This is a genomic window from Albidovulum sp., assembly GCF_008933605.1.
Taxonomy (GTDB): domain Bacteria; phylum Pseudomonadota; class Alphaproteobacteria; order Rhodobacterales; family Rhodobacteraceae; genus Albidovulum.
This window is the reverse complement of sequence record NZ_WBUS01000010.1, coordinates 1-48143: the sequence shown is the minus strand read 5'-3', so window position 1 is coordinate 48143 and position 48143 is coordinate 1. Positions and strand designations below refer to the sequence as shown.

General features: G+C 64.7%; 48 protein-coding genes, 1 tRNA gene and 1 other RNA gene. 16 read left to right on the top strand and 34 right to left on the bottom strand.

Annotated elements, in window-relative coordinates; translation table 11 throughout:
- Positions 1 to 68: 68 nt before the first annotated feature.
- Positions 69 to 941: an alpha/beta hydrolase family protein gene (locus tag F9K34_RS02855; protein ID WP_291335188.1), complete on the bottom strand. Its 873-nt coding sequence runs from the start codon at positions 939 to 941 to the stop codon at positions 69 to 71.
- 199 nt (positions 942 to 1140) lie between these two features.
- On the opposite strand from F9K34_RS02855, the gene ffs reads away from it, so the two are divergent.
- Together ffs and rsgA are read left to right on the top strand one after the other, a co-directional pair.
- Positions 1141 to 1239: signal recognition particle sRNA small type (gene ffs / locus F9K34_RS02850), an RNA gene on the top strand.
- 153 nt (positions 1240 to 1392) lie between these two features.
- Positions 1393 to 2427 carry a ribosome small subunit-dependent GTPase A gene (gene rsgA, locus F9K34_RS02845; RefSeq protein ID WP_291335187.1) on the top strand — a complete coding sequence of 345 codons (1035 nt, stop codon included), beginning with the start codon at positions 1393 to 1395 and terminating at the stop codon, positions 2425 to 2427.
- A gap of 162 nt (positions 2428 to 2589) precedes the next feature.
- Here rsgA and F9K34_RS02840 read toward each other — a convergent pair whose 3' ends face one another.
- The gene (locus tag F9K34_RS02840; RefSeq protein ID WP_291335186.1) at positions 2590 to 3825 is read right to left on the bottom strand and encodes a urate hydroxylase PuuD; all 1236 of its coding nucleotides are present in this window, start codon (positions 3823 to 3825) and stop codon (positions 2590 to 2592) included.
- Between the two features lie 99 nt (positions 3826 to 3924).
- Here F9K34_RS02840 and F9K34_RS02835 point away from each other — a divergent pair, with 99 nt between their 5' ends.
- Positions 3925 to 4845, top strand: coding sequence for a LysR family transcriptional regulator (locus F9K34_RS02835; protein WP_291335185.1), 921 nt, complete (start codon positions 3925 to 3927; stop codon positions 4843 to 4845).
- Between the two features lie 5 nt (positions 4846 to 4850).
- Here F9K34_RS02835 and uraH read toward each other — a convergent pair whose 3' ends face one another.
- Positions 4851 to 5204 carry a hydroxyisourate hydrolase gene (gene uraH, locus F9K34_RS02830; protein WP_291335184.1) on the bottom strand — a complete coding sequence of 118 codons (354 nt, stop codon included), beginning with the start codon at positions 5202 to 5204 and terminating at the stop codon, positions 4851 to 4853.
- A gap of 148 nt (positions 5205 to 5352) precedes the next feature.
- On the opposite strand from uraH, the gene puuE reads away from it, so the two are divergent.
- From puuE to F9K34_RS02815, 3 genes are all read left to right on the top strand, one after another.
- A complete protein-coding gene (gene puuE, locus F9K34_RS02825; protein WP_291335189.1) occupies positions 5353 to 6765 on the top strand; it encodes an allantoinase PuuE in 1413 nt (470 codons plus the stop codon).
- Positions 6762 to 7247: an ureidoglycolate lyase gene (locus F9K34_RS02820; protein ID WP_291335182.1), complete on the top strand. Its 486-nt coding sequence runs from the start codon at positions 6762 to 6764 to the stop codon at positions 7245 to 7247. The genes puuE and F9K34_RS02820 overlap by 4 nt, the downstream gene beginning before the upstream one ends.
- Positions 7248 to 7338: 91 nt before the next feature.
- The gene (locus F9K34_RS02815) at positions 7339 to 8637 is read left to right on the top strand and encodes a nucleobase:cation symporter-2 family protein (RefSeq protein ID WP_291335180.1); all 1299 of its coding nucleotides are present in this window, start codon (positions 7339 to 7341) and stop codon (positions 8635 to 8637) included.
- Between the two features lie 440 nt (positions 8638 to 9077).
- Here F9K34_RS02815 and bhcD read toward each other — a convergent pair whose 3' ends face one another.
- The 4 genes from bhcD to bhcA form a co-directional block, all read right to left on the bottom strand.
- A complete protein-coding gene (gene bhcD / locus F9K34_RS02810) occupies positions 9078 to 10043 on the bottom strand; it encodes an iminosuccinate reductase BhcD (RefSeq protein ID WP_291335179.1) in 966 nt (321 codons plus the stop codon).
- A gap of 104 nt (positions 10044 to 10147) precedes the next feature.
- Positions 10148 to 11311: a 3-hydroxy-D-aspartate aldolase BhcC gene (gene bhcC, locus F9K34_RS02805; RefSeq protein WP_291335177.1), complete on the bottom strand. Its 1164-nt coding sequence runs from the start codon at positions 11309 to 11311 to the stop codon at positions 10148 to 10150.
- A gap of 3 nt (positions 11312 to 11314) precedes the next feature.
- The gene (bhcB, locus tag F9K34_RS02800; protein ID WP_291335175.1) at positions 11315 to 12271 is read right to left on the bottom strand and encodes a beta-hydroxyaspartate dehydratase BhcB; all 957 of its coding nucleotides are present in this window, start codon (positions 12269 to 12271) and stop codon (positions 11315 to 11317) included.
- Between the two features lie 12 nt (positions 12272 to 12283).
- Complete coding sequence (gene bhcA, locus F9K34_RS02795) at positions 12284 to 13462, bottom strand: L-aspartate--glyoxylate aminotransferase BhcA (RefSeq protein ID WP_291335173.1); 1179 nt, start codon at positions 13460 to 13462, stop codon at positions 12284 to 12286.
- A 168-nt stretch (positions 13463 to 13630) separates the two neighbouring features.
- On the opposite strand from bhcA, the gene bhcR reads away from it, so the two are divergent.
- The gene (bhcR, locus tag F9K34_RS02790) at positions 13631 to 14479 is read left to right on the top strand and encodes an HTH-type transcriptional regulator BhcR (protein ID WP_291335172.1); all 849 of its coding nucleotides are present in this window, start codon (positions 13631 to 13633) and stop codon (positions 14477 to 14479) included.
- Here bhcR and F9K34_RS02785 read toward each other — a convergent pair.
- Positions 14460 to 15329, bottom strand: a complete 870-nt coding sequence (locus F9K34_RS02785) for a bifunctional allantoicase/(S)-ureidoglycine aminohydrolase (protein WP_291335170.1) — start codon at positions 15327 to 15329, stop codon at positions 14460 to 14462. The genes bhcR and F9K34_RS02785 overlap by 20 nt on opposite strands.
- 193 nt (positions 15330 to 15522) lie before the next feature.
- Here F9K34_RS02785 and F9K34_RS02780 point away from each other — a divergent pair, with 193 nt between their 5' ends.
- Positions 15523 to 15750: a hypothetical protein gene (locus F9K34_RS02780; RefSeq protein WP_291335168.1), complete on the top strand. Its 228-nt coding sequence runs from the start codon at positions 15523 to 15525 to the stop codon at positions 15748 to 15750.
- 9 nt (positions 15751 to 15759) lie between these two features.
- Here the strand turns inward: F9K34_RS02780 and F9K34_RS02775 are convergent, their stop codons facing one another.
- The 8 genes from F9K34_RS02775 to dapF all read right to left on the bottom strand — a co-directional run bounded on the left by F9K34_RS02775 (position 15760) and on the right by dapF (position 24919).
- Complete coding sequence (locus F9K34_RS02775; RefSeq protein ID WP_291335166.1) at positions 15760 to 16395, bottom strand: ATP-binding cassette domain-containing protein; 636 nt, start codon at positions 16393 to 16395, stop codon at positions 15760 to 15762.
- The gene (locus F9K34_RS02770) at positions 16392 to 18101 is read right to left on the bottom strand and encodes an ABC transporter permease (RefSeq protein WP_291335164.1); all 1710 of its coding nucleotides are present in this window, start codon (positions 18099 to 18101) and stop codon (positions 16392 to 16394) included. The genes F9K34_RS02775 and F9K34_RS02770 overlap by 4 nt, the downstream gene beginning before the upstream one ends.
- On the bottom strand, positions 18098 to 19291 hold the full coding sequence (locus F9K34_RS02765; protein ID WP_291335163.1) for an ABC transporter substrate-binding protein: 1194 nt from the start codon (positions 19289 to 19291) through the stop codon (positions 18098 to 18100). Before F9K34_RS02765 ends, F9K34_RS02770 begins: the two co-directional genes overlap by 4 nt.
- Positions 19292 to 19302: 11 nt before the next feature.
- Positions 19303 to 19914, bottom strand: a complete 612-nt coding sequence (locus F9K34_RS02760; RefSeq protein ID WP_291335162.1) for a CDP-alcohol phosphatidyltransferase family protein — start codon at positions 19912 to 19914, stop codon at positions 19303 to 19305.
- Between the two features lie 4 nt (positions 19915 to 19918).
- Positions 19919 to 22069 (bottom strand): FAD-dependent oxidoreductase, encoded by a 2151-nt coding sequence (locus tag F9K34_RS02755; RefSeq protein WP_291335161.1) that lies wholly within the window; start codon positions 22067 to 22069, stop codon positions 19919 to 19921.
- A gap of 263 nt (positions 22070 to 22332) precedes the next feature.
- Positions 22333 to 22740: a c-type cytochrome gene (locus F9K34_RS02750; protein ID WP_291335160.1), complete on the bottom strand. Its 408-nt coding sequence runs from the start codon at positions 22738 to 22740 to the stop codon at positions 22333 to 22335.
- A gap of 89 nt (positions 22741 to 22829) precedes the next feature.
- Positions 22830 to 24083 (bottom strand): tRNA (N(6)-L-threonylcarbamoyladenosine(37)-C(2))-methylthiotransferase MtaB, encoded by a 1254-nt coding sequence (mtaB, locus tag F9K34_RS02745; RefSeq protein ID WP_291335159.1) that lies wholly within the window; start codon positions 24081 to 24083, stop codon positions 22830 to 22832.
- Complete coding sequence (dapF, locus tag F9K34_RS02740) at positions 24080 to 24919, bottom strand: diaminopimelate epimerase (protein ID WP_436405703.1); 840 nt, start codon at positions 24917 to 24919, stop codon at positions 24080 to 24082. Before dapF ends, mtaB begins: the two co-directional genes overlap by 4 nt.
- A 97-nt stretch (positions 24920 to 25016) precedes the next feature.
- Between dapF and F9K34_RS02735 the strand changes: the two genes are divergently transcribed.
- From F9K34_RS02735 to F9K34_RS02710, 6 genes are all read left to right on the top strand, one after another.
- Positions 25017 to 25092: transfer RNA gene (locus tag F9K34_RS02735), tRNA-Lys, on the top strand.
- A gap of 185 nt (positions 25093 to 25277) precedes the next feature.
- The gene (locus F9K34_RS02730) at positions 25278 to 25754 is read left to right on the top strand and encodes a hypothetical protein (RefSeq protein WP_291335157.1); all 477 of its coding nucleotides are present in this window, start codon (positions 25278 to 25280) and stop codon (positions 25752 to 25754) included.
- Complete coding sequence (locus F9K34_RS02725; protein WP_291335155.1) at positions 25747 to 26049, top strand: hypothetical protein; 303 nt, start codon at positions 25747 to 25749, stop codon at positions 26047 to 26049. The genes F9K34_RS02730 and F9K34_RS02725 overlap by 8 nt, the downstream gene beginning before the upstream one ends.
- On the top strand, positions 26030 to 26461 hold the full coding sequence (locus F9K34_RS02720; RefSeq protein ID WP_291335153.1) for a hypothetical protein: 432 nt from the start codon (positions 26030 to 26032) through the stop codon (positions 26459 to 26461). Before F9K34_RS02725 ends, F9K34_RS02720 begins: the two co-directional genes overlap by 20 nt.
- Positions 26462 to 26745: 284 nt before the next feature.
- Positions 26746 to 27015: a hypothetical protein gene (locus tag F9K34_RS02715; protein WP_291335152.1), complete on the top strand. Its 270-nt coding sequence runs from the start codon at positions 26746 to 26748 to the stop codon at positions 27013 to 27015.
- A 27-nt stretch (positions 27016 to 27042) separates the two neighbouring features.
- The gene (locus tag F9K34_RS02710; RefSeq protein WP_291335150.1) at positions 27043 to 29601 is read left to right on the top strand and encodes a hypothetical protein; all 2559 of its coding nucleotides are present in this window, start codon (positions 27043 to 27045) and stop codon (positions 29599 to 29601) included.
- On the opposite strand, the gene F9K34_RS02705 is transcribed toward F9K34_RS02710, so the two are convergent.
- The 13 genes from F9K34_RS02705 to F9K34_RS02645 all read right to left on the bottom strand — a co-directional run bounded on the left by F9K34_RS02705 (position 29598) and on the right by F9K34_RS02645 (position 40642).
- Entirely contained in the window at positions 29598 to 30815 is a 1218-nt protein-coding gene (locus F9K34_RS02705) for a DNA methyltransferase (protein WP_291335148.1), read from the bottom strand. The genes F9K34_RS02710 and F9K34_RS02705 overlap by 4 nt on opposite strands.
- 197 nt (positions 30816 to 31012) lie before the next feature.
- Positions 31013 to 31759 (bottom strand): hypothetical protein, encoded by a 747-nt coding sequence (locus F9K34_RS02700; protein ID WP_291335146.1) that lies wholly within the window; start codon positions 31757 to 31759, stop codon positions 31013 to 31015.
- Positions 31759 to 32550: a terminase large subunit domain-containing protein gene (locus F9K34_RS02695; RefSeq protein WP_291335145.1), complete on the bottom strand. Its 792-nt coding sequence runs from the start codon at positions 32548 to 32550 to the stop codon at positions 31759 to 31761. The genes F9K34_RS02700 and F9K34_RS02695 overlap by 1 nt, the downstream gene beginning before the upstream one ends.
- On the bottom strand, positions 32550 to 32792 hold the full coding sequence (locus tag F9K34_RS02690; protein ID WP_291335143.1) for a hypothetical protein: 243 nt from the start codon (positions 32790 to 32792) through the stop codon (positions 32550 to 32552). Before F9K34_RS02690 ends, F9K34_RS02695 begins: the two co-directional genes overlap by 1 nt.
- Positions 32789 to 33373 carry a hypothetical protein gene (locus F9K34_RS02685; protein ID WP_291335141.1) on the bottom strand — a complete coding sequence of 195 codons (585 nt, stop codon included), beginning with the start codon at positions 33371 to 33373 and terminating at the stop codon, positions 32789 to 32791. The genes F9K34_RS02690 and F9K34_RS02685 overlap by 4 nt, the downstream gene beginning before the upstream one ends.
- Complete coding sequence (locus tag F9K34_RS02680; protein ID WP_291335139.1) at positions 33357 to 33968, bottom strand: hypothetical protein; 612 nt, start codon at positions 33966 to 33968, stop codon at positions 33357 to 33359. The genes F9K34_RS02685 and F9K34_RS02680 overlap by 17 nt, the downstream gene beginning before the upstream one ends.
- Positions 33969 to 34074: 106 nt before the next feature.
- Entirely contained in the window at positions 34075 to 34614 is a 540-nt protein-coding gene (locus F9K34_RS02675) for a hypothetical protein (protein ID WP_291335137.1), read from the bottom strand.
- The gene (locus F9K34_RS02670; protein ID WP_291335135.1) at positions 34608 to 34817 is read right to left on the bottom strand and encodes a hypothetical protein; all 210 of its coding nucleotides are present in this window, start codon (positions 34815 to 34817) and stop codon (positions 34608 to 34610) included. Before F9K34_RS02670 ends, F9K34_RS02675 begins: the two co-directional genes overlap by 7 nt.
- 2 nt (positions 34818 to 34819) lie before the next feature.
- Positions 34820 to 35092, bottom strand: a complete 273-nt coding sequence (locus F9K34_RS02665; RefSeq protein WP_291335133.1) for a hypothetical protein — start codon at positions 35090 to 35092, stop codon at positions 34820 to 34822.
- 1066 nt (positions 35093 to 36158) lie between these two features.
- Positions 36159 to 37577, bottom strand: a complete 1419-nt coding sequence (locus tag F9K34_RS02660; protein ID WP_291335131.1) for a hypothetical protein — start codon at positions 37575 to 37577, stop codon at positions 36159 to 36161.
- Positions 37577 to 37819 (bottom strand): helix-turn-helix transcriptional regulator, encoded by a 243-nt coding sequence (locus F9K34_RS02655; RefSeq protein ID WP_291335129.1) that lies wholly within the window; start codon positions 37817 to 37819, stop codon positions 37577 to 37579. Before F9K34_RS02655 ends, F9K34_RS02660 begins: the two co-directional genes overlap by 1 nt.
- Before the next feature lie 84 nt (positions 37820 to 37903).
- Positions 37904 to 39223 (bottom strand): tyrosine-type recombinase/integrase, encoded by a 1320-nt coding sequence (locus tag F9K34_RS02650; RefSeq protein ID WP_291335127.1) that lies wholly within the window; start codon positions 39221 to 39223, stop codon positions 37904 to 37906.
- Between the two features lie 162 nt (positions 39224 to 39385).
- Entirely contained in the window at positions 39386 to 40642 is a 1257-nt protein-coding gene (locus F9K34_RS02645) for an aminotransferase class V-fold PLP-dependent enzyme (protein ID WP_291335126.1), read from the bottom strand.
- 146 nt (positions 40643 to 40788) lie between these two features.
- Here F9K34_RS02645 and F9K34_RS02640 point away from each other — a divergent pair, with 146 nt between their 5' ends.
- On the top strand, positions 40789 to 42216 hold the full coding sequence (locus tag F9K34_RS02640) for an amidase (RefSeq protein ID WP_291335124.1): 1428 nt from the start codon (positions 40789 to 40791) through the stop codon (positions 42214 to 42216).
- Between the two features lie 4 nt (positions 42217 to 42220).
- On the opposite strand, the gene F9K34_RS02635 is transcribed toward F9K34_RS02640, so the two are convergent.
- From F9K34_RS02635 to cobU, 5 genes are all read right to left on the bottom strand, one after another.
- The gene (locus tag F9K34_RS02635) at positions 42221 to 43615 is read right to left on the bottom strand and encodes a glutamine synthetase family protein (RefSeq protein WP_291335122.1); all 1395 of its coding nucleotides are present in this window, start codon (positions 43613 to 43615) and stop codon (positions 42221 to 42223) included.
- A gap of 8 nt (positions 43616 to 43623) precedes the next feature.
- Positions 43624 to 44997, bottom strand: coding sequence for an aspartate aminotransferase family protein (locus tag F9K34_RS02630; RefSeq protein WP_291335120.1), 1374 nt, complete (start codon positions 44995 to 44997; stop codon positions 43624 to 43626).
- Positions 44998 to 45104: 107 nt separating this feature from the next.
- A complete protein-coding gene (gene cobS / locus F9K34_RS02625) occupies positions 45105 to 45854 on the bottom strand; it encodes an adenosylcobinamide-GDP ribazoletransferase (RefSeq protein WP_291335118.1) in 750 nt (249 codons plus the stop codon).
- Entirely contained in the window at positions 45851 to 46870 is a 1020-nt protein-coding gene (cobT, locus tag F9K34_RS02620; RefSeq protein ID WP_291335116.1) for a nicotinate-nucleotide--dimethylbenzimidazole phosphoribosyltransferase, read from the bottom strand. The genes cobS and cobT overlap by 4 nt, the downstream gene beginning before the upstream one ends.
- A gap of 1 nt (position 46871) precedes the next feature.
- On the bottom strand, positions 46872 to 47378 hold the full coding sequence (gene cobU / locus F9K34_RS02615) for a bifunctional adenosylcobinamide kinase/adenosylcobinamide-phosphate guanylyltransferase (protein ID WP_291335114.1): 507 nt from the start codon (positions 47376 to 47378) through the stop codon (positions 46872 to 46874).
- Between the two features lie 52 nt (positions 47379 to 47430).
- Here cobU and F9K34_RS02610 point away from each other — a divergent pair, with 52 nt between their 5' ends.
- Positions 47431 to 48006: a histidine phosphatase family protein gene (locus F9K34_RS02610; protein ID WP_291335112.1), complete on the top strand. Its 576-nt coding sequence runs from the start codon at positions 47431 to 47433 to the stop codon at positions 48004 to 48006.
- Positions 48007 to 48143: the final 137 nt, after the last annotated feature.

Genomic DNA, 48143 nt, shown 5'->3' with positions numbered 1-48143 from the left:
CCAAGCGCCAGTTCCGCGATCGCGAATTCGGTCGTCATGCCTACCCTCCTGCCGGGTCCTGTCCGCCGTCACGCGACCACAAGCGGCCAGAGCTTCGCATTGGCGCGGTGAAAGATCCCCATGTGCCCGATCCTTTGCACCCCGTGCTCCTCCGGGCGCAAGACGAGTTGGCGCTTCACGGCCTCGGGGAAGTGGCGCATCAGCCGCCAGACGGCAGCCGGCGGCACCACCGGATCGTCGGCCATGGCGACGAACTTCATCGGCGCGGTGAAGGCCCGCCAGTCCGGCACCGGCAGCCGCCCGCCGGCATCGTTGAGGTGGTAACCGCGCGTCAGGCACCAGCGCCGCCACTGCCAGTAGACGCCCGCCGGCAGGTCGGCGCCAAAGCCGGAAAGCCGCCCCGGCAGAAAGCCGAGCGCCCGCGTCATTACCGGACCGTGCCCCTGCCAGAAGAAACGCGCGACGGCCTGATAGGGCCAGGGGTGATCGGAGACATGGACGGTGCCCGACCCGATCAGGATGGCGCGCGCCACGCGCTCGAACCCGGACTGGAAGGGCAGCATCGCGCCGCCGATGGAATGGCCGACGATCCAGACGGGCAGGCCCGGGAACGTCGCCTCGACGAACGCGCGCGCCGCCATCTGGTCCGCGACGCCCCAGTCGGTCATCGTCGCATCCGATCGGCGCGGGCGCCCGGTAGCCGACGCGCCGAAGTCGCGGTAATCGTAGGTCAGGCAGGCGATGCCGCGTTCCTCCGCAAGCCATCGGGCGAAGTCGGTGTAATAGCCCTGAGCCACGCCGACTGCGCCGTTCAAGACGACGGCGGCGACCGGATTGTCGGCAGGGTGGAGATGCCCGGCAAGTCGGCGATGTTCCGACCGGATCGCCACATCGCGGGGAAGGGAGGACGGGCCACTGAAGCCCCTGGGGTGAATCGTCATGTCCTATGCCTCGGATGAAATTGGGCCGCGTATGAAAAACGGATCGCGCGCCGACGGTGCGGCGGCGCAAACCGGTGCCGCTCATAACACGATTTGACCGGGCGGTCGAGAATGCAACGGCGCTCTTGGCGGAGTCGCTCCGAAGAGCCCGCGCCGCTCCGGTCTTGCGCGGCCCCTGCGGCGGGACTATATCCGACGACGAGAGGTTGGCGCGGGCGAGCGCCTCGCCAACCCGGTCAGGTCCGGAAGGAAGCAGCCGTAACGAGCCCCGCTTGGGTCGTTGTCCAACCTCTCACCTCGCATCCCGGCGAAGGAGTCGAACATGGCAGAGCTTGCTTTCCTCCGGGCCGGGGCTCGCTGAGACCTCAGACCTGTCCCGCCCATCCCGACATCACCCGCCCGCGGCCCGTGCCGCCGGGCAACGGTATCGGCTTTCCCCGAGGACAGATCCTTGACCCCCAATCCCACGCTTGCCAGCCTCGGCTGGTCTTCCGACTTCCTGCGCCAGCTTGGCCCAGATGAGCTGGAAACCCTCACTCCCGCCCGCGTCACCGGCGTCCACCGCGCCCTGCTCGCCGTCCTGACGTGCGACGGGGCAGCGGAGCTGCGCCTGCCGCCCGAACTTTCGGCCGGCGATGTCGCCGTCGGCGACTGGGTACTCGCCGACCCCGACACGGGCCGGGTGGCGCGGCTTCTCGACCGCCGCTCGCGCATCTTCCGGCGCGCGGCCGGAGAGGACGCGCGCGAACAACTCATCGTGGCGAACGTGGACACCGTCTTCCTCACCACGTCCTGCACCGAGGAGTTCAACGAGGCGCGCCTCGAACGCTACCTCGCGCTCGCCCACGCGGGCGGGGTGCCGCCGGTCTTCGTCCTGACCAAGGCCGACCGCAGCGACGAGCCCGACGCCTACCTTGCGCGCCTGCATGCGATCGGCCCGAAGGTTCCCGCCGTGTCGCTGAACGCGAAGGCGCCGGGGGCTGCGGCGGCACTGATGCCCTGGTGCGGCCCCGGGCGCACTGTCGCCTTCCTCGGCATGTCCGGCGTCGGCAAGTCGACGCTCGCCTCCGCGCTCACCGGGCTTGACCTCGAGACGTCCGAGGTGCGCGAGGACGACATGCGGGGCCGCCACACCACCACCGCGCGCGAGATGCATGCGATCCCGGGCGGTGGCTGGCTGATCGACACGCCGGGAATGCGGGAGCTGCGCCTGACCGACATGGCGGACGGGATCGACGAGGCCTTTGCCGAGATCACCGCCCTCGCCGCCGAATGCCGCTTCCGCGACTGCTCGCACGGGCCGGAACCCGGCTGCGCCGTGCAGGCGGCGGTCGCGGCCGGCGAAGTGGACGCCGCCCGGGTGGACCGCTGGAAGAAGCTCCGTGCCGAGGACGCTGGCCACAGCGCGCAGGCGCTCGACCGCCGGCGCCGGGGCAAGGCGCTGGCGAAGCGGGTGAAGGAGGCGAAGAAGGCGAAGGGGCGCTGAGGGGGACGACCCCGCAGCGCCGGCATGCGGCAATGACGCCTTCGCGAAACCGACGGATGGGTCGAGGCGCGGCCCCTGAGTGTTGCCGGAAAGCCTTGCAGGGACTGCGCGATCACCCCGAGCCCCATGCGCAGGTCGTTCACGCTGAGATCGGCAGGCAGGCTATTCGATGCCACGCACTTCGCGGACCCATGCGACGATCAGTTCTCGCGAGTCCTGTTCCATCTGGATCGCGTTGGGTGGTGGCATGGCGTGGCTCAATCCCGCCTGGAGGTAGATGTCGCTCGCGTGGCGGGCGACATCACCCGGCGTCTCGAGGTAGACACCCTTCGGAGCCCAGAGGATGTTGGTCCAGGACGGCTCGCGCGCGTGGCACATCGAGCAGTTCCCGACCACCACGTTGTAGGCCTCTTCAAAGCCGGCGGCAGAGGCATATCGTTGCTCGTGGGCCGTAAGGTCGCGCGCCTCGGCCTCTTCGAACGTCTCGCCGGTCCTGACCGTCGACAGCCAGGCGATAAGGATCATCAGGATGACCGTCACGGCCCAGGTCCAGTGCGGGCCCTTGCCGGTCTTGTGCATGGTGTTGAAGTAGTGGCGGATCGTGACCCCTGTCAGGAACACCAGGCACGCGATGACCCAGTTGTACTCGGTGCCAAAGGCCAACGGGTAGTGGTTCGAAAGCATGAGGAAGACGACGGGCAGGGTAAGGTAATTGTTATGCGTCGAACGGAGCTTGGCGATCTTGCCATACTTCGCATCCGGCGTGCGCCCGGCTTTCAGGTCGGCCACGACGATCCGCTGGTTCGGCATGATCTGGAAAAACACGTTCCCGGTCATGATGGAGGCCGTGAAGGCGCCAAGGTGCAGCAGGGCCGCGCGGCCGGTGAATATCTGGTTGTATCCCCAGGCCATCGCGACAAGGATCGCGAACAGGATCAGCATCAACGCGGTGGGGCTTTCCCCCAGCTTCGACTTGCAGAGCTGGTCGTAGGCCAGCCATCCGATCGTCAGCGAACCGCCAGAGATCAGGATGCCTTGCCACAGCGTCAGTTCGGCCTTCGTCGGATCCAGCAGGAAGAGCTCGCCGCCAACCCAGTAGACGATCATGAGCAATGCTGCCCCTGAAAGCCAGGTCGAATAGCTTTGCCACTTGTGCCATGTCAGATGCTCGGGCATCTGCGCGGGCGCGACGAGATACTTCACCGTGTGATAGAAGCCCCCGCCATGCACTTCCCATTCCTCGCCATAGGCGCCAGCGGGAAGACTCGCATTCGGCTTGAGCATCAGGTCGAGCGCGATGAAGTAGAAGGACGCCCCGATCCAGGCCATCGCCGTGATGACGTGCAGCCAGCGAACGGAAAATCCGATCCAGTCCCAGATTACTGCCAGGTCGTACATGGCTCCCTCCCAAGGCCAACTGTCGCGGACAGCCTAGTCGCAGCGCGATTGTTCTGGTATTGATGCTATAAGCCAAGCAGCATCAAAAAATGCAGAATAATGTCATACCTTGAGAATGTTCGCACGTTTGTCCGGGTCTATGAACTGGGAAGCATGTCGGCCGCGGGGCGGGACCTGCGCATCTCGCCTGCCGTCACGTCGTCAAGGATTTCCCAACTGGAAGAGCACCTTGGCATCCGCCTGTTTCAGCGCACGACCCGCAGCCTGGCACCGACCGAGCAGGGCAAGGCCTTCTACCGCGGGTCGATCGACATCCTCGAGGCGGTCGACAACGCAGAAGCGCAAGTGGCGAACATCACCGTCAACCTGCGCGGTTCTATCTTTGTCGCAGCCCCTCTAGGCGTAGGGCGGCGCCTCATCGCGCCGCGCGTGCCGTTGTTTCTGAGCGATTATCCCGAGGTCAACGTCCGGCTTCGCCTGACCGACCGCAAGGTCGACCTGACCGCCGAGGGTCTGGACCTGGCCTTCTTCCTCGGGCAGCCCGAGGACAGCAACCTCAAGATCCGGAAGATAGCCGACGTGAGCAGGGTGCTTTGTGCATCGCCGGACTACGTGAAGCGCCGTGGCATGCCACGAAACGGGGACGAGATCCTGTCGCAGGACCACGAGTGTCTCAACCTCCGTTACCCCGGGGCGACGGAGTTCCGGTGGTTGTTGACGACACCTTCCGGGCCGAAGAGGTTCCGGATATCCGGTCACTACGAGTGCGATGACGGCGACGTCCTCACCGACTGGGCCCTGTCGGGCGCAGGCGTGGCGATGAAGCCTGTCTTCGAGATCGCCGAACATCTCAAGTCCGGTGCCTTGGTGCCCGTGGCCGCAGAGACGCCGCCCGAACCCATCCAGATGGCGTGCCTCTTCGCCCATCGGCGGGGTCAGGATCCGAAGGTGCGCCTCTTCATGGAGTTCATGGTCGAGAAGATCGCCGAGGCCATCAAGCGCACGCACCTGGTGCGGTGAGACCTTCAGCTGCCCCGATATGTCGAATAGCCGAAGGGGGAAAGCAGAAGCGGCACATGATAGTGCGACTGGGAGGACATCCCGAACCGCAGCGGGATCACGTTCAGAAAACGGGGTTCTTCAGGTGTGACACCTTGTGCGTCCAGATAGGCGCCGGCGTGAAACAGCAGTTCGTATTCGCCCGTCCGGAACTCGTCAGCAGGCAGGATCCTGTCGTCGGTGCGCCCGTCATCGTTCGTGAAGAGTGTCCTGAGCAGGTACCGTTCGGAGCCGTCGATCCTGAAGAGCTCGATCTTCATGCCCTGCGCCGGACCGCCCTTGGCGAGATCCAGGACATGTGTGGTCAGGTAACCGGACATTCGTAGGGCCTCCTCACGTTTTGCCCAGACTAGGTCGTTTCCTCCCCCAATGACAAAGCAGGACTAGCCGAACGGTCCATCAAAATATTTTTTAAAATGCGCACTGCTGTTTTGAATTATGAGCAAATCAAGCAAGGGGGCGCCGCATATGTCGAGATACCCACGAGACTTGACCGGATTCGGAGAGGACGTTCCGGGTGCCAACTGGCCGAATGGCGCAAAGGTCGCCGTCCAGATCGTACTGAACTACGAGGAGGGCGGAGAAAACAACATCCTCCACGGGGACGCGGCCTCCGAGGCCTTTCTTTCCGAGATCACCGGTGCCGCACCTTGGCCGGGCAAGCGGCACTGGAACATGGAATCGATCTATGAGTACGGCGCTCGTGCCGGCTTCTGGCGTGTTCATCGGCTGCTGAAGGATCTGCCCATCACCGTCTACGGCGTCGCCACCGCGCTTGCGCGCGCGCCCGCTCAGGTCGCCGCGATGAAGCGCGCGGGATGGGAGATCGCCAGCCACGGGCTGAAGTGGATCGAGCACAAGGACATGTCCGAAGACGAGGAGCGGGCACAGATCCGCGATGCGATCCGGCTGCACACCGAAGTCACCGGATCTGCTCCCCGCGGCTGGTATACCGGGCGCTGCTCGATGAACACGGTAGATCTGGCCGCCGAGATTGGCGACTTCGCCTATATCGCTGACAGCTATGCCGACGACCTGCCCTATTGGGTCAGAGCCGGCGGCAAGGATCAGCTGATCGTGCCGTACACGATGGATTGCAACGACATGCGCTTTGCGATCCAGGCGGGCTTTACCAACGGCGAGCAATTCGAGAGCTATCTCAAGGACAGCTTCGACATGCTCTATGCGGAAGGTCAGGCAGGCGCGCCGAAGATGCTGTCGATCGGCCTGCATTGTAGGCTGGCGGGCCGTCCGGGCCGTGCCCTTGCTCTGCAGCGCGCGCTGGACCATTTCCGCAAGCATGACGGTGTCTGGTTCGCCACACGGGAACAGATCGCCGACCACTGGGCGCGACTGCATCCGCCGGCGCGGTCCGTGCGACCCTCCGCAATGGACCTGCAAACCTTTGTTGCCGAATTTGGCGGAATCTTCGAACATAGCCCCTGGATTGCCGAAGGAGCCCACGCTCTGGAACTTGGGCCAACCCATGACTGCGCGGCGGGCGTGCACAGCGCGCTCACGCGCATCTTCAGATCCGCTCCGGAAGAGCGCCGCCTTGCGGTCCTGGCGGGCCACCCGGATCTTGCTGGCAAGCTGGCTCAGGCCAGGCGGCTGACGGCGGAATCGACCGCCGAGCAGGCATCTGTCGGACTCGACGCGCTGACCGATGGCGAACGTGCAGCCTTTGCCGAGCTGAACGACGCATACACGGCGAAGTTCGGCTTTCCGTTCATCATCGCCGTTCGGGACAATACCAAATCGTCGATCATGGCAGCCTTCCGGCGCCGGATCGGCAACGACCGCCCCGCCGAGTTCGCCGAAGCCTGCCGCCAGGTCGAGCGGATCGCAGAACTCCGCCTGATCGAGAAAATGGGAAGATGAGCGCGATCATCAGACTCCGGCCGCTGACCGCAGAAGCCTTCGCTCCGTTCGGAGACGTTCTGGACACCAGCGGAGATCCGGACAAGCTGATCAACCAGGGCATGTGCGGCCGATACCACGACCGGGCGAAGCTCGACTTCGCCGACGGCCGGGCGGGGATCAGCCTGTTCAAGGCAAAGCTGCGGTCCTTGCCGATGCGCCTGGACCTCGTCGAGCGTCATCCCGAGGGCAGCCAGGCCTTTCTGCCGCTCGACGACGCGCCGTTTGTCGTCATCGTCGCCCCGGACCTGGAGGGCAAGCCGGGCCTGCCGATCGCGTTCATCACGCATCCCGGGCAGGGCGTGAATTATCACCGGGGAGTGTGGCACGGCGTGCTCGCCCCGATTGCCGGCAACGGTCTCTTCGCCGTTGTCGATCGAATTGGACCGGGCGCCAATCTGGAGGAGCACTGGTTCGATGACCCACCCCAGGTGATCCGTTAGTGATCGGGGGCAGACTACCGCTATGTTGCCAGGCTGTGGCAGGGGAGTAGCCGCGCACTGGTTGTCTTGTGAAACGAGGGAGGAGAGACCCATGGCATCGACCGATGCGATTCACCCGGTAGACGAAGTTCTACCAGCACCCAAGCTCTTCACGCTTGGGCTTCAGCACGTTCTCGTGATGTATGCCGGTGCCGTTGCGGTGCCGCTGATCGTGGGGCGTGCCCTAAAGCTGGAGCCGGCCGATGTGGCGTTCCTAATCTCCGCGGACCTGTTCGTCTGCGGGATCGTCACGCTGATCCAGTCGTTCGGGGCCACCCAGTGGTTCGGCATCAGGCTGCCCGTGATGATGGGCGTGACCTTTGCCGCGGTCGGTCCGATGATCGGTTTTGCCAATGCGCAAGGCGGCCCCGAGGGCGCCCGGGCAATCTTCGGCGCGATCATCGCGGCGGGGATCATCTCGATCCTGATCGCACCCCTCGTCTCCAAGATGCTGCGCTTCTTCCCGCCGGTGGTGACCGGGACGATCATCCTGGTGATCGGCGTCAGTCTCATGCGGATCGGGATCAACTGGATCTTCGGCAACCCCGTTGGTCCGACCGCCCCGCAGGTCATCGACCCGGCCCACGCCGACTGGCTGAAGGCCGTCACCGAGGGTGCCGCCTCTGGCGCGATCACCGGCGTTCCGGAAATCCCGCCGGGGCTGGCGCTGGCTGCCAAGGTGAACAACCCGCTCTATGCGCCGCTCGGCAACATCGCCATCTCGGCCATTGTTCTGACCGCCATCCTTCTGATTGCCAAGTTCGGTCGGGGGTTCGTCGCGAACATCGCCGTTCTGCTCGGCGACATCACCGGCAAGAAGGTGGATCAGCCGATGCTCTCCGCGGGGCTGCGCACCGACGGTCTCGGCACGCTGATCGGCGGCATCTTCAACACCTTCCCCTACACCTCGTTCAGCCAGAACGTCGGTCTTGTCGGCGTGACGGGTATCAAGAGCCGCTTCGTCTGCGTGGCCGGCGGCCTGATCATGATCGTCCTCGGCCTGATGCCAAAGATGGGCGCCCTGGTCGAGTCCGTGCCGACCATGGTGCTGGGCGGCGCCGGCCTCGTGATGTTCGGGATGGTCGCGGCCACCGGCATCCGCATTCTCGCGGGCGTCGACTTTGCCAGGAACCGCAACAACCTGTTCATCGTCGCCGTGTCGGTCGGCTTCGGGATGATCCCGCTGGTCGCCCCGAACTTCAAGATGTGGATGCCCCACGGGATCCACCCGCTCATCGAATCGGGTATCTTGCTCGCCTCGATCGCGGCTGTCCTGCTCAACGCCTTCTTCAACGGTGCACGGGACGCCACGGACGAGATCAAGGCGGCGGCCTCCCTGGCCGATCACTGACACGACCTGTCATCGACGGGCTTGCCAGCCCCCGCGCGTCGCGCGGGGGTTTTTCATGACCGGCCCTGTGGTCGAGAGCCTGCGTCGCTGCAAACGGCACCATGTGGGCCCTTACAGGCGCAGCCGACCGCCTGAAGGCAAAGGCCGCCGATGCAGAAGCATCGACGGCCGGGTCCGGGTTGCGGGCCTGTCGGCCCTTCGATCGGTTCGTTCAGCGGGAGCTTGGCTGATCCGTGCCGGTCAGGGCCGCGGCGACGGAGGCAATGACCGCGACTTCACGATCGGCGATCCTTCCGAAAATCCTCAGCCCGTCCAGCACGAGCACCGCGCTGTCGAAATGCAGCGACAGGGGCAGCAGCCTGGCGGTTGTGGCGGGCCCCGCCGGTCCCGGGTCCGGCAGGGCATATGCCGCAGGGCCGCAGAGCGGACGGTTTCAGCGGTCAGACGTTGATCTCGATTGCCGTGCCGCTCTTCCGGGCAAGATCCACCACGGCGGCGGCGACGGCAAGGTCCTGAAGGCCCACTCCGGTACCGTCGAAGAGCGTGATCTGGTCGGCAGATGCCCGACCCGCATGGGTGCCGTTGATCACCTCGCCAAGCTGCGTGATCTCGCTCTCGCGGATCAGGCCGGCGGCGATCGCATGCTGGGCCTCGCCGATCGAGACCGACTGGGCGATCTCGTCGGTGAAAACCGCCGCCTTGGCCAGGAGGGCCGGGTCCAATTCCTGCTTGCCCCTGGTGTCGGTCCCCATGCAGGCGATGTGGGTGCCGGGGCTCACGTGATCCGTCATCAGGATCGGCTTGAAGGACGAGGCGATCGTGATGATCACATCCGCTTCCCGCATGCCGTTCAGCGGGACCTCCTCGAACGGGATACCGGCCTCGGCCGCCACTTCGGCGAGACCGGGCAGCATTTCCGGATGGAAGTTCCAGCCGATCACCTTCTCGAATCCGCCGCGCTTCAAGGCCGCGCGCAGCTGGAATTTCGCCTGGTGGCCTGCGCCGACCATGCCGATCACCCTGGCATCCTTGCGCGCCAGGTGCTTGATCGACACCGAGGAGGCGGCGGCCGTGCGCAGGGCGGTCAGCAGGTTGCCGCCGACCATCGCCGAAACCATGCCGCTATCGGGATCGAACAGGAAGATCGTGGACTGATGGTTGATCAGTCCGCGCTTTTCCAGGTTGTGGGGCCAGTAGCCGCCGGCTTTCAGACCCAGCGTCAGGCTGGACCGGTCGAAACCGCCCTTGAAGCCATAAAGCGCGTCCTCGTGGCCGATCGCCTCGCGGACGACGGGAAAGTTGTATGCCGCGCCAGAGGCCATGGCGGCGAACACCTGTTCCACCGCGTCAAAGGCGGCCTCGGGGGTCATCAGCTTGGCAATGTCGCGTTCCGGAACGATCAGCATGTTTTCCTCGGCTCGAATCTGGTGGGCCCGCGTGCCAGCACGGCGATTGCTGCACGCGGGCATCCATCCGGCCCTGGTTCGGGCCGGAGCAGACGTCTGGCGTCTCAGTAGGCCTTGCCGCGGGCCGAGACCGGCCAGACGACCTCGACCTTGCCGTTGCGCACGCCGACGTACCAGTCGTGCACGTTGGCGGTGGGATCGCAGTGGCCTGGCACCAGACGCAGCTTCTCGCCGACCTTGAGCACGCCCTTGGGATCTTCGACGACGCCGTGCTCGTCTGAGCACTTGATGTATTTCACGTCGCTGCGCCCGTAGACGACCGGCAGGCCGCTGTCGACCGACTGCGCCTTCAGGCCGGCATCGACGATCGCCTTGTCGGCCTTGGCGTGGCTCATCACCTGGGTCAGGATGAAGAGCGCGTTCTCCCACTCGCCCTGGTCGATGCGCTTGCCGTCCTTGTCGAGGATGCGGCCGTAATCCGCGTCCATGAAGGCATAGGAGCCGCACTGAAGCTCGTTGAATACGCCCGAAGTCGACTCGAAGTAATAGCTGCCGGTGCCGCCGCCCGACACGAGCTCGGGCTCCAGCCCGACCGACTTCAGCGCCTGCACCGCGTCCTTGACCATGCCGATGGCGATATCCAGCTTGGCCTTGCGGTCCTCATACTTGTCCATGTGCTGCATCGCGCCCTGATAGGCCTGGATGCCCCTGAACTTCAGGCCGGGGGAGGCCTCGACCGCGCGCGCGATCGCCACCACGTCCTGCGACGTGGTGACACCGCAGCGTCCGGCGCCGCAATCGATCTCGACGAAGACGCCCAGCTCGGTCCCGTGCTTCTGCGCGGCGGCCGAAAGCTCGGCAACGTTCGACAGGTCATCGACGCAGACGATGATCGACGAGCCCAGCTTGGGCAACTGCGCCAGTCGGTCGATCTTCTTCGGGTCGCGGACCTGGTTCGACACCAGCACATCCTTGATGCCGCCCCGGACGAAGACCTCGGCCTCCGAGACCTTCTGGCAGCAGACGCCGATGGCGCCACCCAGCTTTTCCTGCAGCTTGGCCACATCCACCGACTTGTGCATCTTGCCATGCACGCGATGGCGCATGCCGTGCGCTTTGGCGTAGTCGCCCATCTTCTTGATGTTGCGCTCCAGTGCGTCGAGATCGAGGATCAGGCACGGAGTCTGGATATCCGCCTCGGCCATCCCTGGCACGGCGGGGATGTCATAGCCGACTTCAAGCTTGTCGAAGTTCACGGGCACGTTCATGGCTCAGGCTCCTTGAATCCAGGGCAGCTTGTCGAGATCGACGTTGCCGCCGGTGATGATGATGCCGACCCGCTTATTGCGGAAGGCGTCGGCGTTCTTCAGAACGGTTGCCAGCGGGACGGCGCTGGAGGGTTCCATGACCACGCGCAGATGCTTCCAGATCAGTTTCATCGCGTCGACGATTTCCTGCTCGGAGGCCGTGTAGATCTCGCTGACGTGGTTCTTGACGAAATGCCAGGTCAGGTCCTTCAGCGGCACCAGCAGCCCGTCGGCAATGGTCTTCGGCGCGTCGTCCGCGATGATATGGCCGGCCTTGAAGCTGCGATAGGCGTCATCGGCCTGTTCGGGCTCGGCCGCGATGACCTTGGTTTCCGGCGCCAGCGTCGCGAGCGTCAGGCAGGTGCCCGATATCATCCCGCCGCCGCCGATCGGCGCCACCACCATGTCCAGCCCGTCTGCCTGTTCCATGAACTCGCGCGAGCAGGTGCCCTGCCCGGCGATCACGCGCGGGTCGTTGTAGGGATGCACGAAGTCGCCGCCGGTCGCTTCCTGCACCTTGGCGAAGGTCGCCTCCCGGCTGGTGGTCGAGGGCTCACATTCGGTGATCACCCCGCCGTAGCGGCGGACCGTGTCCTTCTTGGCCTGGGGCGCGGTGCGTGGCATCACCACGTTGCAGGGAATGCCGCGCAGCATCGCCGCGTAGCTGAGGCAGGAGGCATGGTTGCCCGAGGAATGCGTGGCGACGCCCTTCGTCGCCTGCGCGTCCGACAGGCCGAAGACGGCGTTGGTCGCGCCGCGCACCTTGAAGGCGCCGGGTTCCTGGAAGTTCTCGCACTTGAAGAACATCTGCGCGCCGGCCAGTTCGTTCAGGTAGTCCGAGGTACGGACCGGCGTCTGGCGAATATGCGGTTTGATGCGCTCGTGCGCGGCAAGCATGTCGTCATAGGTCGGGATGTACATGTCCTCTTCTCCTCAGGCGGCGATGCCAGGATTGTTGCGATAATAGTCCTGGGCAGCGGCGACTCCCGAGCCGAGTTTCACGTTCAGGCCAAGATCGGCCATGCACATCTCGGCCGTCGCGATGCCGGACAGGGCCAGCACGTCGGTCAGCATTCCGAGATGCCCGATGCGGAACACCTTGCCCGCAACCTCTCCGAGGCCGACCCCGAAGGCGACGCCATACTTCGACGCCGCATGCGACACGATCTGGGTCGCGTTGAAACCTTCGGGCGTGCGAATTGCGCTGATCGTATCGGAATAGACGGCAGGACCGGCAGCGCAGAGTTTCAGGCCCCATGCCTGAACCGCACGACGCACGCCTTCGGCGATCCGGTGATGCCGGGCAAAGACGTTTTCCAGCCCTTCGTCCAGGATCATCTGGGACGACAGCTTGAGCCCGTTCATCAGTCCGACCGGGGGCGTGTACGGGAAGGCGTTGGCAGCGTAGCCCTTGGTCATGTCGGCGATGTCGAAGAAGGTTCGCGGCAGCTTGGCGGTCTTCGACGCCTCGACCGCGCGGTCGGAGAAACCGAGGATCGCCAGGCCGGCGGGCAGCATGAACCCCTTCTGGCTGCCGGTCACGGCCACATCGACACCCCATTCGTCGAAGCGGAAATCCATCGACGCAATCGAGGACACGCCGTCGACGAAGAGCATCGCAGGATGCCTGGCCGCATCCAGCGCGCGGCGCACGGCCGCGATGTCGGATTTCACGCCGGTCGCTGTTTCGTTGTGGGTCGCAAGCACCACCTTGATCCGGTGCCCCTTGTCGGCGGCAAGGATTTCCTCGTAGCGGGTCGCCGGCAGACCCTCACCCCAGGGGGTTTCGACGATCTGGACGTCGAGCCCGTGGCGCTGGCACATGTCGATCCAGCGGTGGCTGAACATGCCGTTGCGCGCCGCCAGCACCCTATCGCCGGGCGAAAGCGTGTTGCTCAGTGCGGTTTCCCAGCCGCCGGTCCCGGTGGACGGGTAGATGAAGACATGCGCCCTTTCCGATTTCAGCACCTTGCGCACATTCTCGAGACACGGGTGCAGGATCTTGGCGAAGGCCGGCGAGCGGTGGTCAATCGTCGGAACATAGCAGGCCTTGCGGACCTCCTCCGGCATGTTCGTGGGCCCGGGGATGAACACGGGGTTCTGATAGCTCATTGTCAGCCTCCTACAATCGTTGCCCGCAGTCTATGCCCGGCGCCCGCACGACGACATTATTTTGAAATCGTGTTTCAGAATTCGATGGATTGGAATAATCCATACTTGTCAGTAACTTATATTTTTCATAGCATGAACCTGTCTTTCAGATTTGCACAGAGACATCTTATGAAAAACCAAGAAGATCGCGGCCTGAGCGCAAGAAGGGCCCGCGGGCGACCAAGGGACTGGAACGACAACTCCGACCAGAACATGATCAAGTCCCTTGATCGGGCCATGAGTGTCTTCGAGTACATCAGCCAGGCCCGGGGCAAGAACCTGTCCTCGATTGCCGACGAACTCGGCCAGTCGCCCGCAACGATCTATCGGATTCTGGTGACGCTGGAGAGCAAGGGGCTGGTCGAGTTCGACGGGGACGCACAGCTCTGGCACATAGGCCCGCGTGCCTTCGTGATTGGCGCGCGGTTCCTGCGTCGGACCAGTCTCGTGGAGCGGGCGCGCCCGATCTTGCGCAAGCTCATGGATACCACCGGCGAGACGGCCAACCTCGGCATCGAAAGGGAGGGATCAGTGCTGTTCGTCAGCCAGGTCGAGACCCATGCGAGCATTCGCGCCTTCTTCCCGCCCGGCACCCTGTCGCCGATGCACGCCTCGGGCATAGGCAAGGCGCTTCTCGCCCAGATGGACCGGGACCGGCAAGCCCGGTACCTGGCGCCTGGTGCACTTCAGGCGTTCACCGCGCGGACCTTCGTCGACCGCCTCGCGCTGGAGGGTGAACTGCAGAAGATCCGCGACCGCGGTTACGCCGTCGACGACGAGGAGCGGACGCTCGGAATGCGGTGCATCGCGGCACCCGTCTTCGACATCAACCGTGAAGCGGTGGCCGGCATCTCGGTCTCGGGACCCACAACCAGGGTGAGTGAGCCCTCGGTCGAGGAGCTGAGCCGCCCGGTGATCGAGGCGGCCCGCCAGTTGTCCCAGGCGATTGGCGGAGCGGCTATTCGGCTGCCAGATTGAACCCCTTGCGGCGCGGATAGGCGACCGAGGTCGGGCGCAACGCCATGTGGCGGTTGACATCCTTGTAGAGCAGGTACCGGAAGGGGCCCGGACCGCCCGCGTAGCACGCCTGCGGGCAGAAGGCCCTCAGCCACATGAAATCGCCCGCCTCGACCTCCACCCAGTCGCTGTTCAGACGGTAGGCGGCCTTGCCCTCGAGGACATAGAGACCATGCTCCATCACATGCGTTTCCAGGAAGGGTATCACGGCGCCGGGCTGGAGCGTGACGATCGTCACGTGCATGTCGTGCCGAAGGTCAAGCGGGTCGACGAAACGCGTCGTCGCCCATTTCCCGCCGGTCTCCGGCATCGCGGCAGGCGTGATGTCGTTTTCGTTCAGGATCAGGACATCGGGCGCGTCGAGGCCATCGATCGCATCGTAAGCCTTGCGGATCCAGTGGAAGCGAAGCACCTCGGACCCGCGATTGTGAAGCGTCCATTGCGTGCCGGACGGCAGATAGGCGTAGCCTCCGGGGGTCAGGCTGTGGTGCTCGCCATTGACGGTCAGCGATGCGGTCCCTTCGACGACGAACAGCACCGCCTCGGCATCCCCGTCGGTCTCTGGCCGGTCGGAGCCGCCTCCAGGCTGGACCTCCATGATGTACTGCGAAAAGGTCTCCGAGAACCCGCTCAGAGGACGCGCGATGACCCAAAGCCGCGTCGCCGCCCAGAACGGCAGATAGCTGGTCACGATATCCCGCATCGTGCCCTTCGGAAGGACCGCGTAGGCTTCGGTGAACACAGCGCGATCGGTCAGCAGCTGGTCTTGCCCTGGGTGGCCACCATGCGGTGCGTAATACTTGTTGTTCATGGATGTCCTCGGTTGCCTCGATCGGGTCCTGCGGCAAACTTAGGCGGGCGGTATGTCAGAGACCACAGCGCTTGAGGTGACATGACTTTTCGTAATTGATTGAAGATCGCGTGAATTAACTTGCGTTCAGGCAATGGGTCGATGTTGCGCGCGCCGTCCGGGCACGAATGGCGAGTTCACGGCCGGATCCGCGATGAGCGCGCGTCCAGTCGAGACGGTGCGTGCGGCGGTCGTTGTTTCGGATGGGGCACCGCTGGCGGGAGACGATGCGATCGCGCAGCCTCGGTTCGACAAGGCGCTTGGCAGCAAGCTTGCCGCCATCCCGATCCTGAACTCGCCCGCATGGCTTGGCCTTGTCCCCGGATTCGAACTCATGCCTCGACCGGATTCGAACTCATGCCTCGACGGCTACGCGGGATGACGCCACTAGCTAGAGCGTCACGACCGGCCCGCCGGCCGCGCGGGCGTCATCCGGATCATGGCTGACCATCAGGACCGGCACGCCGCGGTCCCGCACATGGCCGAAGACAAAGGCCCGTAGGTCTGCGCGCCTGTCCGGGTCAAGCCGCGCGAACGGCTCGTCCAGAAGCAGCGCAAGCGGCTCGGCCAGAAGGGTCCGCATCAGCGCCACCCGTGCCCGCTGCCCGCCGGAAAGGGTCGCCGGATCACGGTCGGCAAAGCCCGCAAGCCCGGCCTGGTCGAGCGCCGCAGCGACTGCGGCCCTGCGTGCCACCCGGCCGCGCACATGCGCCGCCAGGCCGAAGGCGAGGTTGTCCCCGACCGACAGGTGCGGAAAGAGCAGCGCGTCCTGAAAGAGGATGCCGATGCGACGCGCCTCGGCCGGCAGCCGCGTCACGTCGTGCCCGTTCAGGACCACCTGGCCCTCGGCTTCGAAATCCGCTGGAAGATGCCCGCCGATGAAGTTGATCAGCGTCGATTTGCCGACGCCGGACGCGCCCATGATCGTCGTCACCGCGCCCGCGGCTACCGTGAGCGTCACCGGCCGGAAGAGGAGATTGCCTCCTGCCCCCCGCACCGCCACGCTCCGAAGTTCCAGGGTGTTCATGCCAGGTGACCCGACATTGCGCGCCGCCGGCGGTGGAGGGCGGCGGGAAGCGCCATTGCAATTCCATAGGCGGCGAGCGGCAGCGTCGACTGCATCGTCGCATACACGGCCGTCACCCGCCGGTCCGATCCGGAAGCCAGCGTGACCGCCTCGGTCGTCAGGGTACTGACGCGCCCGGCTCCGAGAAAGAGCGTCGGCAGGTATTGCGCGACGGAGACGGCAAAACCGATCGCGGCCGCTGTCAGCACCGGCCGCAGGAGGATCGGCAACTTCACCGCGAGGAGCCGCCGCCACGGCCCGGCGCCAAGCGCCGCGGCGGCGCGGTCCATCCGCCGGTCGAGCGCGCGCCAGGGATCGGAGAGCGCGAGCATGACATAGGGAAAGACGAAGAGCATCTGCCCCCAGATGACGGCCGTCAGACCGCCGGAAAGGCCCAGCCGCAGAAGCACCACGGAGAGCCCGAAAAGAAACGCCGCCTGTGGCACCAGAAGCGGCAGGTAGATGAGCGCCTCTGCCCACCGGGCGCGGCGCATCCCGGCGCGATCCTCGCCTTCGAGCCAGGCGATAGCAAGCGCAAGCGAGAGGGCGGTGGTCGCGACCGCGAGGACCAGGGTCTGTTCAAGCGCGTTTCCCCAACCCGCGCCCGGTCGGGTCCACGCGGCCAGACTCCAGCTCTCGGGAAGGGCCCGGGGAAAGCTCCAGCGCCAGGCGACCGACCAGAGCGCAAGCGAAAGGAGCGTGCCCGCCCCGAGAGCGAGGAGAGCAAGGCCGCCCGCCGCGGCCAGCCGCAGGGCGGGGCTTGCGGGCAAGCCACGGTTGCCGCGCCGAAGGCGGGCGCGTCCGACACAGGCGACCAGACGTTCCGCGCCGATCCAGAGTGCGACGCAACACGCGGCGAGCGCCGCCAGCGCCATCGCGGCCGCCGAAGCGGGCAGGATGAGGCCGGTGTCCGCCGAAAGGAACCAGCGGGTCATCGCGACCGCCAGCGTCGGTGGCGTCGTCGGCCCGAGGATCAGTGCCATGTCCACGACCGAGAGCGCGAAAGACAGCGCCACGAAGACCGGAAGCCGGATCATAGAATAGACCTGCGGCACGATCACCCTTGCCCAAATCGCGCCAGGTGCATAGCCCATCGCCTTCCCCGCCGCGACCTGTGCGCGTACCGGCAGTTGCGTCAGCGCGGAGAGCGTGACGAGAAGGAGGAACGGCACCTCCTTCAGCATGAGGCCAAGGATCAGCGCCACACCGAACCGGTCCTGCACCGTCTCAATGTCCGGGGGCAGCGTCCAGCCGGTGGCCCAGGGGCTGAGGAGTCGGACGACCCAGCCGGACGGGGCAATCAGGAACGCCGTGCCGATGGCCATGGCGGCATGCGGCGCGGCGAGGAACGGGGTCAGCACCTGCGCCATCCGGCCGGCGCGCACCCGTCCATGAACCGCTCCGGCAATCCCCAATGCGAAGGCAAGCGACAGCGCCGTGGAGGCGACACCGGTCCAGAGGGTCAGCGCGACACTCGTCCCCGCGCCGGGCAGGGTCATGAACTCGCGCCATGGCGCCAAGGTCGGCTGCTCTGCCCCGATGGCCGGAAGGAGGCCGAACGCCGCGCGCCCGGTTTCCCAGAGCCCTGCCATGATGGGAAAGACCAGCCCCACCGCGACGAGACCGAGTACAAGGAGCCTCAGCGTGCGCCCCTCGGTCGTCCTCATTCGGTGTAGCGCCGCGCCCATTCCTCGGCGATCCGGGTCATCCAGCCGGGATGGGGTTCGTTCAGGACGCGGCCGAGTTCGGCATTCGATTGAAGCGCGGGCGAGGTGGGAAGGGCGGCGAACGCGGCATTCTCCGCCTCGCCGAGCCTTGCGGGATCGAGCACCGAGTAGCTGCCGAGCACCCTTATGTCCTGCGCGTGCGCCTGAACCTCGGGGTCGAGCAGGAAGTTCGCGACGACCATCGCGCCTTCCTTGTGCGCGGCGTTGAAGGGAATGGCGACAAAGCTCACGTTGCCGATGGAACCGCCCTTCGGCGCATAGCTGCGCACGCTTTCCGGCAGGAGCCCGCGCTCGACCGCTGCCGCCGCTGCCGCCGGGTCGAAGGCCATGGTGAAATCCACCTCGCCGTCGTTCAGCATCTGGTTCTGGACGCTCTCGTTTTCGGGGAATGCCACGCCGCCGCGCCAGAGCGCCGGGCGGAGGGCGTCGTACCAGGCCCAAAGCGGCTCTGTCGCGGCCGAAAACGTCTCTTCCGTCGGCTCCGCCTTGAGCGCGGACGGATCGGGTGCGAGCTCGATCAGCGCCTGTTTCAGGAAGGTCGCGCCCATGAAGTTCGAGACGGCCGGATGGGTGAACCGGCCGGGATGCGCCTCTGCCCAGGCCAGAAGCTCGGTCATCGAGGCGGGAGGAGCCTCGACGCGCGCAGCATCGTAGGTCAGCACGAAGCGGGCGAGCCGCCAGGGGGATTCGTAACCCTCCGTCGGGATCGTGAAGTCGGTAACGGCGGCCGAGCCCTCGGAAAGGTCGAGATACCTTGCGTTGGGCAGGTCGGCCAGGAAGGGCCCATGCAGAAGCCCCTTTTCCTTCATCGACAGGAAGTTTCCGCCGTTGATCCAGATGAGATCGACCGCCCCCCCCTGCGTCCTTCCGGCCGCCTTTTCGGCGATGACGCGGGTCACCGCCTCGGCCGTGTCGGAGAGCTTCACATGGGTGATCGTGACGCCATACCGCGCCTGAATCTCGCTGCCCGCCCAGGCGATGAAGTCGTTCGTGCGCTGATCGCCGCCCCAGGCGTTCCAGTAGACCGTCTGGCCTTTCGCGGCGGCGACGGTCTCGTCCCAGGATCCGGCAAGACCTGGCCCGGCGAGGCCGAGCGTGAGGGCGAGGGTAGGGAGGATCGGAAGACGCATGGATTCTCCTGTCAGCGGTTGGAAAAGGCGACCCAGCCCTGGTGCCAGCGGCTGAGCGTGGTGAGCGCGCAGAGCGCGGCGAAAAGATAGGCGAGAACGGGGAAGGCGGCGGGCCAGAGGCACATTGCGACGAAGAGCCCGATCGTCTCGGCCCCCTCGGTCAGACCGCCGAGGTAGTAGATGCCCTTCGTCGGGTAGTCCGCGGTCTGCAGCCCCCGCTTCGCGGCCACCGAGGCGAAGGCGAGAAAGCTCGACCCGGTGCCGACGAAACTGGCGACGAGGACGGCGGCGGCAAGAGAGTTCGCCGCCGGATCGGCCAGCGCGAAGCCGAGGGGCACCAAAGCGTAGAACGCGAAATCGAGCGCGATGTCGAGGAAGGCGCCCCGATCGGTACTCCCGACCTCGCGCGCGATAGCGCCGTCGAGCCCGTCGGCCAGCCGGTTGGCGAGGACGAGGAGGAGCGCCGTCCCGAAAGCCCCGGCCGTCAGCGCCACGAATGCACTGAGGCCGAGCACGAAACCCGCGAGCGTGGCCTGGTCCGCCGTCACGCCAAGCCGCACCAGCATCCGTGCGGGCGGGGCAAGGAGGGCGCGCTGGGCGGGCAGGAGATGGCGGTCGATCACGGGCTCAACCCCTCCGCCAGGCATGGAAGCGGCCAAGCAGGGCCAGGATCGTCGGGTTCACATGGGCCTTGCGCCACTCGCCGGCGGCGAACTTGTTGGCCTCGGCGAGCGTCGGATAGATGTGGATGGTCGACAGGATCGCGCCCAGCCCTTTGCCGTGCTTCATCGCGAAGACGAACTCGGCCAAGAGGTCGCCCGCATGCGCGCCGACAACCGTCGCGCCGAGGATCGTATCCTTTCCCGGCGGGGTGAGGACCTTGACGAAGCCTGTCGCCGATCCGTCGGCGATGGCGCGGTCGAGATCGTCGACCCCGTAGCGCGTCACCTCGAAGGCAATGCCCTTTTCCTTTGCCTCCGCCTCGGAGAGGCCGACGCGCGCGACCTCCGGGTCGGTAAACGTCGCCCAGGGAATCACGCGATAATCGACTCTGATCCGGCGGAAAACCCCGAAAAGCGCGTTGACCGAGGCGAACCATGCCTGATGCGCCGCGGCATGGGTGAACTGGTAGGGGCCCGCCACGTCGCCCACCGCGTAGATGTTCGGAAAGCGGGTTTCGAGCCACTCGTTCGTCTCGATGACCTTGCCGGCTGGAATGCCGAGTTCCTCGAGCCCGTAGCCCGTCAGTCGCGCCGCGCGGCCGACAGCGATGATGAGGTCGTCGAAGGCGATCCGACGGTGCGCACCGTTCACCTCGACCTCGATCCATTTCTCGCCACCGGTCACGCCGCAGGCAACGGCCCGGTGCCCGGTGAAGATCGCCACGCCGTCGGCCTCGAGCGCGGCACGGACGGCATCGGCCGCGTCGTCGTCCTCGCGCACCAAGAGGCGCGGCAGCATCTCGATCTGCGTCACCTCGGACCCGAGCCTGGCAAAGCTCTGCGCGAGTTCGCAGCCGATCGGCCCGCCACCCAGAACGACGAGCCGTCGCGGGGCGCGATCGCGCCGGGCCATCTCGTCCCAGAGCGTATCCGAGGTCAGATAGCCCACGGTTTCGAGGCCCGGCAGGGGCGGGACGAAGGGTGAGGCGCCGGTGGCGAGAATGATCGCGCGGCTGGTCAGGCGGTGCCGCTGGCCATCCGCGGCGGCAATCTCGACTGTCCAGGGATCGACAAGCCGCGCGTGGCCCTTGATGACCTCGGCACCGAGCCTCTCGTAGCGTTCTGCCGAATCATGGGGTTCGATGGCGGCAATCACGTCCTGAATTCGCGCGAAGACTCTCCGGAACGAAACGCCGGGCTCGACAGGGTCGATCCCGTAACGGTCGGCGTGCCGCATCTGGTGGGCGATCTTGGCGGACCGGATCAGCGCCTTCGACGGCACGCAGCCGTAGTTCAGGCAATCGCCCCCCATCCTCCCCGCCTCGACGATGGTGACCTTCGCCTTCACGGCCGCCGCGATATAGGTCGAGACGAGCCCCGCCGAACCCGCGCCGATTACGATGAGGTTCCGGTCGAACATGGCGGGCCGGCGATAGCCGGCGTAGGCCTTCCGCCGCCGGATGAACCCGTCGGCCCATTTCGCGGCCCAGGGAAAGAGGCCGAGGAGCGCGAACGAAAGCAGCATCGGGCCCGAGACGATCCCGGAAACGCCCTCGAGTTCGCCGAGCCGCGTGCCCGCATTCACGTAGACCGCCGTGCCTGCAAGCATGCCGATCTGGCTCACGAGGTAGAAGGTGACTGCGGGGATCGGCGTCAGCCCCATCAGGAGGTTCACGGCGAAGAACGGCACGACGGGGATCAGCCGCAAGGTGAAGAGATAGGCGGCGCCATCGCGTGCGATCCCGTCGTCGATTGCCCGAAGGCGGTCGCCGAACCGGTCATGCACCCAGTCCCGAAGCAGGTAGCGCGATGTCAGGAACGCAAGCGTGGCTCCGAGGGTCGATGCGAAGGACACCAGGACGAGCGCCGTTCCGAACCCGAACAGGGCCCCCGCCGCCAGCGTCATCCAGACCGCGAATGGCAGCGACAGAGCGGTCACGACGACATAGGCCGCGAAGAACCCGGCCGCCACGGCCAGGGGCCGTTCCATGTGCCAGGCGCGCAAATCCTCCGTCCGCGCGCCGAGCGACTCGAGGTCCGATGGATACCGGCCGGTGACCGCGACGAGCGTCAAGATCGCCAGGACGAGTCCGGCAAAGAGCAGCGGCTTCCGCATCCGTCACGTTCCTCCCTGCCCGACGGATCCGGGAGCCGCGAGAACGCGCGGCAACTTCCGGCGGCCGGACTGCCCGCCGTTTGTGCACTGAACGCGCAGGATCGGCCAAGTGCATTACAGGAATGTCCGTTTCTCGTGATGCGCCGTGAAGGGCACAAGCGGGAAGGGCGCCCGTTGCGGGGCGCCCTTCGCGGGTCACCGGGTGTTGCAGGAAACGGCGGCCCGCAGCCTGGCGGCCCGCATGCAACGCCGACGTGGACGGTCTACTGCTGGATCGATTCCAGATACATCGCCAGCGACAGCACGCGACCGCGAACCTCCAGCACCGACCCGTAGGGATTGTCCGGGCCTGCCTCGGTCGAGGCAAAGACGCGGCCGAAGACGGGCATGGCGCCGCCATGCCCGCGGACGCCCGTGCGCCCGTCGATGACATGGATCACCTTCAGCATCGGGAACTCGCCGTCATTGCCCTGCGACATGAGCGTCAGGTTCGGCGAGGGAATGGTGATCAGGTTGGCCATGTCGCCGTCGCCCTTGCCGCTCGCCCCGTGACAGGCGGCACAATAGTCCGCATAGAGCCCCGCCCCGACATCGGCATCCTGCGCCGACGCCATGCCCCCTGCCGCAAGCCCGAAGACCGCGCAGGCGGCGAATAGTTTCGTGAAGTCCATCAGTGCCTCCATCCCGTGAATGCGTCTCCGCGGGAGAAGAGTAGCCTGCACCGGTACCGGCCGGACTGATCCGGATCACTCGCGGCCGATCAGGCCAGAAGCATGCGGCCGTCGTGTCCGCGTATGGCGGCGTCGACGATCCGGCCCTCGGCCTGGTCGGTCGCGAAGGCGACTTCGGTGAAGGTCTCGGTACGCCCCATGCGGGGGCTTTCGGTCAGCACGCGGTGGACACGGCCAACCTCCGCGGCCAGATGCCGGTTCAGGGCGGCCTCGCCCTCCGCCCGGAGCCGCGCCGCGCGCTCGCGGATGGCGGGGCCCCTGACCTGCGGCATCCGCGCCGCCGGCGTGCCCTTGCGGGGGCTGAACGGAAAGACATGCAGGAACGTCAGGCCGCACTCGGCCACCAGCCTCAGCGAGTTCTCGAACATCGCCTCGGTCTCGGTCGGGAACCCGGCAATGATGTCGGCGCCGAAGACCATTCCCGGCCTGAGCCGACGCGCCTCGTCGCAGAACCGGATGGCGTCGTCCCTCAGGTGCCGCCGCTTCATGCGCTTCAGGATCAGGTCGTCGCCGTGCTGGAGCGACAGGTGCAGATGCGGCATCAGCCGTGGCTCGGTGGCGACGGCCTGCATCAGGTTCTCGTCGGCCTCGATCGAGTCGATCGACGAGATGCGAAGCCGGGCGAGGTCGGGCACGAGACGCAGGATGCGCATGACGAGATCGCCGAGTCGCGGGGCGCCGGGCAGGTCGCTACCCCAGGAGGTCAGGTCAACGCCCGTCAGCACGACCTCGAGGAACCCGCGATCCACCAGCCGCTTGATCTGGTCCACCACGACCCCCGCCGGGACCGAGCGGGAGTTGCCCCGGCCGAAGGGGATGATGCAGAAGGTGCAGCGGTGATCGCATCCGTTCTGGACCTGCACGTAGGCTCTGTGCCGGCCGAATCCGTCGATGAGATGCCCCGCCGTCTCCCTCACCGACATGATGTTGTCGACCATGACGCGCTCGGTATCGCCGATCAGGTCGGAAGCCGTGAGCGCCCTCCAGGTCTCCGCCTTCATCTTTTCGGCATTGCCGACGACACGCGTCACTTCGGGCATGGCGGCGAAGGTCTCGGGCTCCACCTGGGCGGCGCAGCCGGTGACGATGAGGGGCGCGTCAGGATGTTCGCGCCTGAGGCGGCGGATCTCCTGCTTGGCCTTGCGCACGGCCTCGGCCGTGACGGCGCAGGTATTCACCACGACCGCGCCCTCGAGCCCGGCGGCGGCGGCGAGTTCCTTCATCGCCTCCGTCTCGTAGGCATTGAGACGGCAGCCGAGGGTCGAGAAGACGGGTGCGCTCATGCGTGTTCGGCGAGGAAGGCGGGCGTCAGCACCGCGTCGAACACATGCGCCGTGGGTCCGGCCATCCAGACCCCGTCCACCTGCCAGTCGATCTCCAGCCTGCCGCCGTCAAGGTCGAGCTTCACCCGCCGGCCGGTCAGGCCGCGCAGATGCGCGGCGACGGCGGTTGCGCAGGCGCCCGATCCGCAGGCGAGCGTGATGCCCGTGCCCCGCTCCCAGACCCGCATCCTGAGCCGGTCGGGGCCGGTGACGCTCGCGAATTCGACGTTGGTTGCCTTGGGAAACAGCGGGTGATGCTCCACCGCGGCGCCCTCGCGCGCCAGATCGACGGCCTCGGCGTCGGGGACGAAGAAGACGCAGTGCGGGTTGCCCATGCCGACCGACGCCGGATCGCCCGGCAGGGGCAGATGCATCAGGTCCGCTTCCTCGGCGAGCGGCACGCCGCGCCAATCGAGGATCGGATCGCCCATGTTGACGCTGACGAGCCCGTCCGCCCGTCGCACCGCCGCAAGCGTCCCGCGCTCGGTCGTGAAGGTCACTTCGTCGCGCCCGAGCACGGCCATCATGTAGTCCGCCACGCAGCGCGAGGCATTGCCGCAGGCCCCCGCCCGGCTGCCGTCGGCGTTCCAGAAGTCGAGCGCGTAGTCGGCGCCCTCTGCCGCGCGGATCTCGGCGAGCTGGTCAAAGCCCACGCCGCGGTGCCGGTCCCCGAGCGCGGCCGCGAGCCGGGCATGGGTTACAGGCTCCCGCCCCCGTGAATCGATGACCACGAAGTCGTTGCCCGCACCGTGCATCTTCATGAACGGCAGGCCTGCGGAGGGGCGCGCGTCCTTCATGCGGCGCCATATACGCGCGGTCCGGGGAATTTGCCAGTGGCGCCTGCTTTTGCACTTGACCGGCCCGGGCCGCGTTCATAAAGAGGCGCCCTGTGATGGGCCCGTAGCTCAGTTGGTAGAGCAACTGACTTTTAATCAGTGGGTCACAGGTTCGAATCCTGTCGGGCTCACCACTGAAATCTCCAAGGAAATCAAGAGTTTGGCTGAGGCGGAGCGCTCACGAGCGACCGCATTTCGGTCGATTTTTGCAACGTTTTTGCAACGAGCGTTTAAACGCGCGGCGGATTCGTGCGCCCTCGCCCCATTCACGCCCTGATCGACTGCCACGTTCAAACACGAGGCAGAATCAGGAGGTTACATGGGCGCGCTCAAGAAAGGCCCGACGTTCGACGAATATCGTGCGCACGTCGGAAAGAAGTATTTCGATCAGTTCGTTGGACCGCAGCCCGTCGACCTATTCGACTACTCGGTGCGGTATTGGACGCCCCCGAAGGCCATGCGCTACTGGGCGTTCCTGATCCCGAAAGATGACGGGTCGATGGACTGCCCCCTGCGCGTCAACGACGACGGCTTCGTCTACGTGCGCCACTTGCGCATACGAGACGGGCACGTCGAACAATATTGGCGCATCCTGTTCGAACTGCTCGAGGAAGAGCCGAACTTCGACCGCATGTTCACGCGCTATCAACACTTCGTCGTGGATCGCGCTGACAAGTGGCGCGCGCAGTACGAGCGCCGCTTGAAGAAGCGCGACGAAATGCGAGACGACGTGCAGCGCACGCAAACGTCGCTCAAGCAGATGACGCGTGCAGACCGGAGATCTGCGGATGTTTGAAGTTCTACATTCCGCCATGCAGAAGGGCCGCGTCGAGTTCATCGACGATGCCTTTTTCACGTTCACAGACAACGGCGATCACGTCAGCAGCACCGCGTTCTTCTCGCTCAACGACGCCGCGACCCTGAACCTGATGGCGCACCTTGAGCGCATCGCGGACGGGCGGCGCGTGAAGATCAGTCTACACGAAACCGCGCCCGAGATCGCTGTGCTGGCGTCGCGTGGATATGCGCAGACCGGCGCGAAAGGTGCGCTGCAATATTGGGAGAGGGCCGATGCTTCTGGCAATGCGTGAAGCCGCCGACAAGGGGTGGTTGTTCATCGTCGACGGCGGCCTGTGCGAATTTCGCCTGCGCCTCGACAAGCAGATCACGATCTACACCATCGTGTCGGCGAAACCGGGCGTCGGCTCGCAACTGCTCGAACGCCTGTTCGAATACGGGTGCGAGCACGAGGCGACGTTCGTCCAAGCCAAGTGCCCCGCCGACCTTCCGTCCAACGCGTGGTACGAGAAGAAAGGCTTCGACCTGTTCGATGTCGAGCACACGAAGCGGTCGGGCCGCAAACTGAACGTGTGGCGCTTGTCTCTTGCGGAGCGCCAGTCTGGATGGTCTCCCTCGCTCAACGAAATGGACCGTCGAAGACTTAGCAAGCGACCTGAATCCCGTTCCTTCAGCCATGTTTTGGCGGGAGAATCACCCGTCTGAGCCACCGATTCTGGGCTCTTAGCGAGCAAAACACAGTGTAATTTACGACCTATTTTACGCACTCTCGCGGATTCTATGAGCTGCATCCTACTCATTTTGCGGCCATCGTCTGCACCGCTGCACCATACATTTTCCCAACAACGACGGAACCTTGCATCAAATTATGGGGTGATAAGTGCGCGCTACAACGGGCGGTTTGTCGTCTAAATTACTGCCCACATCTTGACTACGAAGCGCAATTTCCGCAGACTTTGGCGAAACAGCATGCCAAAGGAGTCCAAGAGATGTCCAACGCCGCCCTCAAGGTTGCTGACGGAAGTTCCAATGCCGCCGACGCGTCCAAGCGCGACAAGTTCGTCAAATTTGCTGAGAGCCGGACTGTGAACGCCATCAAGGCCATTCGGATCATCGGAAAGCTGGGCAACCGCAACGCCTACGAGTACGACGATGCCGACGTGCGGAAGATCGTGAAGGCGTTGACCGATGAGATCGAAGCCCTGAAAAATCGCATGAAGACCACCAAATCTTCAGATGGCGTAGATTTTAAACTCTAAATTACCCCAGAAACTGGATCATCCCTTATGAGTGACAACCGAAAGTTTTGCACTGATTTGTTGCGCGCCGACAGCGAGGGCGAGATAATCACGCTCCTTAAAAAGCATGGCTATTGGGATAAACCAGCACTCTGGCGTCACTACGGGGATGTTGAGAACAATTGGGGCCAAAGTGGCAATCAACAAAGCTTGGCCGAAGCGGCGCTGGCGGAAAAGATTGTCAATTCCGTCGACGCGCGACTGATTAACGAATGTCGAATGCGCGGCATTGATCCGGCAGGCGCAGAAGCGCCGCCCACGATCCGAGCTGCCGTCGCCCGCTTTTTTGAGAACAGCACAGGTGAGAAGATCGCGACTGGCGGTTACATCGAAGATTGGGGCGCACAGAAGACACGCGAAATAGCGGATGGCATTACTCTGACGGCTACAGGTATACGCCCTGAAGGCCTCAATATCACTATCTCGGATTGCGGTGAGGGCCAAAGCCCTGACAAACTCCCTGATACCATTCTGTCACTCTCAAAGAGCAATAAGCAGTACATTCCCTTCGTTCAGGGTCAGTTCAACCAGGGTGGCACTGGTGCACTTCGTTTCTGTGGCAAGAACAACCTCCAACTCGTAATTTCTAAACGTAATCCGGCATTCTTGGATGAGCACGCATCTCCACGTGATCATGAGTGGTGTTTTACAATTGTGCGCCGTGAATTCCCGAGCGGCGAGCATGGTGCGCCAAAGAATTCTGTTTACACCTATCTTGCTCCTGTCGGAGTGGGTGAGAGTACACCTGAACGCCATGGCGGCGTTCTATCTTTTAGCGCTGACAGCTTTGGCATCTATCCCGATGACGAAAGTCCATATGGCCGTGAGGCAACTTATGGAACGGCGATCAAGATGTTTGACTACAACTTCCTCGGTGAACGCTCGAACATCTTGCGCGGCAAGAGTCTTTTGAGCCGTTTAGACCTTCTCTTGCCCGAGATTGCTCTCCCAGTGCGCTTCTACGAATACCGCACCAACAAAGCTGGAAAGTATCTAGACGTCGGAAGTCGCCGCACGACCGTCTCTGGACTACTTCGCAGGATCAAGGACAGCGACAACGTGGAAGCCGGATTTCCGGTTCGCATTCCTTTCCAACCCGGGGGCGAAAAGCTCATCGCCAATGTCTTCGCGTTCGTTCAGGCAGGGTCAACGAAGGAAGACCCCGACGACGATGATAATGACGAAGATACGCCAATTAGTGCTAAGAAGCTTGGCGGGGTACGCGGCTATCGAAAACGTGAAGGTATCGTATTCCTCCGTAACGGCCAAACCCAGGGAAGCTTGCCAAAAGACTTCTTCCGCCGCGATGCAGTGAAGATGAAGCCGTTGGCAGATGATCTTTTGGTATTCGTTGAGTGTGATGATCTATCTAACATCACGCGTGAGGATTTGTTTATGCCGAGTCGGGACCGACTCGCTGACAACGAATTCAAGCATGAGCTTGTGGACTCGCTCGAGAAGGCAATCCGCGACTGCCACGAGCTAAAAGAGCTCCGCAACAAGCGCCAGCAGGAGCGTATGCAGGAGCGTCTTCAGAATGATCAGCCGCTTACGGATGTTCTGCAATCCTTGATCAAGAGTTCGCCTAACTTGACAACGCTTTTGAAGCTAGGGCAGCGCATATCGGCCCCATTCAAGACCGTGGCCACAGGCAGCGATCCCAAAGAGGATTTCAAAGGCGAGGTCTATCCCACCTTCTTCAAGAACAAAGGTGTCGAGTACGGTCAGACCCAGAGCAGATCTTGTCCGATCAATAACCGCATGCGCCTGACATTCGAGACAGACGCCCGCAATGACTATTTCACACGTGCAGCGGATCGTGGCTCATTCGATCTCACGTGGAAGGATGGCGATGGCGCGGAGTTCAAGGCTAGCCCCGTCGGTCCAAACCTGAAGAATGGCATTGCGACCGTCATGGTAGATTTGCCGAGCGGAGCCGCTGTCGGCGACGACATTGAATTCATAGCGCGCACAGACGACGTTCACCGGCTCTTTGAAAATCACATCAAGGTAAAGATCCAGCCTAAGGCCGAAAAACACTCGGGCGGCGGCGGTGATAGACAACCACCAAAAGACAAAGACGGCGCAGAGCGTGAAAGACCCAGTGAGTTGGAATCGCCCAATATTAAGCGCGTCTATCGCGATGATTGGGATATCGAAGGCTTTGATGAATTCACGGCAATGAAGATTGAGTCTCTTGGCTATTCCAAGGATGAAACTTCGGAGTTCTATGAGTTCAAGGTCAACATGGACAACATGCCTTTGGAGAGTGAAGCCAAACTAAAGCGGCTTTCGAAGGAATCTACCGCTCTGCTGCGTGAACAGTTCATGTATGCAAATGTTCTAATTGGCCTGTCCATGATCTTGGAAGATAAGCGGGTCAAAAGGCTTGAGACTAGCGGCGACGACGCGCCAGTAGAGACCATTGAAGATCGGGTAGAGCGCACATGCCGCGCCTTAGCGCCATTTGTTCCGGCGCTGATCTCTCTTGGATCAAGCGATTTGGAAGTTGATGATGCGGTCGAAGGGCTGGAAGAAAGCGCCTAGGGGCCGGCCTTCTTGTGCACCAGAACAACTTCACGTGCGCCAGGCGCATGCGATTTCTGATGGGCATGCCAGCGGCGGCTAGGCACATCACGCCACAACCGCCCATCATCATCTTCGAGCGGCGCATCCCAAGGGCGATGCTCTTCCAAGCCGCACTCTTCCATCACTTCGAGGTATTTCGGGAGCTGCCAATCAGGCTTAGAGAAGGCTACCATCTGCACTATAGTGGTCTCTCGTCCCGCCATGGCTGCCACGGAGTCAAACGTAGCTTTGAGATTGTCGAAATATGATTGAAGATTAGGATTCTTTCGATCTCCGAGCGTGTAGTAGCTCGATCCGGCTCCGTCGAGTTTGCCTGCGATCCAAAACGGCGCCGGCGCTTCCTTTCTGCCATCGACCTGCCAACGATGATAGAGCACATGGATGCCGGGATACGGGGGCGACGTAACGATTAACTTCGGGGGGCAAACCTGAGCGACGAGCTCTTCTTTTTCTGCTCCTGCCGTCGTTCTGTTGAGACTAATTGCCTTAGGCGGGTGTGCCAGTTCGAGCCCATGTATCTGCTCACGAAACTCAAGAGCTGCGTCCAGCATGAGCCCAGCTTGCTTGTGCATGTAGGATTTGAAGGCTTTGACCGACGGTCGGGTCTTGCGAGAGTCCAGCGCCCATTGAGCCGTCCTAAGGACCACGCAACGCGCGAGCACATGGGCTTGCCTGCGGTGCAGCTTCTCAGCAGCGGACAGAGCTTGCTCAATGGCTTTGCGCAGTCGCCAGAACTCCGGGCCGTCCAAATTGCGATAGTAGCCGGCATCGGCGTATTCGTCGTGGCGCTCGCTGGGTGCGTGCATGTTGATAGTCGTGTCAATGCGCTCCATCCAGCACGCGAAGGCACTCACGTCCCGATCATCCAAGACCTGCGTCTTGGCCTCGCAAAGGAACGATGAAAGTGAACTGATATCAATGCCAAGAGCATTGCGTCCCATGGCCATGGCTTCGACCAGCGTGGTACCTCCACCCGCGAACGGGTCCACAACCCAATCCCCGGGGCGGGTGAACGTCTCTATCGCGCTCCGGACAAAGGTGGGTGAGAAACGCGCCGGATAGCGATAGAACTCATGGGTGAGACCTTTCACACGCTTCTGGTCACGCGCGGCGTCAACAAGGCGTTGTGCTGGACTGCGTTCGATATCCAAATTCGCGCTAAGATCGTCCATATTGACTGCCCGCATGATGCAGGCGATCCCTGCTATTATTTAAGTATATGAATCGAAACACATAATCTGCGCAAGGGCCTTGTCTAAGGTCTTGAAACTACCTGGCTATTCCTGGCCGGCAAAAAATTCGGCCCCGGAGACTGATTCGTATCGAGAGCTTTCCCGTGCCCTTCGGAGCACCTGATCGCGATAGAAATTCAATGCCATCCGCGCAACTGCGCCTGACTGATGATGCTGCGCGGTTTCAGGTACTGCGACGCGAACATGGCGACGATGAGCGCAATCCCGAGGTCGCCGTGACCGGCGGTCGAGCGCGATTGCGTGATGATCTGATTGCCCGCGGCGGTGGTCATCGTCGTGAACGATGCAAGGTCCGCCTCGATGTCTGGGCGCAGGGCGAGATCGGGCGCGAACTTCACGTCGCCGCTCGCGAACAGGACGGCGGCGTTCTCGATCATGAACGTCTTGCCCGCGTTCACGTAGCGCCCACCGCCCGACGACGCCTTGCGCCATTCCTGCCCACCCGTCATCTGGATGGCCCAGTGCGGGACGTTCTGGGAGAACAGCATGTCCGACACGACGCGACCGATGCTCGTGCCGTCGATGGCGAGGTCCGACTTGCCGCCGAACGGGTGCGCGTTCTTGAGGCGGATCAGGTGCTCGACCACGTCGACGTAGGACACGCCGCGAAAGCGGTCGGCGTAAACGACAGTACGATTGCGCGGGCCGACGATCACCTTGCCGTCGTCGACGATGGGCAGCGCCTCATCCTTCAATGCGACCACGGCGCTGTAGTCGTTCGCCTGCCCGAGGTCCGCTGCAATCATAAACCGCTGATACCCCGTCACGCGCGGGATGGCGGGATCGCCGTCCGTTTCGTTCACCACTTGCCCGTTCGGGCGGTAGACGAGGTTCAGGGTCGGTTCGTCGTTGTGCGTGGCCATCAGAATTTCGGCACGATGGCCGCCTCCGTTTTCGATGTTGCGGCCTCGATCACGCTCAGATCGAAGTATGCCTGTCCGTCGGCGATGAACTCGCACTCCACCTCCTGACGGAATTTCGTTTGCGACAGTTGCGTGCGCAGGCGTTCGACCTTCGCCGCCATGCGCGGAATCTGCGTCCCGCGCACCGTGAGCAGGCGCAGGGCGTCCGACGGCTTCGTGTCGAGGAACAGGCGCGCGAAGAAGTTGTTCTTCCCGGCGGGCGTCGACGCGTAGAACACCTGCCCGCCGTCTTTCAGCATCGGCAGGACGGCGGTAATCACCTCCTCGTCGTTGGTCAGGTAGGCGCACTCGTCGACGAGCAGTTGATCCGCCGTGAAGCCGCGAATGGTCGCGCCCGACGCAGGCACGGCGATGAAACGCCCGCCTGTGTTCGTCTCGATCTCGGTCATCGTCGACCGCTCGACCGTCATGGTGGTGCCGCGCAGATACGTCGCGACCTTGCGCGTGATCTCCCGCGTCTGACGTTCAGCGGGCGCAAGGCAGATCGTCACCTCGCCGCGTTCGAGCGCCATCACGCCGCGCGTCGCCAGCACGCACGATTTGCCAGCCTGCCGACAGATGCGCATCGCCGTCGCACCACCGGGCACGTCGCTCAGGATCGCTTGGCGCTGCCACTCATCCGCCGTCGCCGCGCGCCCGAGTTCGAGCGACAGGAAGTGCTCGAACTGCGCCACAGGGTCGAGGCGGCGTTCGAGGTCGGTCAGCCATGTGTCGAGGGCGTCGAACGGCATCACGTATTCCAGAAGAAGGGCGGGACGGCGCCGTGCGGCGTATCGCGCAGCGCCTCAACGTCGCGGGCGTGCCGCTTCATCTCGTTCGCTTCGAATTGACGCTGCTGCGCGCGTTCGCGGAAACGACGCTGCACGCGTTCGCGGTCGTATGCACGACGCGCCTCGACGCGCTCACGTTCGCGGTCGGCGATGAACTGGTCGATCTCCTGCTCGGTGACAGGACGGTTCGGATCGTTCGTCACAGCGGCACCTCATGTCGTGCGACGGACAGGCGGCGCTCGCGCATCAGGCGCAGGAGCGGTTCGCGCGCTTGCGGAACCTCATCGCACAACGCTTCGAGGATGCCTTTCAATTCGATCCACTCGCGGGAGTCGTTCAGGGAGATGTCGAGTTTGATCTGCTGCGCGAGCTTGCCTTGCATCGTCGCGATGTCGCGCAGGACCTTGCGCAGGCCTTCCATCGCCGCGAGGGCGAAGGCGTCGTCGTTGCGCTGTTCCGCCTTTTCGATGAGCGCCTCGACGCGGGATGCGAGCTTGTCGTAGGTGCGCGCGATGTCCTTGCGCTCCTCGTTTACCTCGCGCACGTCGTCGGGCAGGGTTTCGCGACGATGCTGTGCCAGCACCGCGACGCGCTCGTGCTCGGGGATGCGTTTCGAGAACCGCAGGACGGTGTGCGGCGTGACGCCGTACTCCTTCGCCAGTTGCACCTTCGTCTTCGTGTCGAGGACGATGTGCTTGACCAGTTCAGAGCGGCGCGGGTGGTATTCGAGCGTGCCCTTGCGTCCCGGCTGCGCGGGCAGTTTCGCCTTAGGCTTGACCGCCATCGGATTTCTCCATCAGCGCGAGCTTCGTCTGCATGTGAGACGGCAAGTCATCCGTCGTCGACCATTGCTGCACCGTGAAACCTTCGGCGCGCAGACGCTGATATGCGCGCGGGTCCGATTGCATCGCATCGCGGCGCATGTAGGCGACGCGCTCGTGATCGTCGCGAACCAGCGTCGTGCGCAGGGTGGTGTCGATGTCGCCGCGCCCGTGGCGGTGCTGATCTTGATGGGCCGACACGTCCACGATGCTGAGCGTCTTGCCCGCGCGTTCGGCGGCGAGTTTCGCGGCACGGTACTTTTGCGGATCGCGCGCATCGGCGCGCGTGATCTCGTGCGCGCCTTTCACGCCTTTGGGATACCAGTTCCCATCGTCGGCCTTCTCGAAGCCCATCGACTCCAGGTCGGCGATCTGTTCGGGCGTCATCTTCGACTGCGCGGCGTCGAGGGCGCGTTTGGCGTCCTTCTTCTCGTCGAGGATCTTCGTGTTGAACTCGTGCAGGTCGTCGAGGCGCTTGTCCTGCGCCGTGACCTTCTCGGTCAACGTCTGCATCTGTTTCAGGATGGCGGCGAGGGCCGCATCGGTCGGGGTCGTCAATTCGGTGTCTCCAAAAGCAAAGGCGACGCTCGATGCGCCGCCCCTGCCCGTTTTGCGTTTTGGAGGACAGAATGACGCACCGCGAGTCTGTGCTTTGGACGGTAATTCAGCGCGATGCGGCTGACCTCAGCGGAAGCAGGTCCTCGGTGCGGCAGTATTGGGTGCGCTTGTCGCGCGCGGGGCGACCGAGCGACGACACGACGCCTTCCTCGATCAGTTGGCGAACAGCGTGCCTGCATTGCCCGCGACCGATGGGCAGGCGTTCGCACAACCACGCCAGGTCGAAGTCATGATCGGGCAGGATCGCGCGGACGGCGTTCACGCGAATCTCGGTCGGCGTGAAACGACGCACTACATCGAGCGCCTGCTTGGGTTCGGGTGCGACGGGGATCAGGTGATCGGGGATCAACGCACGCACGCGCGGCATCACCGCGTCGTCGTCGAGGCCAATGAGCGACAGGAGGAGGCGTCGATGCCGCGCCCATTCGCCGTTGCGCGAGGACCAGAACGACACGGCCTCGGATCGGATGTCTTCGTGCTCGGACGACAGGTCGTGGAACGCCAGAAGCAGGACCTCGATGATGAGGACCTGCTCCGGCGTCGATGCGACATGCGCGAACAGGCTCGGGTCGGCCTGCATCACCATGGCGCACCGTCGACGTAATCGCCGCGCGTGACGTGATGCACATTGCGCGGGATCAGGTATTGCGCGACGCGCTGCTCTTGGACCTCGGGCAGGTAGCGATAGATGACGAACACGCCGCGCGTGTCGTGTTCCCACGCCGCCTCCACGTTGCACCCACGGTCGTTGAGCGTCTGCGTCGTCAGGGGCAGGACGCGCCACGCCACGGTCAGAACGCCGTGAGCTGGTCGGCGGTGTGCATGATGTGCTGCCACGCGATGTCGAAGCGTCCGAGCTTCGTGCGCACCTCGATGCCGTTCGGCAGCAGGACGACGCTGTAGGTGTCGCGATGGATGTCGTCGACCGTGTCGTGGACGAGCGTGGTCGCGATGTCTTCGCCAAGCAGGTGGGCGTCGTCGACCTCGAGGCGCGTTGTGGTGTTCATGTGGGTGTTGATCAGCGTCGCCTTGCCGGCGTCGTTGATCGTGGCGGTGATGTTCATCGTCGTGTCCTCGTGTGGTGATGCGCGCGCCGTGATGTAGGGTCGCCTTCGTTTGCCCGCGTTGTGCGACGGCTGAGCGGCGGCGCGCGCTTGCCCAGCCACGATCAGGCGTAGCGGGTGCGGCACGGCTGCCTAGGCGCAGAACAAGGTCTTCCGACGTTCACGGCACACGGATTCCGACACATGCGCAGAGACGCGCGGAGAGCGTCGGAGACGACGGTGCGCGGTGGCCGCTATGTCGACGCACAGAGCGTCGGTGTCCGCGGCGCTCCGCGAGCACGCTGAGCGCGCTGATGCAGAACTCGGCGTATTCGCGGCGATGGGCTCAGAGCACGTGGTCGATATGATACGTCAACAAGGCTGACATTATCATGCGATGTGGCGTTCGTGCTGTTGCAAAAGCCGTTGCAAAATCGCGATCAGGATTCGGATAAACTCAATGGAGCTTGGTGTTTCTTGCGGTTAACCGACTGAATAAATATCAGTCGACGACGGTCTCTGACGCAGGACCTCGGATGGCGCGCAGTCAGGGTGGCTTGCCTCACGACGCAGAAGCACGCTCGGCTCTATAGATCATAGGCAGAATTGAGGTGAATATTATTGTTGACGATCACGAACTATCACAGTCATCGCAAATCTCCTGGTCATTGCGGCACGCCGATCATCCTGAACACACGAGACACACGTCTTGCAACACAAGCGCGTCATTCGGGTGAATTTGTCTGATGATTGTTTGCAACAATAATATTCACCTCAATTTCCCCTATGATCAATATAGGCGCGTGCCGCGTGTGCTGTCTGCCGACAGCGATCCCGCACCCCGATCCTGCGTACATGGGAATAAGCGCCTTATACCTGCATCAGCAGTCGAAGCACACGCGGCACAGGCGCTATCGTCGTCTTGTCAGAAATTCATAACCAACGGAAAGGAAGCCCACGATGCCGCAACACCTCATCGACCTCGCCGAACAGCGGGCACGCGCATGGTTCCGGAATGGTCTGTCCGTGACGCTGATCAACGACGATCTCGTCTCGCGCGTCCCGCCCGCCGAACGCCGTCGGATCGTCAATAGCCTCGATGCAGGATATTTTGATCGGCTTCGCGCCTCGCTTCGTGACGACCTTCAGGCGGCGTAATCTCGACGATCAACTCGACCATCTCGCGACGGGCGGCATCAATGGCGTCCGTCGCTTTCGTCTCGCTGAACCCGTTCACGCCCTGCGTCCCGGTGCGATACATGGTCAGAGCGGCCTTCTCGCGACTCCGTGCCGCTTCCCAACGCTTCGACCAATCCGATCCCGTATGCGTGCCCGCCCGCGCCGCGCGCAGGAAGTCATCAATCTCGCGCACCCACCCCTGCATCTCGCGCTTCGTCGCCGGACGCCAATTCTCCGCGTCGTCTGACACGGTGCGCTCGATTAACGTCGTCCGCACGCCCACCGCGTCTCGATCCCATTCGTGCCGCTCGAGATCGCGATGCCACAACCAGTACAGGTCGACGTTACGATTGACCGGGCCTTCCTCATCCTTCGGCCCGCCCCAACGAGCCTGCGTCACGCGTTCACCGGGTTGGAAGTCATCTGGCGGCAACGTCGACCTTGCTTGCGGCCACCCATCGGCGACCACCTGATCGAAGCGCGCACGCGACCTGCCCTCGTCGAAGCGCTCGACCCACACCTCGACGCCATCGGGATAGATGCCTTCGTCGGCCTGTTCCCGGATGCGATACGCGTGAAACTGCCCGACCACGTCGAGGCCTTCGATGTGACGATCCAAGCGCACCTGCGACGCGTTGTGGTCGATGTAGTCGCGGCGCACGTCTTCGACGAACCGCGGGTCTGCGATGTTGATCGCGTGCAGCGACGTGTTCAGGAGTTTGTCGATGCGCACCCATTCATCGCGCGCCTCGTCGACGGTCATCGTCTTGTCCTCGACCACGCGCCTCCTGAACCACGTCTGCCGGTGCGGCTCGAATGACATGTGCTCCCGCGCGCGCTGCACATCCTCGACGCGCTCGACGACCTGCATCAAGCGCTCCCACCACTTGCGCAGGCGCTTGCGGACAGCCTTCGAACGATCCTTCGACAGGTCGCGTCCCGCCATCCACGCAAGGAACGTCGTGTCCGCGACCCCGACCTTGTTCGTCTTCAGCACGTCGACCCACCATTTCGCGGGTGCGAACTCTTTCATCCACGAGCGCAAGGCGTCGTAGTCGTCGGGCGGCGCGTCGGGCAGGTACTTGCGCGGGTGCGTCGTGATGTCGAATTGCAGATCGTCAAGGGCTTCGACAACGGCGCTCGGCACCTCACCGAACTCAAGCGCGAGGGCGAACTGCTGGTATGCGCGCTCGCGTTCGTCGATGCCATCGCGCAGCAGGGCGTTCGCGGCGTCGGCGATCTGCGTCTTCATCCTGAAGAACTGCATCAGGTCGTTGCGCGTGCCGGGCAACAGGACTTCGGGCATCTCGATCTGCGGACGACCCATCACGCCGTCTCCTTCAACGACGCGGCCCACTGCAAAACGTCGTCGCGGTCGAACCGCATCGTGCGCGTGCCGAGGAACAGGGCGGGAGGTGCGAGGCCTTCGGATCGCAGTTGCCAGAACTTCGTGCGATTGATCTGCATCGCATCGCACACCTGATCGGCGGTCATGTATTTCGGAAAATGTGCGGCCGCTTCGAGCAGCTCCACGCGTGCCTCAAGGGCCGCGATGCGGTCGTTGTCCAAAGGTCTGTCCTCAAACGCAAACGCGCCCCAAGTTGGCGCGCGCGTTCACGTTAGTAAGGCGTTGTGGCGACAACTAGGCAGGAATCAGATGTCCACCTTGAACAACTCATGTGCGTCGAACGAGTCGCCGATGCGGTCGATCATGACCTGTTCGATGTCCGCCGCACACGCGTGCAGATCGAGGTCTTCACCGTAGTGCATCAGCATGTCGTCGTCGCTGTTGTTGGACGTGATGTCCCCGCGCAGGTAAGCGGCCGCATAGGACGGAACGCGCGCAGGGCCGCACGCTGATGTGAAATGCCGTCGAGTGTCGTGTTGGCGCAGGATCGGAATGCCTTTGAAGATCGGCTTTCCCTTGGTGTCCACCTTGCCAGTATCTTGTTTGACGGTCGGGTGCATGAGCGTGTCGAGGTGGTCGATGTAGCCGGTTTGCGAATCTGCGGCGAAAACATGCGTGTGGTTCGACCGGCGCGACTTGAGCACCAACATCACGGTATCGCAAACGGGGATGTTTCGATCCTCACCGTTCTTGAGGCCTTCGAACCGCAATTCTCGACGAGCGAAGTCGACCTGATCCCATGTCAGCGACCGCACGTCGGTGGCGCGAATGCCCGTGAACAGCATCACGATCCACGCGTCCCTGCGCGAAGCGTTGCCCATCGCCGTGATGGCCTTCCATATCGGCGACCAATCATGACGATCCGTGCCTGCGTGCGCGTCGCAGAAGTCCTTCCACAGTGTCGTGCGCTTTCCAACCTTGCCGAGTTGCTTCGCTTTCAGTTTTCCACGCGGGATCGGCGAGGGGATGTCCAAGATTGAGAACGCGCTGTTCAGCGCGGCCTTCACATGATGGCGCGTCGACACCGACTCAATGCTCATCAGGCAGCGCCGAACGTCGAGCAACGACACATCGGCGGGATGCTTGCGCATGATCGCCGCGGCGTTGCGGTTCAGTTTCGACGCAAGGTCGTTGAGGTGACGTTCGCTCGCCGTCGCGTCTTGGCAGTATTCCTGCCACGCATCCGCGACCGTCTTGATCTCGCGCGTCGCCTCGTTGCGCGAGTGCTGCGCCTTGGCCCGCGCCTGCTTCAACGCCGCATCGGGGGACAGATCGTCGAGCGCGCCGATCCTGATTGAAGAGGGCTTGCCGTCAACGCGGGCGCGTAGGTACCACATCGCTTTCGTCTTGCCGACGGCGAGATGAAGACCGGGATACTTGTCGCCACTGTGCTTGAACCAGTTCGTGCCCGCAGTCGGGCGGTTCTTCTTGCTCGTCGCCAGTTTCAGGTCGATGGGCTTAGTGAAGTCGATGCTCTGCGTCGCCACGTCGATGTCTCCGTTGATCAGTTTTTGCAACGCGTTTTGCAACGCATTGAGCATCCATAGACGGGCTAACGTGAACATGCAACCGACTGATTATCGTTGCAAATCTGCTTTAAACCATTGTTTTTGTTGGTGGCGCGGAAGAACGTGAACAGGTTGAATAAATATCGCCAACTGACTTTTAATCAGTGGGTCACAGGTTCGAATCCTGTCGGGCTCACCACGTTGTTCCTGACCGTTGACCTACCGCGACACCGCGAGTTCCATCGCGGCGAGAAAGCGCGCGACCTCGGCCGTCGTGTTGTAGTGGCAGACCGAGACGCGAACGCAGTCGGCAAGCCCGAGGGGATGCAGGATGTTGCCGCAGTAGTGATCGTCCTTGCGGATGTGCACGCGCATCCCGTGATCGGCGAGATGTCGGACCAGCTCGGCGGAGGACATCCCGTCGAGGGTGAGCGACACGACGCCTTCGCGCCCCTCGACGACCGGGCCGCCAATGAGGGTGACGCCCGGCATCTCGGCAAGCCCCCGGGCGTTCCCCGTACCGTTCAGCATGGCCTGCATCAGCCGCGCCTCGTGGTCGTGGATCGCCGCCGCCGCCGCCTCGATCCGGGCGCGCGGTTCGCCGGCATCGGACACCTGCCCGCCCAGCCAGTCGAAATAGGCCACGACGTCGGAGAACGTCGCATAGGCCCCCGCGTCGCGGGTGCCGAGTTCCCAGGCTGCGGCGGGCCCGCCGACGATCTGTTCCTTCGTGCAGTCCGTCAGCCGGTCCGAGGCCCAGCCGACGCCGTAGCCGTGGCGGGAGAAGACCTTGTAGGGTGACACGGCATAACCGTCGGCGCCGTAGGCGGCGCAGTCGATGTGGCCGTGGCTCGCGTGCTGTATGCCGTCGATGATGATGAAGGCCTGGGGCGCCTTCACGCGGATCGCCGCCGCGATGGCGGCGACGTCGACGGCCATCCCTGTGACCGGCGAGGTCTGGACGATGGTTGCGACGCGGACCTCGGGGGTGAGCAGAGCGAGGTAGGCATCAAGGCTCACCGTGCCCGTGGCGTCGTCGTGCGCTGCCAGCAGATGCGGCCGCCCGGTGACCTCCGCCCAGCGCGCCATTGCGCTGCGCGAGGCCGGGTGTTCGAGCGTGGAGCCGAGCATGACGCCCCCCGGCGCCGCGCCGAGCGCGGCCGTGCGGATCAGGCGGAAGAGCACCTCGGTCCCGCTTTCGCCCACGAAGACCTGCCCGCCGGGCGCATTGAGGAAGCGCCGCATGTCGGCGCGGCCCCGGTCGATCGCCGCCATCAGCGTCCTGGAAGCGGGATTGTCGCGCCCCTGATTGTCGGGGTAGCCGGCATAGGCCGCCGAGGTCTCGATCACCGATTTCAGCCTCAGCGCGCCGCCGGCATTCTCGAAGAAGATGCGCGGACCGTCGAAGGGGCAGGTCTCGACATGGGCGAAGCGGTCGCGGATGGCCTCCATCAGGCCGGGTCTGTCCTCGATCATGGTCGGTCCTTCGGGTTCCGGGTCGTGTTGCCTGCCACATGCACCGCGTCGCCGGGCTTGGCAATCCCGTCCGATTTCCTTTGATTTCCCGCTGCCGCCGATTCAGCCTCGGATCGGTCCGTCAGGGACGGTTGAGGGGGAAATCCGTGAGCGATCTCGATCTTTGCTACCTGCCGGCGCATGAGGCGCTGAGCCGGTTCCGGGCCAGGACCCTGTCGCCGGTGGAACTGATGGAAGCGGTGATCGCCCGGGCCGGAGCGGTGCAGGGCAAGGTCAACAGCCTGACCTTCACCCACTTCGACCGCGCGATCGACGAGGCTCGCAAGGCCGAGGCGAAATATGCAAGGGGCGCGCGCACCCGTGCGCTGGAAGGCTTGCCGGTCGCGGTCAAGGACGAAAGCGCGATCAAGGGAATGCCGACCTCTGGCGGTTCGCTGATCATGAAGGACGACGTGGCCGACCACACCTCGGAAGTGAACGCTCGGATCCTCCGCGCGGGCGGCATCGTCCATGCCCGGACTGCGACGCCGGAGTTCTCCTGTGCGGGGTACACCTGGTCCTGCCTCTGGGGGATTACGCGCAACCCTTGGAACCCGGAGTTCACGCCCGGCGGATCGTCGGGAGGATCGGGTGCGGCGCTTGCCTCCGGCGCGGCGACCCTCGCGACGGGCTCGGATATCGGCGGCTCGATCCGGATTCCGGCCTCCTGCTGCGGCGTTGTCGGCTTCAAGCCGCCCTATGGCCGCAACCCTGAGGATCCGCCCTTCAACCTCGACTTCTATTGCCACGAAGGCCCGATGGCACGAACGGTCAAGGATACGATTCTCTTCCAGAACGTCATGGCCGGGCCAAGCCCGCAGGACATCGCCTCGCTTCGCCCGAAACTGCGCTTGCCGCTGGAGATGAGGCCCATCAAGGGCTGGAGGATCGCCCAATCGATGGATCTCGGGATATTCGAGGTGGACCCGGACGTGAGGAGGAACACCGAGGCGGCGCTCGACGTATTCCGCGCGCTCGGCGCGACGGTGGAAGAGGTGGACCTCGGCTGGACGCCCGGCATCCTCGACGCCGGGATGACCTATCTCCGCCACCTCTTCGGCGCCTATCTCTCGCAGCTCCTGAAGGACCACGCCGAAGACATGACGACCTATGCCCGCCAGTTCGCCGAGGAGGGCCGAAAGTCGAACCCGGTGGAATTCCTCCACAGCCTCGACGTGGCGGCGGGGATGTACCGGACGCTCGGCCCGCTCCTTGAACGCTATGACGTGCTGATCTGTCCGACGACCGCGCTGCCGGCTGTGCCCGCCGATTTTGACCAGTCGAAGGACAGGGTCCGGATCAACGGCGAGGAGGTGAACCCCTTCCTCGGATGGGCGATGACGCTGCCCTTCAACATGCTGAGCCGCTGCCCGGTCCTGTCCGTGCCCTCCGGTCGCGCCGGAAACGGCGTGCCGACGGGCATCCAGATCGTCGGGCGCACCTATTCGGACGCAGACGTCTTCCGCGCCGGGCTCGCCTACGAGGCGGCCATTGGCGGGTGGTTCGCCGACCAGGCGTCCCGGCCGGAACTCTGAGCCCTCAGACCGTGTGGAGGTAGAGGTCGTAATCGACCTCGGTCACGGTGCGGGCGACACGGGCGTATTCTGCAGCCTTCACGGCGGTGAAGGTCCGGTGCATCTCCTCGCCGAGGGCCCCCTTCAGGAAATCCGACTTCGTCGCCGCCTCGATCGCCGCGCGCCAGTCGCGGGGGATCGCCGGCCCGTTCTCGTCCTCGGCATAGGCATTGCCGGTGGTCTCGGGGCCGGGGTCGATGCGCTTGTCGATGCCGTGCAGGATGCCCGCGAGGACGGTCGCGGCGACAAGGTAGGGATTCGCGTCCACCCCCGAGGGGCGATGCTCGATGCGCCGCGCCCTCACGTCGCCTTCGGGCACCCGAAGCGCGACCGAACGGTTGTTCACGCCCCAGGAGGTCGAGACCGGCGCGTAGCTTTGGTTCGCGAAGCGTCGCCAGGAGTTCAGGTGGGGGGCGAAGACGAGCATCGATTCGCCCATCGTCGCACGGAGGCCCCCGATCGCGTGCAGCAGCGTCTCCGTCCATCCCTCGCCGCGTTGCTCCGCGAAGACGTTGCGCCCCGCCCGGTTCTGCATCGAGACGTGGAAGTGCATGCCCGAACCCGCGTAGTCCTCCACGGGCTTGGCCATGAAGCAGGCGGTCACCCCGTGGGAGCGCGCCTGCGCCCGGACGATCCGCTTCAGCCGCACGATGTCGTCGGCGGCCTGCATCACGTCCTCGCGGTAGTGCAGGGTCAGCTCATACTGCCCGGGCGCATACTCGGAGATGAGCGTCTCGGCCTTGATCCCGGCCTTTTCCGCACCCGCGTAGATGTCGGAGAACAGCGGCAGCATCCCGTGCAGGTGGTCGACGGAATAGACCTCGGTCTTGTGGCTCGGACGGCCGTCGAGCACGTCGCGCGCGGGCCCCACCCTTCCGTCGGCGCCACGTTCGTTGGCAAGCAGGAAAAACTCGAGCTCGAACGCCCCTGCCGGCTTCAGCCCGCGGCGGGCGAATTCCTCGACCTGACGCGCGAGCGCGTGCCGGGGATCCGAGGTCATCGGCCGGCCGTCGAGTTCATAGAGCGACAGGAACACCTCGGCCCGGGCGGGCTTGGTGTTGTGCAGCGCCTTCAGCGTGCCGGGCACAGGCCAGGCCCTGAGGTCACCGTCGCCCTGATCCCAGATCAGGCCCGTTTCGTGCACGTCCTCGCCGCAGATGTCGAGGCCGAGGATCGAGATCGGCATGTGACGGCCGGACTTGTAGAGCGAAGCAAGCTCGTGCCGACGGATGATCTTGCCGCGGCCGATGCCGTTCGAATCGTGCAGCACGATGTCGATCGCCTCGACATCGGGGTTATCGGCGAGGAAGGCTTCGGCCTCGGCCAGGGTGGCGCCCGACGGGCAGGGGGTATCCAGCATGGCGGTTCTCACGCGAAAAGTTCGGTCAGGATTTCGTCGAAGGCCGTGACGAGGCGGTCGATCTGCCGCTTCTTCGTCAATGGGCTCACAAGCATCATGTTGTGGAACGGTGCGATCAGGCAGCCGCGGTTCAGGAGCGCCGTGTGCAGCACCGCCTCCACCTCGGGCATATGGGCCATCGCGGCCTCGGTGCCGTTCCTGAGCGGGCCGGGCGCGCAGATGAACTCCACCCGCGCGCCGACGCGGACGACGTGCCAGGGCGCCCCGTGGGTCTCGATCACCCGTTTCAGGCCGGTTGAGAGCCTTTCTGCGCCCTTCTCCATATGGGCATAGGCCTTGGCCGTCATCACCTCGGCCAGTGTCGCTTGAAGGCAGGCGAACTGCATCGGATTGGCCGAAAGCGTGGTGCCCATGCCCGAATGGCCCGAGGGCCGGCCGGCGTTGTAGGAGAGATAGGCCTCGGCAATCTTCGGCCTCAGCCCCCAGACGGCGGTGGGCATCCCGCCCGCCACGCATTTGCCGACGACGAAGATATCCGGATCGAGCCCGCTGACCGCGGTATAGCCGCCGAGGCCGGAGGAAATGGTGTGCGTCTCGTCGATGACGAGGAGCGCGCGATGTCTCGTCGCCAGTTCCCTGAGTCCCTCGTGGAAACCGGGCTCCGGCAGAATCATGCAGGAATTGGTCATCACCGGTTCGGTCAGGATCGCGGCGATTTCCCCGGACTTCAGCGCCGCCTCGACGCTCGCCAGGTCATTGAACTCGGCGCAGGCGGCGACCTCGGTCAGGTCGACGACCTGCCCTGTCAGACCGGGGCGGGTCCGCGTCCTGCCGTTCGACAGTTCCACCATCGCATCGTCCACGGTGCCGTGATAGCAGCCGTTGAACACGAGGACCTTCGGTTTGCCCGTGACCGCCCGCGCGACGCGCAGCGCGAACCGGTTCGCGTCCGTCGCCGTCGTCGCGATCTGCCACTTGAAGTCGCCGAACCGCTCGGTCAGGAGCCTCCCCGCCTCCAACGCGGCTTCGGTCGGCAGCATGTAGGTGAGCCCCCGCCGCGCCTGCCGGCGGATCGCCTTCGCCACCGGCTTCGGCGAGTGGCCGAACATGGAGCCGGTGTCGCCAAGGCAGAAATCGTCGATCCCGTAGCCGTCGATGTCGGTGATCCGGGCCCCCTCGGCGCGCTCAACGACCATCGGAAAGGGCATCGGCCAGTCCTTCATCCAGTGCATCGGCACGGCGTCGAGGAATGCTCCGGCGCCGGCCTTCAGCGCTGCCCTTGTCTTCGGCCGCGAGGCGGCGAAACGCCGGCTCTCCCGCTCCGCCACCTGCTTCAGGCGAGCTCGGTCGATACCGGCGACGAGATTCTTCCTTGCGGGCATGGCGGCACTCCTTCCGGGCACCCCGTTATCCGCGATTTTTGATCAAATTGGAAGCGGGTTCTCTCTACGCAATTCAATGGCTCCAGACCCGAGGCGTCAGTATTTGATCAAACGTTTGCCGCGATACAGGCCCAGCCTGTGCATTCGGCCACCTGCTGCATGGCGCCCAGCACGTCGCCGGTCTGTCCGCCGATCTGCCGCATGGCGAGCCGGCCGACGGCGAGTGCGGCCAGTGGCATTGCGATGGCCACCGCCAGCGCGGTTCCCGGATCCAGCGGCAGAAGGCAGAGGAGGCCGATCAATCCCGCGATTCTGGCCGGAATAGGGTCGATTCCGGCTGCCGACCGTCCCAGCCCGTCGGATCGCGCCGGCGGCATCAGCACCAGGGCGGCCGGCAGAACCGCCCGGGACGCAGCACCAAGGGCCACGAGGCCAATGAACGAGCCGCCCGAGTCGAGGAGGAAGGCGAGTCCCGCCGCGCGAAAGCCGAATGACAGGATGAGCGCTGCGACCCCGTAGGACCCGATCCGGCTATCGCGCATGATCTCAAGCTTGCGATCGCGCGTCCCCCCGCCGCCGAACCCGTCCGCCAGATCGGCGAGCCCGTCCTCGTGCATCGCGCCCGTGGCGAGCGCACCGGCGGCGAGCGCGAGGATCGCCGCCATCGGCGGCGTCATGCCGACCGCGAGGCCGACATATCCGGCGCAGGCCGAGATTGCGCCGACGGCAATCCCGACGAGCGGCCAGGCCCAGGACGACGCAGCCATGGAGGGCGCCTCGCCGCGAACCTCGCCGACCGGCAGGCGCGTGAGCAGGAGAAAGGCGAGCCGCAACTCGTCGGCGCGGCGCCCGCTCATCCCTCCGACACCCCCGCCTCGCCGAAGGTCGCCATGCCGTTGTGGCAGGCCAGCGCTGACCGCACGATCCCGAGCGCCAGCGCCGCGCCCGAGCCCTCGCCGAGCCGCATGTCGAATTCGAGGACGGGGCGTTTGTGGATCGCCGCGAGAAGCTTGCGATGCCCGGGCTCCGCCGAGACATGCCCGACGAGGCAGTGGTCGAGAAGCCGCCTGTCGGCCGCGTGGAGCACCGCCGCCGCCGCAGTGCAGATGAAACCGTCGAGGATGACCGGAATCCGCTCCGCCCGCGCCGCGAGAATCGCACCGCAGATCGCCGCCTGTTCCCGTCCGCCAAGCGCCGCAAGCACCGCCCCCGCGTTTCCGAGCGCGGCCGCGTGCCGCTTCAGCCCGCGCTCGATCGCGTCCACCTTCCGCGCAAGTCCGGCCTTGTCAGAGCCTGTTCCAGGCCCGACCCATTCGGCAACGGGCCCGCCGAAGCAGGCCACCGCCAGCGCCGCCGCCACGGTGGAATTTCCGATCCCCATCTCGCCAAGAACGAGGATGTCGGCACTGCCATCGACCGCCGCGGCACCTTGCCAGAGCGCATCGAGGCACTCGACCTCATCCATCGCCGGGGCTTCCGTGAAGTCGCGGGTGGGCTGTTCGAGTTCCAGCGCGATCACCGACAGGTCCGCACCGTTCACCGCGCAGAGCTGGTTGATCGCCGCGCCCCCCGTGCGGAAGTTGGCGACCATCTGGGCGGTCACTTCCTGCGGATAGGGGTTGACCCCCTGCGCGCAGATTCCGTGGTTGCCCGCGAACACCAGCGCCTGAGCCTTCCATATCTCGGGTCGGGCCGTGCCCCGCCAGGAGGCCATGAACTCCGCGATCTGTTCCAGGCGGCCGAGCGAGCCGGGGGGCTTCGTCAGCGAATTCTGCCGCGCCCGCGCCGCTTCGGCCGCCTGGGCGTCGGCGACGGGCAGCCGGTCGGCGAGCGCCGCGAGTTGCGAGAGCGAGGAGAGGCGTGGAAGGCTCATGTCATTTCACTTTCAGTGGCAGGCCTGAGACGGCCAGGTAGACTTCATCGGCCGCTGCCGCGACCCATTGGTTCAGAACGCCCGCCGCGTCGCGGAACGTGCGGGCGAGCGCGTTGTCCGGCACGATGCCCATTCCGACCTCATTCGTCACGAAGACGACAGGTGAGCTCTGCGCCGGCAGCGCGGCCAGAAGCCCGCGGACCGCCGCCTGCCAGTCGGCCTCGGCCAGCAGCAGGTTGGTGAGCCAGAGGGTGAGGCAATCGACGAGCCGCGGGCCCTTTCCGTCGGTCTCGGCAAGCGCGCCGAGAAGGTCGAGGGGCTCCGCCCGCGTGATCCAGCCTTCGCCCCGGCGCGCCTGATGCGCCGCGATCCGCGCGGCCATCTCCGCGTCATGCGCCTCGGCCGTGGCGATGAAGGTCGCCGGTCGGCCGAACGACAGCGCCATCGTCTCGGCGATGCCGCTTTTGCCCGACCGGGCGCCCCCGGTGATGAGTATCGTCTTGCCCATGGGCCGTTCTCAAAGCACATAACGGGCGGTCTGCGAAAGGGAGAATGCGACGGTGGCTGGCGATGCGGCGACAGAGCTGATCCTGATCCGTCACGCGCCGGCGCAGGCGGGGGGGCGGCTTTGTGGTCGCACCGACGTGGCGGCTGACTGTTCCGATCTCGCCGCCCTCGCGGCCCTGCGGCTTGGCGTGGGCGACCCCGGCCGGATCGTGGTCAGCCCGGCGCTGCGCTGCCGTCAGACCGCAGCGGCCCTCTGGCCGGACGCCGGTGCCGAGGAAAACCCCGCGCTCTGGGAGCAGGATTTCGGCGCCTGGGACGGGCGCGCGACCGGCGAGATCCCCGACCTCGGCCCGATGACCTCGAGCGCTCTGGCCGAGCACCGGCCCCCGGGCGGCGAAAGCTTTGCCGATGTCTGCGCCAGGGTCGGTCCGGCACTGACCGCGCTGGCAACAGGCGGTCGCGTGACGATCGTCGCGCATGCGGGCACCGTCCGCGCGGGCCTCGCCCTGGCGCTCGGTGCCGTCGCGCCCGCACTCGGCTTCATCGTGGCCCCTCTGTCGATGACCCGCGTGACCGCCTTGCCCGCCGGCGCCTGGTCCATCGGAACAGTCAACTGGAGGCCGGCGTGAGCATGCCTTCGGTCCGTGTGGCCGGGCATTTCGGTGAGTTCCTGCAAGGCCGGATCGGGCCGGACGGACCCGTCGCGCTGGTGACGCTGCCTTGCCCGGCCCTCGCCGTCGCGGCCTGGCACGCACCGGGTCCGGGC

Bases quoted from the DNA above. Each gene is read 5' to 3' on its own strand.
- F9K34_RS02855 (WP_291335188.1), bottom strand. From the start codon at position 941: ATGACGATTCACCCCAGGGGCTTCAGTGGCCCGTCCTCCCTTCCCCGC.
- F9K34_RS02840 (WP_291335186.1), bottom strand. From the start codon at position 3,825: ATGTACGACCTGGCAGTAATCTGGGACTGGATCGGATTTTCCGTTCGC.
- F9K34_RS02835 (WP_291335185.1), top strand. From the start codon at position 3,925: ATGTCATACCTTGAGAATGTTCGCACGTTTGTCCGGGTCTATGAACTG.
- uraH (WP_291335184.1), bottom strand. From the start codon at position 5,204: ATGTCCGGTTACCTGACCACACATGTCCTGGATCTCGCCAAGGGCGGT.
- puuE (WP_291335189.1), top strand. From the start codon at position 5,353: ATGTCGAGATACCCACGAGACTTGACCGGATTCGGAGAGGACGTTCCG.
- F9K34_RS02820 (WP_291335182.1), top strand. From the start codon at position 6,762: ATGAGCGCGATCATCAGACTCCGGCCGCTGACCGCAGAAGCCTTCGCT.
- F9K34_RS02815 (WP_291335180.1), top strand. From the start codon at position 7,339: ATGGCATCGACCGATGCGATTCACCCGGTAGACGAAGTTCTACCAGCA.
- bhcD (WP_291335179.1), bottom strand. From the start codon at position 10,043: ATGCTGATCGTTCCGGAACGCGACATTGCCAAGCTGATGACCCCCGAG.
- bhcC (WP_291335177.1), bottom strand. From the start codon at position 11,311: ATGAACGTGCCCGTGAACTTCGACAAGCTTGAAGTCGGCTATGACATC.
- bhcB (WP_291335175.1), bottom strand. From the start codon at position 12,271: ATGTACATCCCGACCTATGACGACATGCTTGCCGCGCACGAGCGCATC.
- bhcA (WP_291335173.1), bottom strand. From the start codon at position 13,462: ATGAGCTATCAGAACCCCGTGTTCATCCCCGGGCCCACGAACATGCCG.
- bhcR (WP_291335172.1), top strand. From the start codon at position 13,631: ATGAAAAACCAAGAAGATCGCGGCCTGAGCGCAAGAAGGGCCCGCGGG.
- F9K34_RS02785 (WP_291335170.1), bottom strand. From the start codon at position 15,329: ATGAACAACAAGTATTACGCACCGCATGGTGGCCACCCAGGGCAAGAC.
- F9K34_RS02780 (WP_291335168.1), top strand. From the start codon at position 15,523: ATGAGCGCGCGTCCAGTCGAGACGGTGCGTGCGGCGGTCGTTGTTTCG.
- F9K34_RS02775 (WP_291335166.1), bottom strand. From the start codon at position 16,395: ATGAACACCCTGGAACTTCGGAGCGTGGCGGTGCGGGGGGCAGGAGGC.
- F9K34_RS02770 (WP_291335164.1), bottom strand. From the start codon at position 18,101: ATGAGGACGACCGAGGGGCGCACGCTGAGGCTCCTTGTACTCGGTCTC.
- F9K34_RS02765 (WP_291335163.1), bottom strand. From the start codon at position 19,291: ATGCGTCTTCCGATCCTCCCTACCCTCGCCCTCACGCTCGGCCTCGCC.
- F9K34_RS02755 (WP_291335161.1), bottom strand. From the start codon at position 22,069: ATGCGGAAGCCGCTGCTCTTTGCCGGACTCGTCCTGGCGATCTTGACG.
- F9K34_RS02750 (WP_291335160.1), bottom strand. From the start codon at position 22,740: ATGGACTTCACGAAACTATTCGCCGCCTGCGCGGTCTTCGGGCTTGCG.
- mtaB (WP_291335159.1), bottom strand. From the start codon at position 24,083: ATGAGCGCACCCGTCTTCTCGACCCTCGGCTGCCGTCTCAATGCCTAC.
- dapF (WP_436405703.1), bottom strand. From the start codon at position 24,919: ATGAAGGACGCGCGCCCCTCCGCAGGCCTGCCGTTCATGAAGATGCAC.
- F9K34_RS02730 (WP_291335157.1), top strand. From the start codon at position 25,278: ATGGGCGCGCTCAAGAAAGGCCCGACGTTCGACGAATATCGTGCGCAC.
- F9K34_RS02725 (WP_291335155.1), top strand. From the start codon at position 25,747: ATGTTTGAAGTTCTACATTCCGCCATGCAGAAGGGCCGCGTCGAGTTC.
- F9K34_RS02720 (WP_291335153.1), top strand. From the start codon at position 26,030: ATGCTTCTGGCAATGCGTGAAGCCGCCGACAAGGGGTGGTTGTTCATC.
- F9K34_RS02715 (WP_291335152.1), top strand. From the start codon at position 26,746: ATGTCCAACGCCGCCCTCAAGGTTGCTGACGGAAGTTCCAATGCCGCC.
- F9K34_RS02710 (WP_291335150.1), top strand. From the start codon at position 27,043: ATGAGTGACAACCGAAAGTTTTGCACTGATTTGTTGCGCGCCGACAGC.
- F9K34_RS02705 (WP_291335148.1), bottom strand. From the start codon at position 30,815: ATGGACGATCTTAGCGCGAATTTGGATATCGAACGCAGTCCAGCACAA.
- F9K34_RS02700 (WP_291335146.1), bottom strand. From the start codon at position 31,759: ATGGCCACGCACAACGACGAACCGACCCTGAACCTCGTCTACCGCCCG.
- F9K34_RS02695 (WP_291335145.1), bottom strand. From the start codon at position 32,550: ATGCCGTTCGACGCCCTCGACACATGGCTGACCGACCTCGAACGCCGC.
- F9K34_RS02685 (WP_291335141.1), bottom strand. From the start codon at position 33,373: ATGGCGGTCAAGCCTAAGGCGAAACTGCCCGCGCAGCCGGGACGCAAG.
- F9K34_RS02675 (WP_291335137.1), bottom strand. From the start codon at position 34,614: ATGGTGATGCAGGCCGACCCGAGCCTGTTCGCGCATGTCGCATCGACG.
- F9K34_RS02665 (WP_291335133.1), bottom strand. From the start codon at position 35,092: ATGAACATCACCGCCACGATCAACGACGCCGGCAAGGCGACGCTGATC.
- F9K34_RS02660 (WP_291335131.1), bottom strand. From the start codon at position 37,577: ATGGGTCGTCCGCAGATCGAGATGCCCGAAGTCCTGTTGCCCGGCACG.
- F9K34_RS02650 (WP_291335127.1), bottom strand. From the start codon at position 39,223: ATGTTCACGTTAGCCCGTCTATGGATGCTCAATGCGTTGCAAAACGCG.
- F9K34_RS02645 (WP_291335126.1), bottom strand. From the start codon at position 40,642: ATGATCGAGGACAGACCCGGCCTGATGGAGGCCATCCGCGACCGCTTC.
- F9K34_RS02635 (WP_291335122.1), bottom strand. From the start codon at position 43,615: ATGCTGGATACCCCCTGCCCGTCGGGCGCCACCCTGGCCGAGGCCGAA.
- F9K34_RS02630 (WP_291335120.1), bottom strand. From the start codon at position 44,997: ATGCCCGCAAGGAAGAATCTCGTCGCCGGTATCGACCGAGCTCGCCTG.
- cobS (WP_291335118.1), bottom strand. From the start codon at position 45,854: ATGAGCGGGCGCCGCGCCGACGAGTTGCGGCTCGCCTTTCTCCTGCTC.
- cobT (WP_291335116.1), bottom strand. From the start codon at position 46,870: ATGAGCCTTCCACGCCTCTCCTCGCTCTCGCAACTCGCGGCGCTCGCC.
- cobU (WP_291335114.1), bottom strand. From the start codon at position 47,378: ATGGGCAAGACGATACTCATCACCGGGGGCGCCCGGTCGGGCAAAAGC.